Here is a 57,671-nt window from a genome sequence, read left to right on the forward strand (position 1 = left end):
ATAAGAAACAGAGACTGTTCCCTACAAGATCCATACAATCCTGACTGATAACGGTATCCAGTTTACGTTCCCGGCGCGTTATCGGAATGGGCCAACGGCTCAGTATGTAACGCATATGTTCGATAGGTGTTGTCAGATCAACGGCATCGAGCACCGTCTCACCAAACCCAACCATCCCTGGACCAATGGTCAGGTTGAACGCATGAATCGAACCATCAAGGATGCGACTGTAAAACGGTATTATTACGACTCACACGATCAGTTGAAGGCCCATCTCCATCGCTTTGTGATGGCTTATAACTTCGCCAAAAGACTAAAAGCTCTCAAAGGCCTAACACCCTATGAATACATCTGCAAAATCTGGAAAAATGAGCCAGATCGTTTTATCTTTGACCCATTCCAGCACACCGTGGGACTAAACACTTAGCCCGATAAATATCCGAAAAAATTTATGGCCAGTATTTTTTAAGTCAACTGGCCTCTCGGAGATGGCAGGTTTCACTTGATCTTGCATCAGAACCGATAGGAAATTTGTGCGGCAAACAGATTCCAGTTCTTCTCAGTACTGGTGATATCCGGATTGTCTAGTGGAGAAAGCCAGGCGGTTCCATTGACCCGATGATATTCAGTGCTCAGCATGATGGATGGAGTAATATTCCAGCGTAATCCTACCGTCAAATCTCTGGCGTACTGACTGTATGCCGGATGGCCGCTTACGGCTGCAAATTTCTTGCCGTTGCGATCTTTTCTGTTGGCGAAAAGCAGATCGTAGCGCAATACAGCTTCCCAGCCTGGAAGGAACCGGTAGATACCTTGCAGATAGAAGCTATCTCCGGTAGAACTCTGATCAAGTCTGGGGTTGCCAAAACCATGACGGCGAGAATAACGTAACGCATATTCTGAAGTTATGCTCCAGCGTTCTGCATTGTATTGCGCTGACAGAATCAGGGGAGAGAATCTGAATGAACCCGATTCAAAAATATCATTTTGGCTGGGATCATAGCCAACATTGAGCTGAGCGCTGCTGACAGCCAGGCGTAGCCGTCCGTCAGGCAGCTCGTAGAGGATACGGCCGATATATGAAAGCCTGCTTTTCAGATATCCTCGGATCGGGGTTGTATGACCAAAAATAGATGTTTCGGTATCTTTGTCATCTACCTGCGGAAAAGCAGCACCAAGCTGAATGGTAATATTTCCCCAATCTGTGCGTGATTCTCCGTACAGCTGAGCGCCATCCGAAGCCAGCGCCAGGTTACGGGTCCGATCAAAATAGATTGATTGAGGTAACAGTATACTTGGCCGGGTAAAGGGCACATCACGGGTATCGTTATAGAACCCAAACGGATTCTTCATTCTGCCCAGGCGCAAGCCAAGTTCTACCCCGGGCGTATTAATAAAATTGTAATCAAGGAAGCCAAAATCAATACGGATGCCACCGTCACTGCCTTCTCCCGCCCTGCGGTGAAGTAACTGTCCGGAGAATTGCAATCTGGGTAGCGGGCGCAGAGAGGCTGTCAGGCCCATTTCCCTGAAATCAAAGCTGCCCGAGTTGTTGCTGTGACCGAAAACATTGTTTCCGGTTGTCTTGATATATCCCTGGCTGAGGAAACCATGTACCTGCAGCTGCTTCAGAATTTGTACTCCCTGATGCCCATCAGCAAATCCGGATGGTGCGAAAAGAGTCAGAAGTAACCCTGCGATGCTCAAAAAGGGATTGGTGAAAAATTTTTTGCTATTCATTGATATGAACGACCTGGACACTTCCATCAATCTTGATTTCACTTAAATAACCGATTGATCCCGGTGTCGTCGCAATTTTTGTACGCATCTCTTCTTCGGAGTACACGACGAGTGGTGCTTGCCCGGTTCCTGAATAGACCAGGCGATCCCATGCGAGGCGTAATTGATAGGGGAAGACATTGAGTTTCTTTTTGGCAAATATACCGTGTAACGGCGCATCGTCAGGCAGCACGAAAACCCGGATCGGTACACCGTTTTGCCAGGTTCTGAGGCGCATACTAAAGACAGAGCGTAATAAATTCTTGGAAAGATAATTGACATTGGTGCTGGGATGGACTACTACTTCGACCGCGTTATCAGAGGATAAAACATTATCCGTGAAAAAAAGCATAATTAGCAGTGCGGGGAGAAGAGTGCCCCGAAGGCAGTAAGTAAAAATTCCCGTCACAATGGTGAATGTTATTGGTTTCCCAATATGCGAGCGCTACCGTAGTCAGCGAGTTGTCGCCTGTTTTGTTGGCGCAGAAGAGTCAGATCGGCCGGCCAGATATTTCCGTGGTCAGTAACAAGCTCCCAAATTGTCCGCTGATCGCGGTAAATTCTGTCCAGAACATCTAACAGGCAGACATGATAAGGGCTGCGAAGTCCGTGGTAATCAGTTGATGGGCCAATGGAATTCAATTGCAAGCCGTAAAATCCCAACAATTTGTTCAAGGCTGGTTCCATGGATGAAAGTAAGTAATAAATTTCATACTGAGCACATGTTTGTATAATTCCAACGACAAGCCCTAGCATCGGATGAGGAAAGCGACGTCGTTCGTGAGGTTTGCCAGCAGGTCGGGTTGGTATATCAACAGGTCCAGCCAGCGTATAGTGTTCATTCTTACGTTTAAAAAAATCGCTCAGTATGGCGAAGCGGGATATTTCAGCGGTATGTTTACGAGATGATGGATCTACCTGAAATTCAGGATAAAATTGGGTATGCAGTTCAGTTGGCAGTTTATTTTCTGGATGTTGCAAATCAGGCAGAATCAGGCGAGTGGTTCCGATGAATGTATCGGTCGGCCGATGGCGCAGCAAGAGATGCGCAGAGCGACTATCGTATTCGTCATTTTCCAGTTTATCTGGATAATTTACTGAATTGAAACCAGAGATATCGTTATATACGCACAAAATACGAAAACGTAAGCCGAAAGCCTCTTTAAGCAGCTCCGGCGTATTAGCATGCACAATTTCAAAATATTGGTGAAAAGCTTTTTCAAGATCATTCATATTTCCCCTTGACTATAAGTTTTGTCTAAAACAAAAAACAGAGCCAAAAATGCTGGCTAATCAGGATGAATTTTACTGTTCAGGCCAGTTTTCAATTCGGGGAATATATAAACGATATGACTTTATATTTTATTTGCATTTTGCTGCTTGCATCATGACAATCAATCGTATTTCCGAGAATGTTAATCAACAAAATATAAACTGGATAATAGTGTCGTCTGGACAAGACACATTAAACTATACTTACGTCGCTAAAATATGACAAGCTGATGATATTTTTTGTGTTGTTTTTTGTGATGATTGGATGAATCTTGAATTTTTACTGGGTATGCTGTTTGAACCAGTACTCCAACATCATTAACAGCCACACCATGGTACCATGGTAGCTGGCGTGTTCGTGAAGGTGCTGATCAAGTAGCTTATCGATGAAATCGTTCCGTATGATGTTACGAGCTTTGAGGTCGCTCAGGCTATCTGCGGAAATTTCCCGTAGCGGTTTGTGCGATTGCAGCCAGACACCAAACGGTAAGCCAAACCCCTGTTTTTGCTTGGCAATGATCTCATTCGGCAAAAATCCCCGTAATGCCTGTTTAAAGAAATAGCGCAGCTGTGTCCCCTTCAGCTTCAGATCCGGATCCAAAGCGAGAGAGAAAGCGAGCATTTCATCATTGGCAAACGGAAAAGATACTTCCATACCCCCCAGACGACAAGCCTGAACTACTTTGGGAAAATCGTTATCTGCTAGCGTAAATTTCCAGTCGAAGGCGAGCATACGGTTGATCAGGCTACGCGCGTGAGAAGTATCGTGGTAAGTTTGTTCGATCAACTGCGCAGGTTGCCCGGTATTAACCTGTGCCAGTAATTCTGGAGAAAATACAGCCTCAAAGCCATAATGTGTTAATAGATTATAAGTTTCCATCCGATGAGGCATGGGGACAGTGGCCTGTGCGACATAGCTACGTGCTTTGCGGAGTAATTTAGGATCGGTATCGGGCGGAATAGAGAGGATAAGCGGTGAGAGCAGATAGTTTCTCAAGGGCGCTGGAATTTTGTCATACAGCGAAAAAATATACTGTTTTGCATAACGCACATTGCCGCCGAACAATTCATCACCACCGTCGCCCCCAAGCAACAAATCCAGGCCATCTTTCCTGGCCATGCGTGCACAGTAATAGGCTGGCAGTGCCGATGCATTGCCAAAAGGTTGATCAAAGACCGAGGCGATCAGCGGGATGGTTTCGACTACATCATCCGGTGTGACATAGTATTCGTGATGATCTGTCGAGAAATGTCGGGCAGCAATTCGTGCATAGTACATCTCGTCATAACCGGTTGCCTCAAAACCAATTGAATAGGTTTTAGCTGGTTCCCCGGTAACTTCCGTCAGTATCCCTGCCAGGGTGGAGCTATCTGTGCCTCCACTTAGAAATGCTCCGGCTTTCTGATCTTGTATTATTTCACTGACACTTTTTCTAAGCAGCGAGAGAAATTCCTGTTGAAGCTCTGGAAACGGACGCTTTATATCCTCATTAAACTGAGCCTGCGTGTAGTGATTGATTTCTGCACGGCCATCATGAAAATATAAGTATTCACCAGGAAGCAGGCGCTGTTGAGCCTGGTAAATGGTGCCAGGTCCCGGGATCATGTGAAAATAAAGGTAGTTGAGCAGCCCTTGTGGATTGATTTCCTGGCTAGCCTGCGGATGTGTGAGCAGGACATCAGCCGAGGAGCCAAACAGGATTCCATTATCCAGCTGTTGGTAGTAGAGCGTATGTGTCCCCAGTGGATCAATGGCCAGTGCGACTTTGCGGGCATGGCTATCCACGATGCAGCACACGAATTCACCGCCAAGATCAGAGAATAGTTTTTCACCTTTCTGCAACCATAGATCTGCAAGCGCTGCAGCCATTCCTTTGACATCAATATCTGCCTGCAGCTGTTTATTCCGGGATTTTATCCTTCCCCAGATACCAACTAACAAACCATCTTTTTCATAGAGATGAGCATGGCTTGCTTTTGCAACAACAGACAGGGCTGCGCTGCCTTGTGCTGTTGTTTGTGCAGGATTGCTGTCAAAACGAGTCAGCAAACGGGTCATACGATCAATAACCTGTTGATTCTCTATTGTCGAATGATTAACACTCAGCCAGCCACATATACCACTCATATCATCTCCTCATCTTTCCGGATTGTCCCTAAATGCTACTGTCATAATAGCACCTGGGTATACTTAATTTATTTACTTTCTTGTACTGGTTACCAATGGCTATTTGATTTGCATGTTGTATCATTGCAGAGAAAGGTATCAGTTTGGCAGCAGATTCTCAGGCCAGTATTTCCAGCGGGGCAGGGTGACTAAGAAAAGAGGTGGGACTGGCTGTTAATCCATAGGCGCCGGACTGGAAAACAACGATCAGATCCCCGGGTTCAGCTTTGGACAGTTCCATCTGGTTGGCGAGTAAATCCAGTGGCGTGCAAAGTGGCCCGACCACTGAGGCAGTTTCAGTTTCACTGATGTACATTTTATTTCCGACCGCAACAGGGTAATTTTTGCGGATAACCTGGCCAAAATTTCCTGAAGCGGCAAGATGATGATGTAAACCACCATTGGTAATAAGAAAAACCTGCCCTCTTGATAGTTTCTTTTCCAGTACACGGCATACATAAATACCCGCTTCTGCCACGATATAGCGCCCCAGCTCAACCACGAACCGGATATTCGGGGAAGAAGCAGGGATTTCTGCCAGCAATTGTTTCAGATTAGTGCCAACGGCACTCAAATCGAGCGGATTTTCACCGGGGAAATAAGGAACGCCAAATCCACCGCCGATGTTGATTGTGCGTATTGGAACGGGTGAGGTTGACGCAAGCTGTAAACCGAGCTGCAGTGTCTTTTCGTGTGCTTCCTGAATGGCTTCCACTCTGAGATTTTGTGAGCCGCTGAAGATATGCAATCCCTCAAAATCTAGTTTTAATTGCGCAATACGTTGCAACACGGCCGGGATGCGCTCGGCATCGATACCGAATTGTTTAGAGCCTCCTCCCATCCTCATGCCGGAAGATTTCAGCTCAAAATCAGGGTTGACCCGTACTGCGACTTTAGGATGGAAACCGGTTTCGTCTGCCAGTTGAGCAATTGTTTCCAGCTCCTGTTCGGATTCCATATTAATAACAATGCCGGCGGCAATGGCACAGGCCAGTTCCTGACGATTTTTGCCGGGGCCTGCGAAACTGATATTCTCTGGAGTCACGCCTGCATCCAGTGCCACTTTCATTTCACCAACTGAGGCGACATCAATTCCATCTACCAGGCCTGCCAGGTGCTGTACCACAGCCGGCATCGGATTGGCTTTCATCGCATAGTGCAGAAGTATGTCTGGTGGCAGATGTTGTCTCAGAGACTGTACACGTGTGGAAATCAACTGGCGATCGTAGGCATAGAAAGGGGTGCTTCCAATCCGTTGAGCCAGTCGTGTGAGTGGAATGCCGCCGATGACAAGACAATGATCCTGTACCGGAAACTGTATCATCGGCGCATGTTTAGGTTGATTCGTCGTCATATTTCTTCTGTTTGGAAAACTTGCTGAAATTCACTGGCCAGACTCTTTCGATCGATCTTTCCATTTGGATTACGCGGTAGACTGGTCTGTCGTAACTCGATCAAACCAGGTTGCATAAAAGCGGGTAAATGATTTTTGCAGGCTGCCATCAGGGTATCCTGTTTCAGTTGGATTCCTGTTTTGGGGACGGCAATAACAACAATTGCCTGGCCAAGCGTCGGGTGTGGCGCTCCAAATGCAGCAGTCTCTGCGACGGTTTCTGTTGCATAGATAACTTCCTCGATTTCTGTCGGACTGACACGATACCCAGAGGTTTTGATCATGTCGTCACGCCGGCCAATAAAATACAGATAGCCTTCTTCATCCATTCGCACGGTATCACCTGACCAGACAGCCAGCTCGGGGATGGTCAATCCGGGTTGGCGTGGAGCAAGGGGACGAAAGCGAGCTGACGTTTTGTCCGGATCATTCCAGTAACCCAGCGAGACCAGTGGGCCACGGTGCACCAGTTCGCCTGGTTCACCTGGTGCGCAAGGAGAGCCATCTTCCCGTAGCACCATAACTTCAGCATTGGGAATTGCTTTGCCCATGGAATCCGGGTGTTTATCCACTTCTTCAGGGGGCAGGTAAGTTGAACGGAAAGCTTCCGTCAAGCCGTACATTAAAAATATCTCTGTACTGGGCAGTGCTTCGCGCAAACGTGCCAGAGTGGTTCGCGGCATAGCACCCCCGGAATTGGTGATATAACGCAGTGTCTGTACATCTTGCCAGTCCAGTTGTGCCAATTGTGCCCACAGTGGCGGAACAGCCGCCAGCCCAGTGATCTGCTCACGTTTGATGATGGAGAGAATGTCGCGTGGCAGTAGATAATTCATCAAAACGGCAGTAGCGCCTACATAAAACGCAGTGTTCAGCTGGCTCAATCCATAATCAAAGCTAAGTGGCAGTACCGCAAGGATTCGATCATTCGATTGATTATTCAGATATTGTGAAACACTTTTTGCGCCGATTACCAGGTTACGGTGGGAGAGTACCACTCCTTTGGGTTTGCCGGTGCTGCCGGAAGTATACAAAATTGCCGCCATATCGCTGTCGATGCAATGTGGTAAGTGTACAGCTTCAGAAGAGGATATTTGTGCTTGTCCCCATGAAGTGACATTGAGTCCGGGTATTGACGATGATTCTTGTGCTTCATCAACTGTGATTACAGTATGCAAATCATGGCATTGTGATAATGCCGGGCTGAGCAGGCTGAATCGATCAACGGAAGTGACCAGTACTCTAACGTTGCAATCGTTAAGAATATAGGCAACCTGTTCAGCTTTGAGCAACGGGTTGACCGGTACAAATGCCCCTCCAGCGGCAGATGTGCCAAACAGGGCAATAACCGTTTCAAGCCGCTTCTCAAGGTAAACGGCGACACGTTCTCCCCGACTTAGCCCTAATGTATGCAAGGTGCCCGCGAATGATCGCACTGCTTTGGCCAGTGCCGGGTAAGATAAATGACGCTTCTGATCGATCAGAGCTACAGAATCTATATTCCGGTCGGCAGACTGATAAACCAGTTCGTGAAAAAGAGAAGTCATGAGTGGGTTGGGTAATAACGAGGTTGGTAGGTTTTATAGGCTATTTAAGTCCGTGGCGATTCATCAGGTCGTAAAGTGTTGGCCGGGTGACGCCGAGCAGTTCTGCAGCTTTAACGATATTACCATCCATCCGGGCCAAAGCCTTGGCGACTACTTCGCGTTCTGCCTGTTCCCGGACTTCGCGCAGGGTGGCGGGTTGCTCAGGATTGTCTGCTGATTGTAGTCCCAGATCCTGGGCCGTAATTTGGGAGCTCTCCGCCATGATGACAGCACGCTTGATGCAGTTTTCAATTTCGCGGACATTACCCGGCCAGCGGTGGTTGCTGATTGCATTCAGTGCATCCTGGCTGAAGTTGAGTGTCTGGCGCTTTTCCTTGATACGGTATTGATTCTTGAAGTGATGCGCAAGCAATACAGCGTCGCCAATGCGTTCACGCACTGGCGGTATATGAATGCTGATCTCGCACAGCCGATAGAATAAATCTTCGCGGAAAGTACCGGCATCGATCATTTTCTTCAGATCCTGATGGGTTGCACAGATAATACGCACATCCACCGGAATCTCTTCTCTGCCACCAATGCGTTCAATGACGCGTTCTTGTAAAAACCTTAGCAGCTTGGCCTGCAGTGAGAGAGGCAGATCACCAACTTCATCCAGAAAAAATGTGCCCCCTTGCGCGGTTTCTATTTTACCGAGAGTCTGTTTTGCAGCATTGGTAAAAGCCCCTTTTTCGTAACCAAACAATTCAGCTTCCAATAATGATTCCGGGATCGCTGCGCAATTTACTGCAACCATGCGTTTACTGTTTCTGCCACTGAGCAGGTGAAGTGCTTTAGCCAGTACTTCCTTTCCAGTACCGCTCTCGCCCAGTAATGCGACGGCAACATCGGAAGATGCAATACGTTCAATCTGTTGACAAATTCTGGCTATTTCCGGATCTCCGGTAATAAATCCAGGAACTGATGAAATCAGGCCAGCTTGCTGCAGCTTATAATTTTCCCTTTGTAACCGGTGCAGATAAAAGGCCCGATTTACGATCAGATTAAGTACACCCGCATCAAGGGGTTTTTGATGAAAATCATAAGCACCCATGTCAATTGCTTTCAGCGCATTCTCATGATTCTGATTGCCGGTCAGCACAATAACCTTGGTGTCGGGAGCCAATGCAAGAATCTGCTGCAAGGTTGCCAGGCCTTCCGTTGCCCCATCCGGATCAGGAGGCAAACCAAGATCCATGGTTACGACTGCGGGTTCATGTCGGCGGATTTGTGCCAGCGCACTTTCACGATCGGAAGCAACAGCCACGTTGCAATCATCAAAACTCCAGCGCAATTGTTTTTGGAGCCCGGGATCATCTTCCACAACAAGCAATTTTTTTTGTATTTCATTTGCTTTCATAGCGTGACTGTCATTGTGAATTTAATATGAATATATGGAATAATTTTGCTGTTTTATGCGTAATTTACTGACATTAAAACTAGCAGCCTTTCTACTGAAAATAGAACCTCAGTCAAATTTAACTGATTTCAGCATGCTGCTATCTTTAAAGAATGCGGCTATTAAGCTGTCATTAAATTGTGTAAGTTTTATCGACATCACTGTAAAAATATTAAGCTAAATCGAATTGATCAGGAAAAAACAGTAACTTGCTGATTACTCAAATGCCACTAGAGTAACGCAATGTATCCAGCCAGGGTGATGGAGGATACTTTTGCTGCTGTTTCAGCCAGGTTATTTTATTGATATGGCTTAACTTCGGTGGCGTGCAGATATAAAGTTTGTTGTGGTGGTCCCGGTAGAAACGGGCTGGCATTCCCCGCCACCCAATCAGAATGGCCGCTGCCGTAATAAGGAGAGAGCGGATGGCCGCTTTGTCCTCCCGGCATCTGAAAATAGCCATTCTCTTCCTCTCCAGGCGCAACAACAAAGCGCAGGGATGCACCAAAATTTGGTGTCTGAACACGAGGCATATGGTGATCTCCAGGCAACTGATCTGCAGGCATATCCAGCCATGCAGCAATCCATGTAGGCAGGGCGCGGCTGAGCGGATGCCGGATAGCGGCAGTATTTTCTTCACCCCAATTGCGCGCGGCAATGCCGCCTGGTTGCGCTTGCAGCCATGCTGTCACACGTTGTGCGCAAGCGGCGAGCATATCCTCCCAGCTATCCTCACCGGGAGGCAATAAATGTGGTGGACGATACTTGATCAGCTTCCAGACGGCATGTTCAACCTGGCTTAGGCGGGGCCGCACAAAATCAGGGTGATTGAGCTTCACTATTGCCGCAAAGGCATTGAGAATATGTTCCATAACAGCGTAACGAAAACTGTGTACGACGCGATAAGCTACCGACTGAGGCGAAGCGTGGCCATCCCAGTCACGCAAGGCTTGCTGCATTTCCCGGCTCCACGCAGCTGACGGGATTTTTTGCAATGTTTCTTCCAACAACTGCTTCCAGCGAGCAAGCAGCAGTGCGCGATCATCCAGCTGTATGGCCAGTAGATCTTCTGGTGAAAAGTGATTGAGCGCATGTAATTGATCGCGGATCTGCTGACTGCGCGCGCCGAGATCATATCCACCATCCCCCAGTTTTTTCAGCAAGGCGCCATCGACCATTCTGGAATTGCCATTCCAGAGTCGCGTCTCTGGCGGATTGATCACCAGCGGATAATCAGCAGGCGCAAGCCAGCCCCTCCAGCCAATTGTCTGTTGGCCCCAATCTGCGGGCAGATTTGCATCGTAGCCGCCCGTGCGTAAAGGAATACGGCCGGCAATTGTCCAGGCGATATCGCCATTTCTACTGCCTGCAATGAAATTTTGTGCTGGAATGCCCATGTTTTGCGCAATCCTAACTGCTTCTTCCAAGCTATCTGCCTGCTCCAATTCAATAATATCAAGGTTGACAGCATCTGGCTGGAAAGCTGTCCAGACCAGCGCCAGAGGGGTACCGTCATAATCTCTAGCAAGAATAGGGCCCCACTCAGTTTCATGGATTTCGAGCTGTTCATCGGGTGCATCACGCACATGTAGCGTTTCCTGCCATACTTTGATTGCTTTCCACTCACCATGATCAGCATAACGGGCAGGGTTATCCAGATCGAGCTTGACTCTGACCCAGTCGGCAAAATCTCCATAAGAATTAGTAAACCCCCAGGCAATATGACGATTGGAACCGGCAACGATAACCGGGTTACCGGGGAGGCTGACGCCGATTACATCAATCTTCCGCTGGGCGTGCAAAGGATCCGGATAAACTAGACGAGTACGGAACCACAAGCCGGGAACCCGCAAAGACAGATGCATGTCATTGGCTACCAGTGCACTGCCATTGGTTAGAGCGCCCCCAACTGCAAAAGCATTACTGCCAATGATGGGTAATTCCTGAAAGCTGTTGCCTGACAAAGTTTGTCGATTGATTGAGCGCAAATCAATATCAGTAGCAGGAGGGTAGGGTGGCCATTCAAGTTGGCTGTCATCCAGGGCGGCATCCCACTCTCCACCGCTGGCAGTCAGAAAACGGTAGGCAGATTCCGGCAAGGAGGCATGCATCATTGATAGCCCCAGTTCACGATCAATGCTGTTTTCCTGCAGTGTTATGTGCATGGCAAGCACGATCAACAGGCTGTCTTCGCTACGCCAGGGTCGGGGTAGCGTTTGTGTAAGCAGATAACCAAATTGTTTGGTTTTGAGACTGTTTAGCCCTGTATTGACTCCGTCGCGATAGGCTTCAAGCAGACGAAGCTGGTCTTGCGGCAGCCTTTGCAGCATTGACTGTGCGCGGGCACGCATCCGATAGCCACGCGCCTTGCGATCAGCCGGTAATGCAACCCCACCAAATAACTCCGCCAGCTCTCCGGCGGCCTTGCGGCGCATCAAGTCCATTTCAAAGAAGCGTTCCTGTGCATGAATGAAACCCAGGCCACGCGCCAGATCTAACCTATTTTCAGCACTTAGTGTCACCGTGCCGAGCGCATCCCGTTCAACCGTTACAGTATCAGCTAACCCGGGAAGCAGCAGATCTCCTTCATAAACGGGCAGACTGCCTCTAAGAAATAACCACGCAGTAGCCAAGATAATCATTGTGAGAACGAGCAGAAAAAGCAGGAATTTACGCAGCATATCAACAATAAACCCAACAAAATTGAGATCAATGAGATTGTAACAATCGCGATGCGTGTTTTTAGAAAGTTTATCCAGGCGATCTATTAAATATTTATGCTTCGATTACGTACAAACTTGTCCACAATTCCTGTGGATAAGTTTGTGTATAACTTGAGGATGATTGCCTTAAGGGTGTCTTTTCAAACAGGATTTTGAAATATGCTGAAATTTTGCACACTTATTTTTTTCATTAGAAACAATATGTTATGTTTACAGCCAGTATTGACGCGGGTTTGAGGAGTTGTCAACAACTCAGGTAAAAAATGTGGATATTTTTATGCCTGTCAAGAGAAATGTTCATGACAGATAGAAAAAAATTGGAATTTCTGTCTTTCTCAAAGCCATAATCAGGCATAAGCTTTTGTGTTATTTCTGATTTTAATAGTGAGTAGCAAATCATTTTGCGGCAGATCAAGCCAATATGGATGATTTCATATCATTGATTCATCAGGTGCGCTGGTGTCTTTATGTACTGAACCTTTACCGCTGAGACCAAAACCAGTATTTCAATTGCATGCATCAGCCCGTATTCTGATTGCCAGCCAGGCACCCGGCAGGCGGGTTCATGAAACCAGGGTGCCGTTCGATGACCCCAGTGGCAATCGGCTGGGCGAATGGATAATTCCTTCCCGCAAGGTAGGATGTATCATGCTTAGTGATTCTGGTCCCGTAGGTATAATCTCTCGTCTCTTTCGTTTCTGATCATGCCATAGAACTAATCGTCTTGCGGAAGCGGGTAAGTGCCAGCATGAAAAAAATAATACCAATTGCAAGTAGAGCAAGAAATTCTGGCCAGATAATACTGAAACCTGCACCACGGTAGAGAATAGCCTGGGCAAGGGAGACAAAGTGGGTGGTTGGTGCTGTGAGCATGAGGTACTGCACTGCCTCAGGCATACTTTCACGTGGTGTCATGCCACCAGATAGCATTTGCAGTGGCAGTAGAATAATGATCATCAACAACCCCATTTGCGGCATCGAACGCGCTACCGTGCCGAGAAAAATACCCATTGAGGTTGTGGCAAACAGATGTAATGTCATACCAATGACGAATAGCCCGATTGAGCCCTCGATGGGTACGCTGAGCAAATCCTGTACGACAAAGACAATCGAAGCCGTAGCCACGATGGCGACTACTAGACCCATCGACCAGATTTTGGCCATCATGATCTCGAAGGATGTCAGCGGCATTACCAGCAGATGTTCGATAGTGCCATGCTCACGTTCGCGGATTAGCGCCGCACCAGTGAGAATAATAGACAGCATGGTAATACTGTTGATAACTTCCATCACTGAGCCAAACCATACCGAGTTCAGATTCGGGTTAAAGCGTGCACGTATTTCGAGTTCGGCCGGCCAGGCAGGAAGAATTTGATGGCTTTGAGAGAATGTCGTGACCTCATTAGTAATGATATTTTGAATATAACCGCTGCCGATAAAGGCTTGTGACATACGTGTTGCATCGACATTGAGCTGAATGGCGGGTTGACGCCCAGCCAGTACATCGCGTTGAAAATCAGGAGGGATATTGAGTACAAAAGTATACAGGCCGGTATCCATACCGGGATCGGCGGCATACTGATCGATAATAAGCGGCGACAAAAAATGAGGGGGATAAAAAGCATTGATAATACGTAATGACAGAGGTGATCGATCTTCATCGATAATGGCAATGGGAGCTTTGTGAAGTGATTCAGGCAGACCGGTAGCAGTCAGGTATACCTGGCCGGTGAATGCAAATAGAATCAGAAATAGCATTAGTTTGTCGCGTCCCAGGCTGCGCAATTCCTTGATTCCAAGGTGAAAAATGTTGAGAAAGGTGAGCACTGCTAATGTTCCTGTTTCTTCAATAACACAACTGCCATCATAGTGATGATAGGGATGGCAAGTGCAAGTGGCAGTAACAATGAACCAAGCTCAGCAAAACCTAATGCTTTAGAGAAAGTGCCTCGGCTAATCGTCAGAAAGTAAGTGGCGGGAAAAATTTCTCCGATCAGTCGTGCTCCACCTTCTAACGAAGAAACCGGATCGATCATGCCGGAAAAACGCGAAGAAGGGATGATGGTAGCAAGCGATGTAGCGAAGATGGCGGCGATCTGGCTGCGTGTAAAGGCTGAAATTAGTAAGCCGAGGCCTGTAGCAGCAGTCACATAAAATAGTGCTGCTATTGTCAGTAACAGAAAATCCCCTTTGTGTGGCACACCGAAAACGAATACCGCCAGTATGCATAACAGAAAAAAGTTGATCATACCCAGAGCAATATAAGGAAGCTGCTTACCAAGGAGAAATTCTAGCCTGGTCACTGGCGTGACATACAGATTAAGAATAGAGCCCAGTTCTTTTTCTCGTACGACACTAAGTGCACTGAGCATGGCCGGAATCAGCATCAGCAGCATGGGTATCACTGCGGGGACGATAGCCGGTAAGCTTTTGACATCAGGGTTATAGCGGAAACGTGTCTCGATTGTCATTAGTCCGGCAGGTAAATGGCCCGTGGCATGATGGCGTGCCTGCGTAAGTAACCAACCCTGATGCATCGCCTGTACATAGCCAAGTATATTCTCGGCGCGCGTGGGCATTGCTCCATCGATCCAGGCACCGATTTTGACGTTATCGCCGCGTGCTAGATCACGTGCAAAATTCGGAGGGATTTCCAGCGCGAGGCTCAGCTCACCACTGCGCATACGTTGATCCAGTTCACCATAATCAGTGATCAATGGTCGTTCGACGAAATAACGTGAGCCACTGAGATCGAGTATATAGTTCTGGCTGAGTGTGGTCTGATCGCGATCGAGAACGGCAAAGCGTAGATTCTCGACATCCATGCTGATACCGTAACCCATGATGAACATCAGTAATACCGTTCCGAATAACGCGATGGAGCCGCGAATCGGGTCACGGCGCAGCTCCAGTGTTTCGCGCAAGGTATAACTGAACAAGCGTAATGGGCTGAAGCGAGTATTAAGTGTAATGACAGAGTGAGTATCTTCTGAGGTGGCTGCAGATTTGGTAGTAATAGAGGTGATGGGAGGTTCCAGCGGTTTATCACTGGTACCTATTGCCTGCTCCAGATAATCAATGAACGTAGCTTCCAGTGTGGAGTGACCGCTGCGCTCGATCAGCGCAGCAGGGGTATCGCTAGCGAGAATCTTGCCGGCATGCATCAGCGAGATACGATCACAGCGTTCAGCTTCGTTCATGAAATGAGTAGAAATGAAAATGGTTACCTGATCACGGCGAGCCAGACCAATGATCAACTCCCAGAACATGTCGCGTGCTATTGGATCGACGCCAGAGGTAGGTTCGTCGAGAATCAGAAGATCCGGCTTATGAATAACGGCTACTGCCAGCGATAACCGCTGGCGCATGCCAAGTGGCAGAGCATCAGGGAAGCTATCCATGACTGCCTCGAGCAGAAAACGCTCTGCCATTTCAGCGACACGGCCAGGAATATCGGCATTAGGCAGGTGGAACAATTTTGCATGCAACTCTAGATTCTGCTGCACGGTTAATTCAGAGTAGAGCGAAAACGCCTGAGACATGTAGCCGACCCGTCTACGGGTGGCCAGATTACTGACATCGATGGCCTGACCAAATAACCGTGCTTCTCCTTCACTGGGCGGTAGCAGGCCAGTAAGCATTTTCATGGTAGTAGATTTACCACAACCATTGGAGCCCAGAAAACCGAAAATCTCACCGCGCGAGATATGCAGATTGACCCGATCAACCGCGACAAAGTTGCCAAAACGCATGGTCAGATCGCGTGCCTCAATGGCAATTTCCTGGTTGTCCTGGATATTGCGTGGCGGAATAATGATTTCCCGGTAGTCTTTGCGCTTTTCTACCGGCAACAACCGGATGAAAGCTGCTTCCAGTGAGTCGGTATCGGTACACGCACGCAGCTCGGCTGCGGTACCGGTAGCGAGAATTTTGCCGGCATCCATTGCTGCCAGCCAGTCGAAGCGTTCTGCCTCATCCATATAGGCGGTAGAAACCAGTACACTCATATTGGCGTGTTGTCCACGCAAGCGACTGATCAGCTCCCAGAATTGGGCGCGTGATAGTGGATCAACACCGGTAGTCGGTTCATCCAGGACCAGCAAATCGGGGTCGTGAATCAGTGCGCAGCACAAGCCGAGTTTCTGTTTCATTCCGCCTGATAATTTACCGGCAGGGCGATCCCAGAAAGGTGCAAGGCCGGTACTTTCAAGCAGTTCATCAATACGCTGGTGGCGTTCGACTTGTCCGTGGCCAAACAACCGACCAAAAAAATCGATATTTTCGAATACTGATAGCGTATGGTACAGATTTCTACCCAGCCCTTGCGGCATATAAGCAATACATGGGCAGATAACACGACGATGTGTCGGATCCGCAATATCGCCTCCTAATACTTCGATCTGACCCTGCTGCATTACCCGCGCACCAGTCAGTAATGACATCAGGCTGGATTTGCCAACCCCGTCTGGGCCGATCAATCCGGCTATACAATTAGCAGGAATTTCTATGTTAAGATCATCGAGTGCAAGGTTATCACCGTAACGTAAACTGACGTTCCGTACATGAATGATTGGTTTCGTAGAAATATCCACATTCATTGGGATAACCTGATCTCTAATTCAGCGGGCCATGCTACCGCAGGATCAAGTTTGACATAAGCCATCCCAGGCAATCCAGTCTTAACTTGCTCAAGATGTTGTTTCAACAATTCAGGATCGATTCTCGCCCGGACACGAAACATCAACTTTAGACGTTCCTTTTCGGTTTCTACTGTTTTAGGAGTGAATTGAGCAACACTGGCGACAAAACTGGCTTTGGCCGGAATCACATAACCCGGCGCAGCATCAAGTACGAGATGGATATCGCTACCGAGTGCTACTTTACCAGCTGCCTCAGTCGGCAGGAAGAAAGTCATATAAACATCAGAAAGATCAACCATATTGAGGACACGGCCACCCACACCCAGTACCTCACCAGGTTCCGCCACACGATATTGCACACGGCCATCACGTGGCGCCCGTAATTCACTGTCATCGATGTCTGCCTGCAAGCGTGCAACTGTGGCCCGGGCAGCAACAATAACCGATTGTGACTCTATCACCTGAGATTCTGCTGCTTCGATACTGGCATTGGCTGCGGCAACCTGAGCCTGTGCCGCACTGACAGCAGCTTGTGCACTCAATACGCGTGCCTGATCATCATCCAGCTCCTGCTGAGCCAAGGCACCTTCACCGGCCAGTATTTGTGTGCGTTTCAAACGTTTACGGGCAGCATCCAGTTCTGCCTGACGCTGGGCAACAACTGCTCGTGCAGCTGTTTGCTCACTCTGACGCTGTATCACAATGGACTTTGCTGTTTGGTAAGCATGTTCAGCACGATGAACCTGCGCTTCAGCCTCATTCTGCTGAGCACGCAGCACCTGCGTGTCCATTCGCGCCAGTACCATATTGGCTTGCACAAAATCACCTTCTCTTGCCAGAATCTCAATAATACGGCCGGGCGCCTTGGTAGCGATATCAATTTCGGTTGCTTCGATACGACCATTTCCTGCCACAATGCCATCAGGTAGACCCTCCGGACGAAGTATCCACCATGCCACGATGATAGTGATGATAACGAGGGCTGAAAAGATGTAAGTCAGTACCGATTTCACTCGTTTATTCATTGTCTCTCCGAGATGGTTTCCACGGGTGGCACAGTCGCGTCTGCACCTCCTCCCAGTGCTTTATAAACCGCAATCAAATTAGTCGAGGCTTTTGCTTCGGAGCGAGCAAGGTCGATCTCGGCGCTGTAAAGTGTGCGTTGAGCATCCAGCACATCCAGAAACGATACGCTTCCTACCTGAAAACGCAATTGCGATAATCGGACAGCTTCGCGCAGATCAGTCACGGAGCGAGCCAGTGCCTGTCGCCGTATTTCTTCCTTGAGATAGCGTGTTAGGGCAGTTTCAATTTCCTGTAACGCTTCCAGTATGGTTTTTTCGAATATCAAATAGGCTTCCTGTTGCCGCGCATTGGCCAGATCAATCCCAGCCCGGATACGACCAAAATTGAGCAGTGGCTGCAAGAGACCGGCAGCGGTGTTATAGGAAAATGCAGCCGATTTAAACAGTGCATCGAGTTCAGTATTACGCAGACCCAAAAAAGCCGATAGTGACAGCCGTGGGAATAATTCTGCGATTGCGGCACCTTGTAGCGCTGTTGCAGCAGCGAGTCGACGCTCAGCAGTACGAAGATCTGGGCGGTGGCGAATGGCTGCAGCGGGTGAGTCCAGGATGACATGTCTGGGTGCCATAGGCATGGCGTTCGATCCACTCAGGATAGCAGTAAGTGTACCCGGCTGCTGCCCTGTCAACCTCTCCAACTGCCGTAACGCAGCAACTAGGCTTCCCTCTAAATCAGGAATCTGAGCCTTGGTAGTTTCGGTCTGTGCGCGTGCTCGCACCGCATCATAACGAGTACCGACACCTGCCTTGAAGAGTTTCTCGGTTAATTCCTGTGTGGTCTGCTGAGCGGCCAGGTTTGCGCGAGTAATGCGCAGCTGATTCTGAAAACTACGGTATTCGATATAGCTACGTGCCAGATCGGCTGTCAAAGTTACCAGCGCCTGACCGTACTGAATATTGACGGCATCCAGATCGGCGGAAGCAGCTTCCAGCTGGCGGCGCAGACGACCGAACAGATCGATTTCCCACAAAGCATCGAATCCCAGCTCGAACAAATTGAATTTGATATCGGGTGCGAAACCAGGAAAGGGATTATGACTGCGCTGGACATTTGCTGCTGCATTGACACTCGGAAATAACCCGGCGCGAATGGCGCTACGCTCAGCACGGGCCTGGTCAATACGGGACAGTGCGATTTTGAGATCGAAATTACCCGATAATGCCCGATCTATCAGACTATCCAGTCGGGGATCATTGAAATTTTTCCACCAGTGTTTCAATACTTGTTGATCAATCGGCTGCACAGACATACTTTGCCATTCGACAGTCTCTTCTTTTTCAGCTTGCCAGGAATCGGGAACTCCAGGGAGGGGAGGGTGATAATCCGGGCCGACAGCACACCCGCCCAGCGTGGCTGTGATAAGCAACCACCCGATCTTGTATATCATGGTATCCCTTGAAAAAGGTTGAGTCTTTATCAAACCCGACTTTGGAAGTAACATGGCTTGCAAAACGTTTTTACATCAGTCGGTCAGCGATTTACGAAGTACTGAAGTGCACCCGGTTGCAGGAGTTTACGCCTTGTGACTGTATTAACCAGCGATTTAAATTACCGTAGTACGGGTCTTTAAACGTTTGGCCAAAGTTGACAAGTTGTCCAGGAACGCCTGAAGGGCCTTATCAGAGCTTAGGTTATTGGCAATGGCGTGTGCGACTTCATCGAGAATAGCTTTCTGTTGGTGATGCAGTTTCTGGGTTTAAGTCGCCTTGTCAGCGTAATTCCCGGTAAATTTTTTCAGCCAGCGCCCGACTGACACCTTCTGTCTGCTGTAATTCTTCGATGCTGGCATTCTTGACACCTTTAAGTCCACCAAAGCGGGTGAGTAGGTTCTGACGGCGTTTGCTGCCAATGCCGGCAATCTGTTCAAGAGAGGAGGTTTTACGGGTCTTGGCACGTTTTGCCCGATGTCCCTGGATGGCAAAACGGTGTGCTTCATCACGAATCTGTTGGGTAAGGTGTAGAGCCGGATGGTCATTCGGCAGATGCAAGGTTTCTTCCTGCCAGGGGAGGATCAGCTGTTCCAGTCCTGGCTTGCGTGCTTCGCCTTTTGCCACACCTACCAATGGAATATCATTGAGCCCCAGTTCTATCATTACTTCGCTGGCAACGCTTATTTGTCCTTTGCCACCATCAATCAGGATCAGATCGGGTAGCTTGCCTTCTTCCATGGCTATCTTTGCGTAGCGTCGTTGTAGTACATCACGCATCGCTGCATAGTCATCTCCCGGCGTGATGCCGGTAATGTTATAACGCCGATATTCGCCGTTACGCATGGCATAATGGTCATACACCACGCAGGAGGCAATCGTTGCTTCTCCCATGGTATGGCTGATGTCAAAACATTCGATACGTGCCAGACCTGGCAGATTCAAAACCTCCTGCAGTGCCTGCAACCGATCTTCCTGGCTGGCTTGCTGGATCTGTTTTTGCTGTAGCGCCAGTTGCGCATTTTCGGTTGCCATGTCCAGCCACTTGCGTCGTTCTCCAATTGGATTGATCGTCAGGGTGACTTTATGACCAGCCTGTTCAGATAGCAATTTTTGCAGGAGTGTCACCCGGATTTTTTTACCCAGGATGATCAGTGGTGGAACGCTGCGATTCAGGTAATGTTGGCTGACAAAAGCTTCCAGCACCGTGCTGATACTGTCTTCATGTGTGTTCTGCGGGAAAAAGGTTTTGTCACCCAGATGTCGTCCGCTGCGAATCATGACCAGGTTGACCGCAACAGTATGTTTGTCTGTCCCGGTTGTGCAGGCGATAACATCAGCATCCAGTGCTCTGCCGCTGTCGACAAACTGTTTTTCCTGAATCATGCGTAAAGCCTGCATTTGGTCACGGAACAGTACTGCCTGTTCATACGCTTGTCGATCCGATGCCTCAAACATTTTCTGTTCTATGGTTTTTAATACTTCGTCCTGTTTGCCTTGCAGAAACAGGGCTGCACTGTTGACATCTTCCTGGTACGCTTCCGGGGTGATCAGATTAACGCATGGTGCGCTGCAGCGCTTGATCTGGTGAAGCAGGCATGGCCGTGTACGATTATTAAACACCGAATTTTCACAGGTGCGCAGGCGAAAAACTTTCTGCAGCAGCTGAATGCTGGATTTGACCACGCCTGCATTGGGAAATGGGCCAAAATACTGATGACGGTTATCCAGTGCACCGCGATAAAACGCCAGCCTGGGAAAAGCATGATTCGTCAGTAGCAGGTAAGGGTAGGATTTGTCATCCCGGAACAGGATGTTGTAGCGGGGCGCAAGGCTTTTGATCAGGTTGTTTTCAAGCAGCAGCGCTTCCGCTTCGGAGCGGGTGACTGTCGTCTCAATCCCTGTAATCTGCGATACCATGAGCTGAATACGCGGTGACAGATTCGATTTTTGAAAATAGGATGACACCCTTTTCCGCAGATCAATGGCTTTGCCTACATAAATCACATCGCCGGCCGCATTCAGCATGCGATATACGCCCGGTTGAGAAGGGAGCGTCAGAACAAACGCTTTACCGTCGAAAGAGGAATCCGGCAAGACAGGTACCTTGTTACTTATCGCTGCCCAGCAGCCGGCCGCCGATTGCCCAGCTTTCATGCGGCATTTCATCAAAGGCAATATAAACGTAAGATTTAGGCTTGTGTGCGATACGTTCCAGCGTGTCGGTAATTTCAGTGGTGATCTGCTGTTTTTGTTCGTTGGTCAGCGTACCGGCCAGCCGGATATTTACATAAGGCATCTTTACTCTCCTGTTATTTATCAAGTTGCAGCCATATCCTGACAAATTCTGTCGAAAATCTGTTCAAACATGGGTTCTGTCAGGCGTTTGGTCTGGGTATTGTAGCGACTGCAATGATAGCTGTCATAAAGCCTCAATCTTCCTGCAACAGGGTGAACAGCGCCATGACTAAAGGGATAATCTGTTTTTCGGAGTTGCAATGCTGTTAATGTAGCCTGATGGGCAACCGTTCCCAGCGCCAGTAATGCCTGCCCGCCATTGCTTACAAAATCATGCAATTCAGATGCCAGAAAAATATTGCACTGTCGTATTTCTGCCGGTAGTGGTTTATTGGCAGGTGGTAAACATTTGACTGCATTGGTTATCCGGCAGTTAATCAGGCGAAGTGCATCGTCAACCGCAACAGATTTGCTGCGGTTGGCGAAACCAAATTTATGTAATGTTTGATACAGTAGGATACCAGCGTAATCACCGGTAAACGGACGGCCGGTCCGGTTGGCGCCATGCAATCCGGGTGCGAGCCCGATGATCAGCAACTTTGCTGAAGTATCTCCGAAGGGAGCAACTGGCCGAGCATGATAATCTGGGTGATCCGTTTTAACCTGATCCAGATGCTGTGCCAGACGTGGGCAGTCACGACAATCCTGCTGGAATAGTCTTGATACAGACATGTTGTCCTCTTATTGTAAAATGGGTGCCACTTATCGCAGCCTGCTATCCATGAATTTCCCTTTCGCCACAAAAATTTATACCAGTGTCTCAAGCAAACAGGATATGTATTCGTGGTATATGCTCAAATATTGTTTCGCCTGTATGAATAGGCTGGACAAGTTTTTTTATCAGGCAGAATGTAATTGGCGTGCTGGGTTGTTGTTACTCTGTTTGTTGTATTTGTCCTGCTGCGGCACCGCTTTGGCAGCTTCCGCCATTAGCAAGGATACGGAAAAGGAAAAGAAATCGGATCCTGTTGAAGTGACGATTATTGCACCATCAACTGCCAAAAAGCTGCTGGAAAAATATATTACTCCTCCGGCCAAGCCATTCAAGGATGAAATCAGTCAGGCAGCTTATGCACGTAAAATAAAACAGGAATCCACTGAGCTGCTGGCAACAGAAGGGTACTTTACCCCTGAAATCGAATTTAATGAACGGGAAAATAATAAGGCGTATGAATTGCGCGTTACACCTGGTCCCCGCACACGTGTCGCTGCTGTGTCCATCGAATTTCAGGGAAATCTGGCGGCAGATGAGCCCGAACAGCATATACGGGTAGAGCAGTTGCGTGCCGGGTGGACGCTGAAGCCAGGTAAGGTTTTTCGCAGTGCACGCTGGGAAGATGCCAAATCTGCTTTACTCTCCAACGTAGCGGACAGAGATTATGCCACTGCTCGTATCGTTGAGAGTTATGCAAGAGTGGATCCCGATACCGCCCAGGCAACCTTGTCGATCATCATTGATTCCGGCCCGGCATTTCGTTATGGAGAGCTGCAGATTACTGGTCTGGAACGCTATCAACCGGATGTAATTCAAAACAGTATGCCTTTCCGCCCGGGTGATCCCTATCGCCGGGATCAATTGTTGGCTTTTCAGGTGGCGCTGCAGAATAGTCAGCTATTTAATTCGGCGGCTGTTACGATCAAACCAGATCCCGCTTTGCACGAGGCTGTGCCGGTAATAGTCATATTGACTGAGGCAAAATCCAAACACGTTGGTGCAGGCATTGGCTACAGCTCCAACAATGGCGCACGTGGTGAAATCAATTATCAAGATTACAATTTTTTGGGGCGTGCCTGGAATCTGGGCAGCCTGTTGCGCCTGGAACAAAAACGCCAGACATTTTCTGCAAGAGTAGATACTTTGCCGGATGCCAATCGTTATCGGTATTCATCCGGTGTACGCGTCGAGAAGACCGATATCAAAAACCTGAAAACCTTTAATCAGCGTGTGGATTTTTCCAGGATACGAACCACGGCTCATTCCATTTTGAAAGTGGGCGTCAATTGGCAACGCGAGGAACGGGAACCTTCTGGCGCACCCAATACCGTGAATGAAACCCTGGCGCTGGATTCATGGTATCGCTACCACGATATTGACGATCCGGTAAATGTTCACAGTGGTTTTGTTTCAGAGGTGCGACTGGGTGGCGGTTCCAGCTACGTGCTGTCTGATCGGAACTTTGTCCGCAGCTACCTCCGGCATCAGCAGTGGTTTCCTGTCGGCCGGCGGGATACATTGTATTTCCGTGCAGAAGCTGGCTATACCCTGGCTTCATCGCGTCAGGGGATCCCGCAGGAATACCTGTTCCGCGCCGGGGGCATTCAATCTATCCGGGGTTACGATTTTCTGAGTCTGGGCGTGCGTGAAGGAAATGCTATTGTTGGTGGACGTGTTGTGGCAACTGGAACAGCTGAATATGTTCACTGGTTCTCGAACGACTGGGGTGGGGCGGCATTTGTTGATGCGGGTGATGCGGCAGACAGGTGGGAAGATTTTAAACTAGCGCTAGGTTACGGGGTGGGTGCACGCTGGCGCAGCCCGGCCGGCCCGTTTGCACTGGATCTGGCTAGGCGGCATGATACCGGCACATTACGGGTGCATTTCTCCATTGCAGTGGCGTTCTGATATGGATCATCAGATAAATAACAAAAATCCGGTATCGCAATCTTCTGTGAAATCTCCACGGCGTTTCAGAAAATGGTTTTCGGGAATGCTGGCAGCGTTGATGCTGGCCATGACAAGTGGTTTGTATTGGCTGGTTTTTACTTCTTCTGGCCTACACTGGTTGTTTGCAACTGCTTCCCGAGCCACGAATGGCGCGCTGACATTTTCGGGTATATCCGGCAGTTTGCAGCATGCTTTTCATGCACAAACAATCACTTTCAAAAATGATGAGCTGGATGCTCGGGTAGAAAATCTGGATTTTCGCTGGCAACCACAACGTTTGCTGATGGGTAATCTTTTGATTGAAGCGCTGACCATTCAATCAGTTGAAGTACATAACGCACCATCTGAAGAAGAGGAAGAGCCAGTTACACAACCCGAAAGCCTGTCGCTGCCAATTGGCATGGTAATCGAAAAATTGGGTATCCGCTCACTCAAGACCTATACATTGGGTAATGATCAGCCCGATCTGGAGATATCCGATCTTGTCCTTCGGCTGGACAGTGATGGCAAACGCCATCGTCTGCAAACACTGGCACTTGAACTGGAGCAGGGAAAGATTGCAGGTAACCTGGAGATTGCCCCCGATCCACCATTTGATCTGATGTCACAACTGGTGTTTTACAGTTGGGCGAATGCTGTCAATGCTGATAATAAACCAAGTCATGCGGTTCTTAAACTGAGTGGTAACTTACAACAGATAAGGGCAAAGCTGGCTGTAAAGGATGGTGAATTGAATGGGGCTGGCATTTTTACCATTCATCCTTTTGATAAATTACCTTTACTTGATGCCCGTCTAGTATTCAATGGGCTGAATCCTCATGTTTTTTCTCCAGATCTGCCCAAAGCTGATCTGAGTATTCGCAGTTATCTTGAGCAAACCCAGGCTGAGCGCCTGGAAGGGCGTATTACTGTTAGTAATACTATAGCACGCCCACTGGGTCAGGAAGGTATCCCATTGAAAGATATGCGTTTACAGTTTTTATTTACTGGTGATGACATTCATCTGGATGATATCGCGCTACGTTTGTCTGAACAGGAAGCTGTGCCTGGTAGCCTGACAGGAAAAGCCAACTGGCAAATCAGCACTAAAACAGGGCAGGCAGACATTCAAGTCCGGCAATTGAATCCAGCCTCTTTAAAAAGTGGTTTACATCCAGCAAATTTGTCTGGAAATCTGCATTTTGCAGGCGATCAGGATGCTCAGCATGGAACGATCAAGTTGCGTGATGAAGCGTTGCAAATGGACATAGATATGGCATTGGCGCGTGCTGCTTCAGTCATCACCGTCGAAAAACTTGATCTCGCCCGAGGGGATTCCAGTCTGTCAGGTCACGGTGTATTACAACTGGATGAATCGCAGCCTTTTACGTTTGAGGGATTACTCAAGCAGTTTGACATTTCTGCATTTGCTGATGTGCCATCCTCCAATCTCAATGCCAAATTTAATCTGGGGGGGCAGCTGGCACCACAACCGATTGCTAATATTAATTTCTCGATTGATCAAAGTCACTTCTCTAACCAGCCAGTAACTGGCCAAGGAACTTTGGCTTTGCTGCAATCCAGGCGGGTTAAAAGTGATGCCCGCTTGCATCTGGGGGATAATCAGCTTGAGATAAAGGGGGCATTAGGAAACGCAGAAGATCATCTGTCAGTGGTACTGGCCGCACCCAAATTGACTCAGATCGGATTCGGGCTGCAAGGCGATATGCATTCCCGGATTGAGCTAAGCGGTAAGATTGATCGTCCGGATGTGGCATTTGAGCTTAATTCAAATCATTTCAATTTTCATGAAGAACATCAACTTGCCCAACTCAAAGCCAAAGGCAGTTTGCGTGGAACCGTTATTCAACTTGATCTCCAGGCAGGAGCCTATCAAAAAGGCACAGAAATATTCTTGCAGCAATTATCAGTTGGACTGGATGGGACTCAATCAAATCACCAGCTATTGATCAACAGCCAGATTGACCAAACGACTGAAGCACAATTTCAGGCAAAAGGAGGATTGATCACCCGTCCCGGAGATACGCAGCATTTCCAATGGGATGGGATCATTAATAAACTTGCTCTGACTGGCTCGGTACCCCTCGATCTGGTAACTCAGCCAAGCGTCCGGATCAGTCCGGAGGCGGTTGTATTGGGGCATACTCGTATAAAGGTTGCTGCGGGCGATATTAATATTCTTGATGCACACTGGACCCCCAAACAATGGTCTACCCGGGGTAATTTCTCCGGTATTGCATTGCAATCGGGCGGGCTGTCCCCAAAAAATTATGAACCTCTGAAACTGGGCGGAGACTGGCAGTTTGCGGCTGATCAGCAATTAACCGGGCGTTTGCATGTACAGCGAGAAAAAGGGGACTTTATCCTGCCGACAGAAACTCCGTTTGCATTGGGTTTACAAACGCTTGCATTCAATCTGCTAGCTGAAAATAATAATCTAAACGGACAGTTGGTTATTCGCGGGGCGCACGTCGGCGAAGCCACGGCGAGGGTTAGTGTCCCGTTGCAACCAGCCGGTTCTATCTGGGAAATTCAGAAAAATGCCCCGCTGAATGGAGATCTGCACCTGAATCTGCCTGATCTCACCTGGGTCGGCTCGGTTATAGGCGACAATCTGCGTAGCGAAGGTCAGCTTGCTGCACACGCTCGGCTGGCAGGAACGCTTGAACAACCAGAGCTGCAGGGCAGTGTAACAGGAGATGCATTGGTGATTGCGCTGCTGGATCAGGGGTTGCAATTAAAAGAAGGCAAGCTTGCTGTGGATTTTAACCAGGATAGAGTTTTGCTTGAAACGCTCAATTTTACTGCGCCACTTGAGAAACCCACGAAGGATAAATTGCTTAAAGGACTGAAGTTGACGCAGAAGTCTGGCCGGCTAAGTGCGCATGGTAGTGTGAATATCCATAACCAGCAAAGTAATCTTGCCATTGAAATTGATCATTTGCCTGTTGCACAACAAGAAGATCGCTGGATCGTCGTTTCTGGAACCAGTTTGGTTGGTTTCAGTGATAACGTGCTTGATGTTACCGGAAAAATCATGACGGATATTGGCTTTATCAAGCAGCCGGAGGCCGGAACGCCTAACTTGGCAGAGGATATCATCATTACGGGCAAGACTGATTCCGAGCCAGAATCACAGGTTTTTAAAATAAATCTGGATGCAACACTGGATTTGGGAGAGCGGTTCTTTCTGCGTGCTTCAGGATTGGAGGGGCGGCTGGTTGGACAGTTGCGTCTGCACAGTGAACCGGGACGATTACTCAATGCAGTGGGAACTATTGCAACTCGTGACACCCATTTTGGGGCATACAGTCAAAACTTGCTCGTCCGGCGTGGAATTGTGAATTTTGATGGGCCGCTTGATAATCCAGGACTCAATATCTTGGCGGTGCGTAGCGGTTTGCAGGTAGAAGCGGGCATAGAAATAACAGGGACAGTGAGACAACCCAAAATCAAGCTGGTATCACAACCCGAGGTTCCCGATTCAGAGAAGCTGTCCTGGATCGTACTGGGGCGACCTACCGATAAAAGCGGCCTGGACAGCGGATTATTGTTGAGTGCGGCCGGTAGCATTCTGGGAGGATCTGATGAGGGTGTTCTGGACAGTATTACCCAAGGGTTGGGTATTGATGATTTTTCAATCCGGCAGCAGGAGGGCGGTTCTTTAACCGACCAGGTGGGTATGATCGGTAAACGGCTTTCATCACGCGCCTACCTGAGTTTCGAGCATGGGTTGACTTCCGCATCGGCCGGGGTCGCCAAGCTGACCTACAGTTTATTTCCTCATGTTTCAGTGGTGACCCGGGCAGGAGATGATAGCGCAGTTGATCTATTTTATGACTTTCAGTTTGATTGATCCGTTAGGTTATCGAACATTCCCATGACTTGCAGTTGCTTTTTTAATTGACGTTTGGGAACCATCAGATCAGCCAGAGTATAGCTATCAAGCACGGTCATGAACGCCGCGAGCGCTTCCGCGATGATTGAGCGCAACACACAACTGTCGCAGATAATACATGCATTCTGATCGCTGAAGCATTCAACGAGATCCATAGAAGTTTCCGTATGACGCATGACTTCACCGATATTGATCATTTCAGGTGCTCGTGCCAGACGGATACCCCCGTGTTTTCCACGTAGCGTTTCCAGGTAACCGAGCTGACCCAGATGATGCACGATCTTGACGACATGATTACGTGAAATGCGATAACAATCGGATATTTCAGTAATAGTAGATAATTTCTCTCTTTTCAAACCGAGATAAATCAGGATACGCAAAGCGTAATCACTGTAATTCGTCAGTTTCATGAGGCATACCCCCTTTAATAATAGGCGCGGATGACAACATACCCCCACATTTTATTTTAGCCCGGAAAGCATAGATACCGGGAGCACCGGGCTGATTATTTCGTTTTCCCCCGATAAAAGTTATTGACAATTAGATTGATATAAGTAAAATCCGCACAAAGATACATTTTAAATATATCTTTATCGCTGTAAGGAGGGATCTATCAAGTGCTGATGAGGTATTACCACAGTATGTATCTAAAAGTAAGAGAGTTTTGTGCATCAAAGGCGTATTAAATATACACTAAAAGGACCGATTTATGAGAAATTCAAATTCGATATTTTCGCATTACCGATTCATCATCAGCATCGTTATTGGACTGTATGCACTGGTGATGATTCCTGCAACAAGCTGGGCCGAAAAACGTGAATTCGATATGTCAATCGAAGACACCCGGATCGTTCTGGTCGGCAAGAGAGATTTTCACACATTTGCCTTCAATGGCCAGGTTCCAGCGCCGCTTATTCACGTCAAGGAAGGCGATGACGTTGTAGTAAATGTAACCAACATGACCACGCTGCCGCATACCATCCACTGGCACGGCATGCTTCAGCGCGGTACCTGGCAGAACGATGGTGTTCCTCACGCCACTCAGCATGCGATAGAACCCGGTGATACGTTTACTTACAAATTCAAGGCTGAACCTTCCGGCACCATGTGGTACCACTGTCACGTCAATGTTAACGAACACGTCACCATGCGCGGCATGTGGGGGCCACTCATTGTGGAGCCGAAGAATCCTCTTCCAATCGAGAAAACAGTGACCAAAGAATACATCATGATGCTTTCCGATTGGGTATCAGCCTGGGCGAACAAACCGGGTGAGGGTGGTATTCCGGGAGATGTATTCGATTATTACACGATTAACGCCAAATCTTTTCCTGAAACGCAACCCATACGAGTCAAAAAAGGAGATGTTATAAGGCTGCGCATCTTTGGTGCGGGTGATCAAGTTCATTCCATTCATACTCATGGCCACATCTCTAACATCGTATTCAAGGATGGTTTTCCCTTGGAAAGTCCAATTAAGGCCGACACTGTTCTTATTGGGCCGGGCGAGCGTTATGACGTTATCATCAACATGGATAACCCTGGTTTATGGATGATACATGATCACGTTGATACGCATACTACCAATGGAGACAAGCCTGACGGTGGAATTATGACAACCATCGAGTATGAGGAAGTCGGACTTGACCACGATTTCTATGTATGGAAAGACAAAAAATTTGTACCTGATTTCTACTATGAAGAATCTCTGAAAAAAGACTTCGGAATGCATAATTCGAAAGTCTTCAAAGGAGAACTCATCGAAGAATGATGTGTATGTGTAACACAACAACCAAAGGAGAAGAAATATGATGAAAGCCTATTTGCTTGCGGCGATGGTTAGTGCGGGTTTTCTTGCATCATCGCTAACAGCTTCTGCTGCGGACGGTTCCGCAATACTGCAGTCACAATGTGCTTCCTGCCATGCGCTGACTCAGCCGGAAAATACTTCCCTAGATCGTTTGTGGGAACGTAAAGGGCCGGATCTTTATTACGCCGGAGTTAAATTTAATAAGCCATGGCTAGTGAAATGGCTGCAGGATCCGGTCAGAATTCGCCCGGCTGGTGAATTCTATCGCAAACATATCAAGAAGGGCGATAAGGGGGATGTTGTGGATGAGTCTACGCTCACGGTACATCCAAAACTGGCACAGGCCGATGCTGAAGCAGCTGCTGATGCCTTGATGGCCCTGAAAGGACCAGAAGGATTGATTGAGACAGGAAAATACGATGCGGACAAGAAACCATCCCCAATGGCAAAAATGCTCTTCACCAAACTGCGTGGCTGTTATGCCTGCCATTCAATCGGTGGTGGAAAGGGTGGATTGTCTGGCTCGAGTCTAGAAACAGCCGGTGACCGTTTACAGCCTGATTTCATTTACAGCTATATCAAAGATCCGCAGAAAATTGATAAGGGTATCTGGATGCCAAAACTCAAAATTTCCGAGCAGGATCTGCAGAATCTTACCGGCTATATTGCTCAACTGAAAGGAAAGGAGGGTAAATAATGAATATCAGTCGTTCTGTTTTACTGCTTGCAGGAATGAGTTTGATCTTTTTAGGATCACTAGCTACGCCAGCTTCTGCAGCGGATGACCAGTTTAAACATGCCGAAAAACTCTACGATACGTATTGTGCACAATGCCATGGTGCCGACCGTGATGGCAATGGTCTTAACAGTACTTTTATATCTGTTCAGCCGCGCGATCACAGTGATCCAAAGGGTATGGGTGATATTCCCAACGACGAGATTATTGAAGTAATCAAGAAAGGAGGTCTTGCCGCCAATAAATCAGTGTTGATGCCAGCCTGGGGAGAAATTTTCAGTGATGAAGAGGTTGATCAGCTGGCCGCCTACCTGCGTCATATCTGTAAGTGTGGTTCAAATTAATTAAAAGTTGATCTGTAAATAAAGTAGAGGAAGAAAAAACAATATGAAATATAAAAAATTATTTAATGCAAGCTTTGCTGCGCTGGCAGCCAGTGTTGCCCTGCCAGGATTTCATGCAGAAGCTGTAGCTAAAACAGTACCGGTCACGATCCATGCAGTGGAAAAAGATGTGGCCTACGATAATAAGGGCAGCACCTATCATGCGTGGACCTTTGGCGGTGTTGTACCGGGTCCGGTTGTGCGTGTTACTGAAGGTGACACAGTCGAATTTACTCTGGTGAATGAAGAAAGCAATAAAAACTCACATAGCATGGATTTTCATGCCGCCAGAGTGGATGTAATGACGGATTTTGATTCTGTCAAACCAGGCGAAACAAAAAAATTCACCTTTACTGCTGATAATCCCGGTGTATTCTTTTATCACTGTGGTTCGGATCCAATGATTCAGCATATTGCGCGTGGTATGTATGGCGTTATTATTGTCGATCCGAAGGATGAGAATGCTTTGCCTAAGGCTGATCGTGAATATGTGCTGATTCAGGCCGAGCACTACGAAAATCCGGATGACAAAACAGCCATGATGAAGAATCAGTGGTCTAATGCCGTTTTTAATGGCGGCGTCTTCAAATACGATCCGGTACATGACCCGGAAGCGACACGCTGGTTGCAAGCCAAGCCGGGTGAGCGGGTTCGTATCTACTTTGTCAACGCTGGACCCAATGAGTTTTCCTCACTGCATCCTATCGCTGGGATCTGGGAAAATGTCTACCCCAGTGGAAATCCCAAGAATGTCCAGTATGCATTGCAGTCCTATACAATTGGGCCAGGCGATGCGGCAACGCTTGATCTGATTTCTCCAGTTGCAGGTGCTAATGCAATCGTTGACCATGCCATGAATCATGCATTGACTGGTGCAATCGCTGTAATTATGTTCAGTGATGATGCTGATCCGGAAGCTGGCAAGGGTGACAATATCCTGGTCAGATAAGCTACTCTGTAATAACATTACGTAACTGCAGCATCATGGGGCTGCGTGTTTCAGGGCTCCATGAAATATCCTCTTCAGGATAGCAGCATAATAAAACCGCCTGAATTCCGAGTATTGCTTCACAGGCGGTTTTTCTTTTGTCATTGTCAGGCAACGGCAATACGAGCATCAGCGGCAATACGAGAGTGGATGTATCCAAGCGCCTGCTCCACCTGATCGATCAGAATAAGGCAAAGCTCCCCGGCTTCCAGATTGGTCAATGCGGTATCAATCGCCTTGAACTCACCACGAATTTCACTGACTTTGCGTACGCGTTTTGCATTTTCCAGGCCTTCTCGCAATAACCCAAGCACTTCGCCATCAGCACGTCCACGCTGGCATTTATCCTGAAACAAAACAACTTCGTCAAATACATCACCCAGAATCTGCGTTTGTAGCCGAATATCTTCATTTCGGCGATCTCCTGCTGCGCTGATGACGACTGTACGTTTCTTGGCCGGGATATGATCAATGGCACATATCAGTGCTTCCATCGCATCCGGGTTATGTCCGTAATCCGCAATTAGCGTGGCTTCACGATAATTAAACAGATTAAATCTGCCTGGGACAGTCTGCGCATCACTAACAAAATCAGCCAAGCCTGCGCAAATAATTGACCAATCCAGCCCGGATGCTAATCCTGCACCGATAGCCGCCATGACATTCTCAATCTGGAAGCTGATCATTCCATTCTTCGTCAACTGGATGTTGCTGAGTGATATTCGTCGTTCAGTTCCGGCTTCCGTTACAACAATATGTTGTTCTTCCAAGTAGATTACACGTTTTCCCTGGATGCGCTGTTCCAGAATCACCGGATGACGGCTATTGCAGGAGAAGAATGTGACAGAACCCGGGCAGTGGCTTGCCATACCGAGAACCAGGGGATCGTCAGCATTTAACACGGCAACGCCTTTCTCCGGATTGACGTTTTCCACGATAGTGCGTTTGACAGCAGCCAATTCCTCGGCTGTATTAATGTTAGCCAGACCAAGATGATCCCCCCGGCCAATATTTGTGACAACCGCCACATCACAATAATCAAAACCCAAACCTTCACGCAGAATACCGCCACGTGCGGTTTCCAGTACTGCAGCATCAACATCGGGGTGAAACAGAATATTCCTGGCACTCTTGGGGCCGCTACAATCGCCCGTATCTACACACTGATTATTAACAAATACACCATCCGTGCAGGCAATACCAACCCGCATCCGGTTGTGTTCCAGTATGTTGGCAATCAAGCGTGCCGTAGTGGTTTTTCCATTGGTGCCGGTTACGGCGATCACTGGAATACGGGCATCTTCATCCTGTGTAAACAGATGATTGATGATGGCTTCTCCTACTGCGCGTGGCTTGCCGTATGAAGGTTGTAGATGCATGCGCAAACCCGGTGCAGCGTTGATTTCGATGATTGCGCCACCCTGTTCTTCCAGTGGTCGCGAGATGTTGCTGCATATTACGTCGATACCACAGATATCAATGCCAACCATTCGAGCAGCCATCACTGCGCAATCAGCAATATCCGGATGAACTTCATCCGTTACATCCCTTGCTGTCCCCCCGGTAGAGAGATTGGCGTTGTTACGCAATACTATTTTCCCCTCTTTTTCAGGGACAGAGGTAGCGCTCAATCCTTGCGACGCAAGGTGTGCAAGAGAAATTTCATCCAGATGAATTTTGGTCAACAGATTTGCATGGCCTTCGCTGCGCAACGGGTTGCTATTGATCTGATCCACCAGCCAGGCAATATTATGAATACCATCACCGACAACCTGAGGTGGATCACGTCTTGCTGCCGCAACCAACTTGTTGCCTACGACCAGCAATCGGTAATCGTATCCGCTTACGTAACGCTCAACCAATATACTGCTGCTTTCCTCTGCCGCAACATGATAGGCAGTTTTTATCTGATCTCGGTCAGTGAGATTGGCTGTAACTCCTCTACCATGGTTCCCATCCTGCGGTTTGACAACGATGGGCGCACCAATTTCGCAGGCTGCTACCCAGGCATCATCAGCACTGGTCACCGGTCTCCCGGTCGGAACGGGAATGCCAGCTGCGCGTAAAAGTATCTTGGTCAAATCCTTGTCTTGCACAACGGATTCTGCCACCACGCTGGTTTGATCGCTTTCAGAAGCCAGAATACGCCGCTGCCGGCTTCCCCAGCCAAATTGAACCAGACTTCCGTCAGTCAGACGACGGTATGGAATATTGTGTCGGACAGCGGCCTGCACGATCGAGTTTGTGCTGGGCCCCAGACGAACGTCTTCGTACAGTTCATGTAAACGGATTATTGTTTCAGCAACATCAAATGCGGCAGATTCTGCTGCTGCCTGATATAACGCAAAAGCCTGTTCAAATGCCAGTCTTCCAACGGCTTCCTCAGTATATTCCACGACGACACGACAAATATTCGGTTCAGCCATTCTGACCGCACAACTGAAGCTTACGGGGCAGCCGACCTGTTTTTGTAATTTCAGTGCAATAAATACCAGAATATTAGCTGGTGTTGTCTCTTGCCAGTCAATTGGCTGCAGCTGCACAATATCCGGAAAATAGTTACATAAACGCTCTTCCAGGGAGGAAATAGTGTTAGGCGTATGTTTATTCTGTTCCAGATCTAGCGTAGCTTCGATGGCGGTATGTTTACCCCAGACGTTAGGTCCCCGCAATGCACGAACTTGTAATACCTTCATGGATACTTTCCTTAAATTATCTAACCTTCGAGAGTTTGATATATCGGTGGATGGCCTTCCTGATCCTGCAAGAAGGCCGTTAAACCAGTTTTAATGAGATCGGACGACATGCCCAAGGCCCAGCCAGCGCCAACGCCCGCCAGAAGATGTATCGTTTCTACGATATGATTACCGGTTTCTACTCGCAGCTCATCCAGCCGGGCAAGGGGTGTTTCAGTAGAACCATCAATTAGCAGAATCTCCTGGTTACGTACAGTAACAACCCGTTTCCCACGAGTTGGCCCTGTTCCCTCTCGCCGGTGAGTATTTATCGTGGGCAATTCGGGATCACGACTGATGTAAATGACCTCACCGTGGCATAAATCTGCCATCCGGATTAGCACAGGATCTTCCGCATCAAGAATAGCTGTACCGATTGTCGGCATAGCCTCTGGCAAGATGTCATCTTTTTTACCTCCGGTAGGAGAAACCACATCAACCTGGGTTCTCAGCACCTTGAAAATCTGCTCAGGTGTTTCAATTCCCCGATAACCAATATGTTGTGCGGGCTCAATTCGGGTAACAATACCTACCTGACAACTGTCATACGCTAATCCTTCCTCAAGCATGCTATTGAAACCATTTTCAAAAACGGCTGCTTCAACAGTACGGTTCATCAGAATACGGCGAGCCGATTTGTGATTGGCACAGTCGTTGTAATCAATTTTTTTGTGGTCGAGATAAAGTCCACTACTGCATGCTAAACCGGTACGTTTACTTGCAAGCATGAACAGACGGGCAACAAGACGGGCGATAGTGGTTTTGCCATGACTGCCGGTAATGCCGACAATGGGAATACGGCTCTGATTCTGATCCGGAAACAAATGATTGATAATCGCTTCACCAACCGGTTGTGGTTTGCCGATAGCGGGCTTGATATGCATTAGCAAACCGGGACCGGCATTGACTTCAACAATGGCTCCTCCCTGCTCGGCAAGCGGCTGTGAAATATCTTCCACCACCAGATCAATCCCGGCAATATCCAGACCAACGACTCGTGCAGCTAGCGCAGCCAGATCAGCAGTGGCCGGGTGTATGCTATCGGTGACATCAATTGCGTGATTGCCATTACGCTGTACCCGTATTTTTGAATCAGCAGGCAGGATAGAATCATAGGTGCAGCCCTGATGCGTGAGTTCCATTTTGACCGCATCATCCAGCTTGACAAGATTGAGCGGGTGATTTTCAGTAGTGCCCCGGCGCGGGTCGGCATTGACCTGATTTTCAATCAATTCTGCAATTGTGGAAACGCCATCACCAGTAACAAGCGCGGAATCTCCCCGTGCTGCGGCGATAACTCGTCCGCCAACGATAAGCAAGCGATGTTCGATTCCCGAAATATAGCGCTCAACTAACACATCACTGCCTTCCTGCTGTGCAATAGAGAAAGCAGATTCAATTTCTTCGCGCGTACTCAACTCAATAAACACCCCACGTCCGTGATTGCCATCGCTGGGCTTGACAACAACTGGCAACCCAATATCTGCAGCGGCCAGCCAGGCATCTGCCGGATCAGTCACGATACGCCCTTCCGGAACCGGTATGCCACAAGCACGCAACAGTGATTTGGTCAGTTCTTTGTCACGCGAAATACTTTCAGCAATGGCGGTGGTCCGATCGGTTTCTGCGGTCCAGATATATCGACTGCATGCCCCTTGCCCTAACTGAATAAGATTGCCTTTATCCAGCAAACGAATGAACGGAATATTGCGTGCTGTGGCGGCATCGACAATACAAGCGGTAGAAGGGCCGATCCAGAGTGAATCAATCATGTCACGCAACTGCCCAATAGCGTTTTCTACGTCATAAACTGGCTGTTCCTGGTCAAACCCCATCGCGGCCAGTACCAGTTCCCGCGCCAAATACAAAGCTTTGAGTGTTATTTCCTCATGCCACGCACTGACAACTACCTTATAAACTCCCCGCTCCGTGGTTTCGCGCGCCCGGCCAAATCCTCCCTGCATCCCGGCAAGATTTTGCAATTCAAGCGTCACATGCTCAAGAATATGACAGGGCCAGGTTCCTTCCTTGACCCGTCGTAAAAATCCACCTCTCTCACCATAGCTACAGCGATGTTCAATCAGGGATGGCAACCAGGCTAACAAGCGCTCATAAAAACCAGGGATCGTATCTGATGGATAATCCTCCAGCTCACCGATATCAACAATTGCCTCCAGAACAGGGTTGTACGTCCACATGTTGGGACCATTCAGATAACGAATGTCAAGAAACCTAAAATCTTTTTTACTGCAAGCGGGAAAATCGGATTGAATCAACATGAGTGAGTAATCGAATGTACACCCTCTAATTAACGCGAGACATATTCAATTGGTTTACAGGAAATCTGGAATTTTTGGATATCTCTCATTTCTTGCTGAGAGTGAGCGCACAGGAAGGGGATTCACAGCAGCTTATACTGCTACTGCTGTTGGTTGTAGAGGTTTTATATTCACATGTATCCGGCGTGTACAGCCGATTGACATCGAATACTTGAAAGCATTGGAAGAAACGCTTGCCAAGTGGGCAAGCGCAACTGATGAGAAAACTTATTGTGAGTTATGAATGCTTTACGGTGCTGAAAGTATCTTTCCCGTTTACTGATCACACAGTTGTGCAGCTTTAAGCTGCTCACGCTTGATTGTCAGCTGGTACGTGGTGAACTTGGACGACTCGCAGTCAACGCCATTATTCAGGCCACACGATCTCTGTATTATCTTTTTGGAATATTGCAGCAGTGTGGTAAAGAAAATCTTGATGTGTTGATATTCGGGAATCTTGTTTTTGTCTTGTTTCACAAAAAACGATCCAGCAATCTGTTGCTGTGATGATCCAGTATCAACCGGTCTCGAATCAGGAAGTGAATGCCGTGGCTGTCGGTGATCAGTAATGTAGCGAGCGACAGCCGACGGATATCTTCTTCTCCCTTGAGGATGAGGCTGGTTTCCCCTCGATTTGTTTGTATTTGCCAGGTGCTGGGGGTTGCGAAGCTGGAAACCTTGTCAATGCGCTTTATCTCAGGCATGAATTCACGGCTGGCAAGTTCTTCTTCGATCAAAGTTCGCTCTGATTCCTGTAATTCAACAAGATTATCAATCCAGGCCACTTCATGGCCATGGCCATCGACCAGAGCTACTCCCTCATCCGCGGCAGTAATTGGAAATGCACGTACGGGTATGACACTTTCGTAGATCTGATCTTTGCCTATAGCTACCACCCGACCGAAAGCATTCCTCTCCAGTTTGTATTCAGATAGTTTCATACACGATTTCCCCTGATATCAGATAGGTTACCGGGTTCAACAGAGGACTCTTCATTATCTGGGCTACGTGACTGTGACTGATAAAGGTGGTAGTAATGTCCCTGGCAGGCCATGAGTTCCGCATGATTGCCTGTTTCCACGATCTTGCCGTGGTCGAGTACGATCAGCCTGTTTGCTTCCTGCAGGGTTGACAGGCGATGAGCAATGGCAAGGGTTGTCCGACCGGAAACAAGATTATCGAGTGCCCCTTGAATTTCCTGTTCCGTCTGGGTATCCACAGATGAAGTGGCTTCATCCAGTATCAGGATGTGTGGGTCGATTAGCAGTGCCCGGGCGATGGAAATACGCTGCCTTTCGCCACCCGAGAGTGCCTGGCCGCGTTCGCCCACCAGAGAATCATAACCGTAAGGCAGGCGCAAAATAAATTCATGGGCATGGGCAGCGCGTGCCGCTGTAATAATTTCCTTGCGAGAAGCATCGGGTTTTCCATAGGCAATATTCTCGGCAATCGTGCCGAAAAAAAGAAAAGGTTCCTGCAGTACCAGCCCGATATGTTTTCGATAATCCGCGATAGGCAATGAGCGGATATCGATACCATCAATCAGGATGGCACCCTCGGTCACATCATAAAAGCGGCAGATCAGGTTGATGAGTGTGCTTTTGCCTGAGCCACTGTGCCCGACCAGCCCGATCATCTCGCCTGGTTCAATTGCAAAATTGAAATTTTGTATCACCCGGCGCGTTCCGTAACGGAAACCGACATTACGCAACTCGATATGGCCTTTTATAGCTGGCAGATGAACGGGCTTGACCGGTTCCGGCACGCTGGAAACGTGATCGAGAATATCGAATATCCGTTTGGTTCCAGCCGCCGCCTTTTGTGTGGCAGAAACGATCCGGCTCATTGAATCTAGCCGCAGATAGAAGCGACCGATATAAGCCAGAAAAGCGGTGAGTACCCCGACGGTGATGTGATCTTGTGATACCTGCCAGATACCGAAAATCCACACAACCAGCAGACCGCATTCTGTCAGCAGGGTTACCGTGGGGGTAAACAATGCCCAGACTTTGTTGACACGATCATTGATTTCCACATTACGCTGATTGACTGCACGGAAGCGTTCGATCTCCCGTACTTCTTGCGCGAATGCCTTGACCACTCGGATGCCAGGCAGGGTATCTGCCAGAACATTATTGACTTCGGCCCAGACACGATTGGTTTTTTCAAAGCCGACACGCAAACGATCACGCACCAGATGAATCAGCCAGGCAATGATCGGCAATGGGAGCAGGGTAATAAGCGCGAGCCATGGGTCGATTGAAACCAGGATAATGACGGTCAGGACGATCATGAGCACATCCGTGGCGAAATCAAGCAGATTGAGCGAAAGAAACAGGTTAATCCGGTCGGTTTCCGCACCGATACGCGCCATCAGATCCCCTGTACGTTTCCCACCGAAATAGGCTTGAGAAAGTTTGAGCAGGTGTTCGTAAGTTGTTGTTCGCAAATCAGCGCCGATGCGCTCTGATATCCTGGCCAGTACATAGGTGCGCGCCCAGCCAAGAATCCAGGCTACTATTGCCGCTCCCAGCAAGCCGGACAGATAAAATATCACCAGATCAACATTAATCGGATGGCCGTTCTGATAAGGGATCAATACATTATCCATCAGTGGCATGGTCAGATAGGGCGGTACCAATGCAGCAGCCGTACTGCCCAGCATTAGCATGAAACCGGTAAATAATTGCCACTTGTACGGTCTGGCAAAGCGCCACAGGCGAAACAATGTCCAGGTAGAGGGTGGAGTGGAGGTTGCTTCCTGATCGTGATGAGCGTATGCCGCTTCACTACTGTCATCGTTGCCAGCGGTATTCTGGTTACTGCTGGCTTGTTCTGCCATCCCTTTTGCTGGCAGGGCTGCCTGGGTATCAAGCGCATCAATCAGCCGGATAAAGTGGATAATCAGTTGATCCGCTGCCTGTTGTTTGCTCAATGTGCAATACCAGCGCGCCAGACGGGCGCTGGTGTCAGACAGTTCGATGCTGCAAATCCCGGCGTGATCCTGATAAGCTAGCTTCATATTTGGTTGATAATGCCATGCCTGCCAGTGCTCATCGCCCGCTATTCTAGCCAGAATCCGCCGGGTGGTAATCACAATCAGCCCTGGTGAAAAATGTAACTGATGATCGAGGTCAGTTTCCAGCCAGGCAATTACCTGTTCATGATTGATCAGTGTAGGCTCAATTTGCCTGTTCCAGGCTGATGGGAAATCAGCAGGAACAAGGTGGAGTAAATCGCTGGTGTTGGAGTGCATTAGCTGGGGTAGGGTGCTTAAGCAGAAATAAATTTTATCTTCCGGGATGAAACCGAAGCAGCCGGATCAAATCCGGATTATATCTTGGTTGGGCTATGGGGCAGATATCTCGCTATCGGTTTCTGTATCCTGCGTATCCCTGTCTTCGGAATCTGTATCCGGGGATTCTGCATCATGAGCGTCTCCCACTTCCTCAGAATCCTGAACATCACTGGTTTCATCAGGGACGACATCTGTTTCTGAATTCCTGTCATCCTTGCTGTCGGAAGGTTCATCCATCCAGTCAGGATCCTGAGTTTCACCGGGGTAAACGGAATCGGTAGCCACACCAGAATTTGCTTCTTCATTGACATCGGTTGCTGAAACATCAGTCGTATTTTCCGAATTATTGTTATTTTCGGCTTCGTGAGGAGGCGTTTCATCAGAAGTTCCATCGTCAGCATCCTCCTCTTCTTCGAAATTGGCAGTATCCTCGGTACTGAATAATTCGGCGGGTGCATCATTAGTGAATATGGCGTGCGATGCTGTTGATTTATCTTCAATCCTGTAATTTACCTGCCAGTAGTTATGAATTATTAGGAGCAGCAGAAAACTGGCTGATAATAATAATTTGCCGGCATGATTGGCAAGCCAGTGATACCCGTTCCGGGCTGATATTCCCGCGCCTGCATGCAGCATTTTTTCTGCTGGTTGATAATTTTCCAGAGCGGCTCTGCGTGCAGCTCGCAGTTGGTACAGAGTACCTGGGGTAATGTCACGCAAGCTGTGATCCAGCAATCTTGCGATCGTTCTCCCCGTTTTTTCCTCTTTATTCATCGCTTGACTCCTTTACCCTCTAATATAGCGGCAAGTGTGTGTGTCGCACGGGAGCAATGTGTCTTTACGCTTCCTTCCGAGCAATCCATGATTTTTGCTGTTTCGGATACATCCATCTCTTCCCAGTAACGCAACAGGAAGGCCTCTCGTTGACGTGGCGGTAAAGTTTCTAGCGCCTTGCTGATCAGTTCGATCAGTTGAGATTGCTCCGCTGCGGTACCGGGATTGTTTTTCTGGTCGAAATCCTGCGCCAGTGACAGAGATTCGGGAATATCGGAATATTCATCAGTATCTTTTTCGCTTGAAGCAGGCATAAATGCTGAGAACAACGTCACCCAGAGTGAACGGGATTTCTGTCGCCGATAATAATCACGAATCTTATTTTGCAGAATGCGCTGAAACAGGGGAGGGAGCTCGGCAGGCGGTTTATGCGCATACTTCTCGGTCAGCTTCATCATTGAGTCCTGCACGATATCCAGTGCAGTGTGTTCATCCTGCACCGCGAATAACGCTTGCTTGTATGCACGCAGCTCGACTTCGCTCAGAAAATCAGAAAGTTCTTGCCGAGTAGCCAGAATAACCTGCCTTGGAGTTTATGATTCATTTTCGGTAATGCAACGGCCATCGCCATTATCAGATACATAGAAGGTATACAGAACGACAGCAAGAGACAGCAATATTATAACTTCCTGTCGTGCAGCAGGCGCATAGAATCAGGTAGTGAGCCAAGGTAAAACCAGAGTCGATTGGATTTATTCTGATCCGGCTGACCTGTCTTTCAGGGAAGTGGAAGACGGATTTATAACACGACCGGGTAATCGGAAAGCTCGCTTTTTCTTTTGCCAGCGCTGTTGGCTGGAAAGTATTGCTGTAGCACTCTGGTAATTACATCAATTCCGGAGAGAATACCCTGTTCAAATTGTCCCTGGCTGAAAGCAGTTTCCATCGTATGGCAAGCAGCGTCCCATTCCGCCTGTTCCATGCGAGTGTAAATGCCCCGATCTGCTATGATCTCCACGCTGTGATCTGCCATTAATAAATAAATCATCACACCATTGTTCTGTTCGGTATCCCAGACTCGCAACAGGGAAAATACATCAATGGCCCGTTCACGACTGAAATGATTTTTCAACAGCAGGGATATATCCAACGCCGCTTCTACTGCAAAAACAATTTCGCCACTATGTGTGGTTTCAGACCGTGCAATTGCCTGCTTGATTGTATTCAGCGTATTCGGTGGAAATGCACGTTTTACGGCTGATTGACCAGTGACGAGATGGCGGATGATGCGCATCAAATTCATTAATTTCTCCTGATTACCATCTTCCCGAGGCGCCGCCACCACCAAAGCCGCCACCCCCGCCACGGAATCCACCGCTAGAAAAACCACCCCCTCCAGGCCAGTTTCTGCGCCCACTCCTGAACCCACCTTGGTGAATGATTCTCCCTGTCTGCTCAAACAGGCTGATAACAAATGCCACGATGGCAATTAGGACAGCGATCAGCAGTGAAGAGGAAATCAGCCAGATCAGTAATCCTGCAATACTGCTGGTTATGGTTGCACCGGTCATTCTCCCAAACGTGGCTTGCAGCATCCTGCCCAGCATCAGCATGACAAATAAAACGGGAATAATGTTTTCCAGCACAAGGTTCATACTGGCTGATTCTCTCGCCTGCCGTGCAGGAACAGGCAAAGGTTCGCCTTCAATCACACTGATAATCTGCCTGATACCTGTCTGTAATCCACCAAAAAAATTACCATGCTTGAATTCAGGAGTAATTCCCTCGTCTATGATGCGCCGGGCGATGGCATCCGGTAATGCACCTTCAAGTCCGTAGCCGGTTTCAATCCGCAAGGTTCTGTCATTCTTGGCAACCAGCAGCAATACGCCATCATCGATTCCTTTGCGGCCGAGTTTCCATGCCTCAACCACACGAATTGAATACTGCTCAATCGTTTCAGGCTGTGTGGAGGGAACAATTAGCACGGCGATCTGACTGCCTTTTTTTGCTTCAAAATTAGCTAGTTGTTGCTCCAGTTGAGTGATTTCTGTTTTGGTGAGCGTTCCAGTCAGATCGGTAATATGTGATTTAAGCGGAGGAATAGCAACATCGGCCAGCACCCCGGTGGCAGCAACACATAACAGTGCTATAAACGACAAACTGATATGCCGCTTGATTCCTGTAAATAAAATCAACATGCTTGCTTATTTAATCAATTTATTGAGCAGTTACCGGAGCACCAAATTCCACCGTGGGCGGAACAGCAATCGCTTGTTCATTCTCCACCGTGAAGTTGGGTTTGACCTGGAACCCGAACAGCATCGCAGTCAGGTTGCTCGGAAAGGAGCGAACCGTTACGTTATATTCCTGCACTGCCTGGATGTAACGGTTACGGGCGACCGCAATACGATTTTCAGTACCTTCCAGCTGTGCCTGCAGATCACGGAAATTGGCACTGGATTTGAGCTGCGGGTAATTCTCTGCCACCGCCAGCAAACGGGTAAGCGCACCGGTCAGCTCACTCTGAGCGTTCTGAAAACGGGCAAAGGCTTCCGCATCGTTGATCAGTTCCGGTGTCGCCTGAATGCTGCCTGCTCTGGAACGGGCGGCAGTCACTCCCAGCAACACTTCTTTTTCCTGTGTGGCAAAGCCTTTTACCGTATTGACCAGATTCGGAATCAGATCTGCCCGGCGCTGATACTGGTTGATTACTTCCGCCCAACTTGATTTGATCTGTTCATCAGTCGATTGCAGGGTGTTGTAGCCGCAGCCGCTGAGCAGCAGAACGCAGGCAAGTGTCAGAAAATTTAACAGTTTTTGCATAAGAACCTCTCTGAAAGTTGATGGGCCACTTTCGCGGCGTGAGGTTATCACTCCCGGTTTCATTCGGCAGCCGATCCACCAAGGCAGGGTGGGGATGTGCGCGCTGCATCATGACGTTCCTGCCATTCCGCAGGAGTGAATGTGTGTAACGCCAGTGCGTGAATGGAGCGAATAATCTCATCCGTCAGCGTGGCGTTGACCAGCCGGTGACGCGCCACCAGCGGTTTGTCATCAAATGCAGCAGATACAACCGTTACCTTGAAATGAGATTCGGATCCTGCCGGGACATTATGACGATGGCTTTCATTAAATACTTCCAGGAACTGCGGCTGTAACGATTGTAGCCTGCTTTCAATCCTGTTCTTCATGTCTGTCATGTTTATTGCAACCTTCTGTTGTTATTTCCTGGCTCAGATTGATGTACTTCCGTTGAGACTTCTTTATGAAAAATGGGTTCAGTCGATTGTAAAAATTGACAATTTTCTTATGAGTTGTAGATATTAATCAATATATGGAGGGTGTTCTTTTTTTGGAGACGCAGGCCGAATTGAGGGTGCCTGCAAAATATACCGAATAGGTTGGAAGGGCGAGTACCATGCAACGCAGTGCTTCGCCTGAAAAATGACTTTAGAAAGCCGGAGATAGATTCTCCGGCTTGATGGTAGATTAGCAGCAGCGCAGCTTTCTGGTGAACCCTAATGCCAGTAAACCGGCAGTTAGAAGTACCAATGGCATGGGTTCGGGTATTTCATTTGGATTCTCTGCTGGATCTTGTGGATCCTCCGGTTTGGCTGTCCAGGAAATAAGGTTTTGAGAATCTTGGGTCATTTTTCCATTTTTACATTGTCCCTTTTTATTTCCACTTGTGTATTTTTCAGTACAAGTAGAGCTTGATGTCAGGAAAAATAAATCATATTTCTCACTTTTTGTGCCATCTTGAGTGTTGTCATAAATATCTTTTATCCATCCATTTGCCAGATCGTCGGCATCACCAAATCCTCCTACCTTGAAGTTGCCCTTTGAAAGTGGGTTTCCGTTTTGATTGCCCTGGTTTTTGCCGTTTTCAAACAGAATTTCCCACAGGGTGAGCTGGAATGCCGTTAATTCTTTTCCATTTGCCGAATTGTCAAGGTAGTCGCCATAATTATCGAACAGGTAACCAATCCGGGCGATTTCCCAGGAACCAATACCAGCTACGCTTCCCGTTGTCAGGGCATCCATTTGGTATGTGGTTCCAGATTTTAGCGTATGGAAAATATCAGCACAGAATGCGTAGAAATCTAATCCTTCAGATGTTTTAAATTTGAATTCTCCCGCATATACATTTCCTTGAACAGGTTTTCCCTGATTCCATGGGTTTCCTGACCAAGACGAATTATTGGGAAGGGTTCCTACTTGTTCATTTCCAAATGTATCTGTATAGGTCAATGTAACTGGATCAGCATGCGCTGTTCCAATTGCTGCAAATAAGGCTGCTGCAATAAGTGTTTTCTTCATAGGTAAATCTCCTTCGGATTAAAAATTTTGTTTTTAATTGGTTACCACTATCGACTATCAGGGCTAATGAGGCATCGATCCTGAACAACCTTGATTTACAATAAGCACATTACATGCCAATACTTTATTTGCGATATAAGTGCATGACACTAATAGATATATGTTCTATTTGCAGGGGTGGCTAAGTAGAACAATTCTTTGCTTGTAAATTTTTCTGACAAGCCTTGATACTTGCTGGAATTTTTATAGTGATTTGTTTGTTATAAGGAGATAACCTGAATGCTTGTTTTCTCCATTGATATTTTGTATGGAGAGCCAGGGGGCTGGTTTATACGAGGAAATATAGGAAAAGTTGTGAGGCTGGAGAGGATTTTGGCTTTGGCATTGTGCCAAATCAATGACACGGAATGGTTTCGAGTAGTGGCGTGCAAAAGCACAGCCACTCAAGCAGAATCAGTTGCTGGTCAACGCGGTACTGGATTGCCTCGGCGTTGCTTCAACACAGCACCTTGTAAGGATTGAGGAAAAAGTGGCAATGATACAAATGCCACTTTTGCGGGCAGGCACAGTCGCCGAAGCAATTCAGGAGTTTACTGTTCGCGTTAGATTTTCTCTGTCCACAGGTCGTGAATGTCAGTATCGGTAACGCGCACATCTGCCCAGTCACCCGGTTTAAGGGTTGAGGCATCATTAATGTAAACAACGCCGTCAATTTCCGGTGCATCGGCATAACTTCTGGCGATGGCGCCTTCTTCATCAACTGTGTCCACCAGCACCCTGAGCTGCTGGCCTTTTTTCACAGCCAGGCGTTGTTTGCTAATGATTTCCTGCTGTTGCATCAGTCTTTCCAGTCGTTCTTGCTGGATTTCGGGAGGAACATGATCAGGCAATACATTGGCAGCCGCGCCTTTGACCGGCGAATAGGTAAATGCCCCCACCCGATCCAGTTGTGCTTCTTCCAGAAAAGCGAGCAGTTCCTCGAATTCTGCTTCGGTTTCTCCCGGAAAACCAACAATAAAAGTGCTGCGCAGAGCAATGTCCGGGCAGGTTTTGCGCCACTGCTGAATGCGCACCAGTACGTTTTCACTATTGGCTGGGCGTTTCATCAGCTTGAGTATGCGTTTGTTGGCGTGCTGAAAAGGAATGTCCAGATAAGGCAGGAGCTTGCCTTCTGCCATTAATGGGATCAGTTCATCCACATGTGGATAGGGATAGACATAGTGCAGCCGTACCCAGATACCGAATTCCCCCAGTGCGTTCGCCAGTTCGGTGATGCGAGTGCGAACGGGTCTGCCTTGCCAGAAGCCGGTGCGATATTTGATATCCACCCCGTAAGCACTGGTATCCTGGGAAATAATCAGCAATTCCTTGACACCAGCTTCGACCAGACTTTGCGCCTCCTGCAGTACACCACCCACCGGTCGACTGACCAGATCACCGCGCATGCTGGGAATAATGCAGAACGTGCAATGATGATTGCAGCCTTCGGAAATTTTGAGATAGGCGTAATGCTTCGGCGTGAGCTTGATTCCCTGTGGCGGTACCAGATCAAGATAAGGATCGTGCGGTTTGGGTAAATGATGGTGAATGGCGGCCATCACTTCCTCGGTTGCCTGCGGGCCGGTTACTGCCAGCACGCTGGGGTGCGCCTGCCGGATGACATCCTCTTTTGCACCCAGGCAGCCGGTTACAATCACCTTGCCATTTTCAGTCAGTGCTTCGCCAATGGTTTCCAGCGATTCCGCCACGGCACTATCAATAAAACCGCAGGTGTTGACGACCACCAGATCAGCATCGGCGTAGTTGGGTGAGATCAGGTAGCCCTCTGCTCGCAGGCAGGTGAGGATACGTTCGGAATCAACCGTTGCCTTGGGGCAGCCAAGTGATACAAAACCAACGCGTGGAATTGCAGGGGGGTGTAGGGATGAGGCAGCTGTCATTCAGATTTCCGTATATACAATGGTTTATATCCATCACCGCTTTCCTGGCTCCGGATGAAAGGCGGTATGGTGCCACCGGGGAATATATTGCACAAGATTTCCGTCAGTTCAATCAATTCTTAGAACCTATTCAAGATCTCGATCAAGGGATGCAGTTCAATTTCAACGCCGTAATGTGCCCTTCAGTGAGATATTGAACAGGTTCTTATGAAAAAATCAGAATTCAGTAGAAGGATTGCAACGAGAGAGCGAGAATAATGGTCTGATTTTTTGGTTGCCAACTCTGCTGGATTGTTTCATGTTTGCGACATTCACCATAACGGAGTTATGTGCAGATGGCTCAAAGACAGAGCCTTACCATAACAGGCAGGATGTTATTGCGCGAATGCCTGCAGCGGGAAAAAATCCAGCAGCAGTTTTATCGGGGGGTGTTAGTCAAGGTTATTTGTTCGGGATGACTGCATTTTTTGCCGGATCGATTTTTACTTTGATTTTTTTACCATTGGCGTCGATGATTTTTACCTCGACGATCAGCTTTCCCTGTTCTCTTTCAACTTCAGCCTCGTGGATATTTCCGGGGTTTGCTGCAACGGCTGCCTGAATGGCTGAAATTACCTGATCTGCTGGTAATCCTTCATTACCAGCAAATGCACTATTGAACGAGAAAAACATGGTTGCGGTGAAGATGGCTGCTCCGGTAATTTTTTTCATCGTGATCTCCTTCCGGTTTATCTGGATATACCAACTCTCTTATAAAGCTGGTTGTTCAAAATATTAGTCCTGCGCTTGCTCATGTGCAAATCTTTTGCGTAAAAGATTCTTCTGAAAACTATTTTTCAGGCGAATCGAGGCATTAAGTACCCTGAAAAAATATTGCCTGTATTTTCTTGTCCAATATAAATTGGTCGGCAGAAAAACCCAATAAAAAGTTGTTAATTGGCTCTTTTTTCTGATGAAGATTGCTGTTTATAAAGTCGCTGGGCTTTGCAAACAGCCATCAAAAATAATGAAGATAATTTCTGTCATATAAGATGATGATTATTAATCGTTTATTTTAATAAAAATAATGCAAAAAAATACTTGATTCTGAAAAAATCAAGCCTATAATGCGTGCCTTTAGAAATTCCAGCAGCCCATAAGGAGGTCATCATGAGAAGCAAGATAAACCTGTTTGTTCCAACTGATTGGGTTCAAATTCATATTCCCGAAACGTAGCGATTCCAGGAGAAACCCTCATGAAAAAACTATCCGCAGCCGTACAGCAACAAACAGAAAATGCCATTTTCGATACTCACCCTGAAATCAGTATCGATCCCTCCTTGGTGGAAGCCAAGTTAAAACAAGGTTATCTGAAGCCTTTTCTGATGGTGGATACCGCCATCATTCGCAATAAAGCCCGACGATTCAAGGCAGCCATGCCACGCGTACATCCGCATTATGCAGCCAAAGCCAATCCTGATCCGCGCGTGCTGAAAACGTTGATTGAAGAAGGCGTTGGGTTTGAAATCGCGTCGATTGCCGAGCTTGACCTCCTGATGGGTTTTGGCGTGCCGGCTGCCGAAATTTTTTACAGCAATCCGATGAAATCACGCGCCTACCTCCAGTATGCTGCTGCGAAAGGCGTGGAGTGGTACGTGCTGGATAGCGTTGAGGAGCTGCGCAAGATCGTCAGCATCAAAGCGGATGCCAAGCTTTATTTGCGGATCGACACTCCCAATATCGGCAGCGACTGGCCGTTGGCAGGAAAATTTGGAACACATCTGGGAGACGTGCGCGAAATTATTGATGAAGCTGTGAAGCTGAATGCGGATCTGGCAGGTGTTACTTTTCATGTGGGTTCCCAATGCCGCAATCCACAGAACTGGCGGGTTGGGATCGAACGTGCCAAAACCGTGTTTGCCAGCATGCGCGAAGCCGGTCTTAATCCCCGGTTGTTGAATCTGGGTGGCGGTTATCCGGTGCGTTACGTCAAGCCGATCCCATCCATTGAAATCATTGCCGAGGTTATTAACGAGGCCATTGCTGATTTGCCGCAAAATATTCGCATCATGGCAGAACCTGGACGTTATCTGGTATCCGACTCAGCGTGTTTTGTGTGCCGCGTGGTCGGTACTGCGACCCGTAATGGCAAGCGCTGGATGTATTGGGATGCAGGGATCTTCGGTGGCATCATTGAGGTAAGCGAAGGGTTGCGTTATGAAATCTTGACGCAACGCAATGGTTCTTTGGCTCCCTGGTCAGTTGCTGGTCCGACATGCGATTCTGTGGATGTGCTGATGCACGACGAGATGCTGCCTGAAGATGTGCGGGAAGATGATTTCATTTTTATCCCCAACGCAGGCGCTTACACAACGTCGTATGCAAGCAATTTCAACGGCTTCCCATTGCCAGATGTCATTGTAGTTTGATGGAGCCATGAACTGCCATGCCAGTAGAGGAGATGGCGGCATTTTTATCAAACTTGCCGCTTATCCGTATTAAGGATGGTGGATGGCATCGTCATTGTGAAATCCGTAGGCCTCAGCTGCGAGTGTAGTGTGGCGGCGGATAAAGCAAAGCAATTAGCAGGCCATCCTTATCCCGGTTGTAACCGCTCTGGATTGCTTCGCACGAACATGCTCGAAAAGGCGAGAGGGAGAGGTTGTCGCTGTCGCACAATGACGATGAGATATAGCAAGAAAATCCAGATTGAATCAACCTGCTGAATCAGCCGGATCCAACGTCAGGAAAGTGTGGTGATGTCGCAAATGATCTTCAATAAAAGTGCTGATAAAAAAGTAGCTGTGATCATAGCCAGCATGGCGACGCAAAATAATGGGCTGTTCAGCTTGCTGACAGGCGGCTTCAAAATAGCTGGGATGTAATTGCTCAGCAAGAAAAGGATCGTCTAGTCCCTGATCAATTAACGGGGTTGGTAGTCGGTGACCAGATTCGATCAGAGCGGTTGCATCGTGTTTATGCCAGCTTTCTGGCGATTTCCCCAGGTAACGACTGAATGCCTTTTGTCCCCAAGGGCAGTGAATGGGGGCTGCTATCGGCGCAAAGGCAGAAACTGACTGGTACAGCTCAGGGTGGCGTAACGCCAGGGTTAACGCACCATGTCCTCCCATTGAATGTCCTGAAATTCCCACACTTTTCGGATCAACTGGAAATTGACCCAGTATGATGTTGTACAGCTCTTGTGTCACATAGCTTTCCATGTGAAAGTATTTGGACCAGGGGGATTCTATGGCATCAAGATAGAACCCGGCGCCTGATCCAAATTCCCAATCATCCGCTTCACCAGGAATGCCGGTATTGCGTGGGCTGGTATCCATACTGACCAGCATCAGCCCGAGCTCGGCAGCATAACGTTGTGCACCGGCCTTAATCATGAAAGTTTCTTCTGTACAGGTCAGCCCGGCTAGAAAAAACAGTACGGGTAAACGCTGCTCACCGGCTTCGGGCGGCACATACACTGAGAAGCGCATCGGTAAGCCGATAATTTCTGAATGATGCTGATAATAACTTTGAAGACCACCAAAACAGCGGTGCTGGCTGCGAATTTCCAGTTTGATTGTCATTTTTTTAAGTCATCAGTAAATTACAACAGAACGAATAGATTTTCCGGCTTCCATCAATTTGAAACCTTCGTTGATGTCTTCCAGTTTCAGGGTGTGTGTAATCAGCGGATCAATACTGATTTTTCCCTCCATATACCAGTCAACAATACGTGGTACATCCGAGCGGCCACGTGCGCCACCAAAAGCAGTACCCTCCCATTTTCTACCAGTCACCAGCTGAAATGGGCGGGTACTGATCTCGGCGCCAGCTTCTGCTACACCAATAATGATACTGCGCCCCCAGCCTCTGTGTGTGCATTCCAGCGCTTGGCGCATAACAGTGGTATTGCCGATACATTCAAAGCTGTAATCTGCACCTCCATCCGTCAGCTGTATTACTGCATCCACCACGTTTTCTACTTCCTTCGGGTTGATGAAATGGGTCATGCCGAATTGTCGGCCTAATGCTTCCCGCTCCGGATTGATATCAACTCCGATAATCTTGTCCGCACCGACCATGCGCGCACCCTGAATAACATTCAGGCCGATGCCGCCTAGCCCGAATACAGCGACGTTTGCACCCGTTTCTACTTTGGCGGTGAACAATACCGCACCAATACCGGTGGTCACCCCGCAGCCGATGTAGCAGGCTTTGTCAAAAGGGGCATCTTCACGAATCTTAGCCAGAGCAATCTCAGGGACAACGATGTAGTTAGAAAAAGTTGAAGTGCCCATATAGTGCATAATGGGTTTGCCGTTGAGCGAGAAGCGCGAAGTGCCATCCGGCATCAGGCCGCACCCTTGTGTCGCACGGATCGCCTGACATAAGTTGGTTTTACGCGAAAGACAAGACTTGCATTCCCGGCATTCCGGTGTGTACAAGGGAATCACATGATCACCCGGGCGCAGCGATTTGACATCTGTACCCGTTTCAACCACAACTCCGGCACCTTCGTGGCCAAGAATTGCAGGGAACAGGCCTTCCGGATCAGCGCCGGAAAGTGTGTAGTAATCAGTATGGCAGATACCCGTGGCTTTGACTTCAATCAGCACCTCTCCCGCGCGCGGAGCGGCAAGATCAACCTCTTCAATGGTAAGGGGCTGGCCAGCCTGCCAGGCAACTGCTGCATGTGTTTTCATGACGGAGATCATCCTTTTAGGAGAAGTTTGATGAAAGCAGTCATTGTATGTGACTGACACGGCCGTGTAATCTAGTTCTTTGCGAAAGGCCGGATGAAAGGTAAGTGTACCACTTCTCGGTTTTAGATCGACAAAATTGGGTATGATTTAGCAACTTGCGAACCCGATTTCTGAAAAAATAAAATCAGACAAACAAAGGAGGATTCATGAAAAACCAGTCACCGGTGGATAAGAAGACACAGATTAACTTCTGGTATGTGTTGATCGCGGTAACCAGCATTCTCTTCATCCAAAATCTTTACACACAATATACAAAAATTGAGCCAATTCCCTACAGTCGCTTTCAGACATTACTGGAGGAGGACAAGGTAGCGGAAGTAGCTATTACTGATCAACAGATCTTTGGCAAACTCAAGGATACTTCTGGTGAAAAATTTACCGAATTTGTCACCACGCGGGTTGAATCGGATCTGGCGGAGATGCTAGACAAACATAGTGTTACCTATACTGGCGTGGTGCAAAGCACCTGGTTGCGCGATATTCTTTCCTGGATAGTGCCGATGGCAATTTTTATCGGTATCTGGCTGTTTATCATCCGTCGGATGAGTAAAGGAGTAATGGGGAGTGGATTGATGTCGATTGGCAAAAGTCGCGCCAAGGTTTATGTGGAAAAAGAGACTAAAGTCACATTTGCCAATGTTGCAGGGGTAGACGAAGCCAAGGAAGAGCTGGTTGAAATTGTCAATTTTCTCAAAAATCCGGCCGAGTACAGCCGGCTGGGTGGACGAGCACCTAAAGGCATTTTACTGGTTGGCCCACCCGGCACGGGTAAAACATTGCTGGCACGTGCGGTAGCAGGGGAGGCAGGCGTACCGTTCTTCTCGATTTCCGGTTCAGAATTTGTCGAAATGTTCGTTGGGGTGGGTGCCGCCAGAGTGCGTGATCTGTTCGAGCAAGCACGCCAGATGGCACCCGCCATCATCTTCATCGATGAATTGGATGCGCTGGGGCGTGCACGCGGAGCAGGTGGATTTGGTGGCCATGATGAAAAAGAACAGACACTGAATCAATTGTTAGCCGAGTTGGATGGGTTTGATCCCTCCAGTGGCATTGTTTTGCTCGCAGCCACTAATCGTCCCGAAATCCTGGATGCTGCCTTGCTGCGTGCCGGGCGTTTTGATCGACAGGTACTGGTAGATCGGCCTGATAAAAAGGGTCGTCAACAGATTCTGGCTGTGCACATTGGTAAAATTACGTTGGCATCAGATGTTAATACCGAGCAGATAGCGGCGCTGACGCCTGGTTTTACCGGTGCAGATTTAGCTAATCTGATTAATGAAGCTGCGCTGTTGGCGACCCGACGTGATGCAACAGCCGTGACCATGGAAGATTTTAACAATGCAATCGAGCGTATCGTGGCTGGCCTGGAAAAACGTAACCGACTGATTAATCCTGATGAAAGGCGTACAGTTGCCTACCACGAACTGGGGCATACCCTGGTAGCGCTTGCTCTGCCTGGATCGGATGAAGTCCATAAGGTTTCGATTATTCCACGCGGAATCGGGGCGCTGGGTTACACCATTCAACGCCCCACCGAGGATCGCTATCTTATGACGCGCAGAGAATTGGAAAACAAGATGGCGGTATTGCTGGGTGGGCGTGCGGCAGAGCAACTGGTATTCAGTGAGATTTCCACTGGCGCTTCCGATGATCTGGCACGTGCCACTGATATCGCTCGTGCGATGGTGTTGCGCTATGGTATGAGCGAGGCAATCGGAAATGTGGTTTATGATCGGGAGCAAATGACGTATCTGCAAACCAATTACCCGATGCCACAAAGCCGTGATTATAGTGAGGAAACCGCTCACAAGATCGATCTGACAGTACGTGCACTACTTGATCAAGCGCTTGAGCGTGCGATTAAAATTCTGGATATGAATCGGCCGTTGCTTGATCAAACGGCGGAGCAATTACTGGAAACTGAAACATTGAATGAGCCGGAAATAGAAGAGCTGAAGCGTAGCATCCTTGTTGAGGAAACTGTCTCTTCAGCGCAGTAAAACTAATCGGGAGATTGCGTCAGTATTCATCCAGATGATTGCATTCTGTCCAAACGCATGTCCGATTGTTCTGGCTGTGGCAAGATCGATCCCCAATGCGAGAAAACCTGCTTCGGCAGGCCATTCTCCGGCGGGATCGATACTCTCTCCCGGGTATATGTGCTTTGAATAGCCGGCAAGTTGCTCGTATAACTGGATCGTGGCAGACTGATTTTCTTCAGGCGTTACCATTTGGCTGGCGGGGTTACAGGCGGTGATATACGCTGCATACTGGTTCCCGGTTGCCTGTAGTAATGTTGCAACAGACTTGGATTGGCTGCCAATACGCAGCATGATCAAGCGGGTTGTATCAATCCTTATCTGGTACCAGGCAGCAAGGTAATTATTAACCAGTTCTTTTGAAAGTATAGTTGGCTTTGTGTTTCTATCCTGCAAAATGGCCTGATTCCAATCTGGACTTTCAGATAAAAATGCAGGAGTATTTCGTTTATTTTGATAACTTTTCACCAGTTGAGTGTAAATGAAATTTATTGTTTTTATTCTATTATGGGCGATCGTCGGCTTGGCCAATGCGCTAGAGCCGGGGGCATCTGAAATTCCTGATACGCTGGAGCAGCGCGTCAAGCCTTGTATTATTTGCCATGGTGATGAGGACAGAGCAGGGCGGGATGCATATTATCCGCATATCGCGGGTAAACCTGCTGGTTATCTATTCAATCAGTTGCGCAATTTCCGTGATGGGCGACGTTATTACCAAGCAATGGCGATTTTGCTGGAAAATATGTCTGATGACTATCTGCTTGAAATTGCCCATTATTTCTCCTCCCTGAAATATTCCTATCCACAACCGACAGCAAACACACTTTCACCCGATGAAACACAGGCAGTGGAAACACTGATTCATTCGGGCGACCCTGACCGGGATATTCCCGCCTGTAGTGCTTGTCACGGTAAGGCATTAACAGGGACGAAACCCTTTATTCCCAGTTTGCTGGGTTTGCCGCATGCCTATCTGGCTGCTCAATTTGGCGGCTGGCGCAACGGTGGAATCATGCGTGGACAAACACCAGATTGTATGTCTGAAATAGCCAAAAAAATGACGCAGGAGGAAGTAAATGCGTTGGCCATGTGGCTGCCTACCCAGCCAGTAACGGGTGAGCCCGCAGAAATGGAAGAGCTGACTCCGGAACTTATGCAGCGTTGTCATACGATTCTATCTGGAGAGGGCTTTATCCAATGAAATTGTCAAATGAATTTAAATTTGCCGGGAAACGGCAAATGATTGTTTTTGCAGCGAGCCTGTTGTTACCGTTGTCAGTTGTTGCAGCAAACCAGTTTCCAGCCCCAGATGCTGAGCAAGTTAAGCGTGGCGAATATCTGTCGCGTGCTGCGAATTGCATGGGCTGCCACACGACCCGAGGCGGAGAGCCTTACGCTGGCGGACGTACACTGAAAACCCCATTTGGTGAATTTGTAACACCAAACATCACGCCGGATAATGAAACTGGCATTGGCCGCTGGAGTGGCGAAGATTTCTGGCAGGCACTTCATTTCGGGAAAGCGCGCGATGGCAGCTATCTGTACCCCGTCTTTCCCTATACCGAATATACAAAGGTCACGCGCGAGGATGCAGATGCCGTGTTCGCTTATCTGCGTTCATTGAAGCCGGTTGCGCAGACCAATCCACCACACAAGATCAACCCGCCCTACGATAACCAGTTTCTGCTGTTCCTGTGGCGGACATGGTACTTTAAGGAGGGGGTGCATGAGCCGGATAATTCCAAAAGTGAAGAATGGAATCGCGGCAACTATCTGGTACAAGGGCTTGGGCACTGTAATGCCTGCCATACCCCGCGCAATGTATGGGGTGCCACTCAGGATAGCAAGCTGGCAGGGGGTGAAATCATGGGGACCTACTGGTATGCCCCTTCGCTGATTTCTCCATTGGAAGCGGGGGTAGGGGAATGGTCAATAGATGAAATCGTCAAACTTTTGTCCACCGGTATAAACAAGCATGCGGTAACTTCCGGCCCCATGGCCACTGTTGTTCGGCAAAGCCTGCAATATCTGTCTCCTGAAGATATACGTGCCATGGCGGTTTACTTGCAATCTATTGGTGAGAAGCGTAGCAGGAATGAGGCACTGAAAAAAATCCCACCCATGCCGGAACGAGTCAGCAAATATCTGGCACTGGGGAAACCGGTATATGAAAAACATTGTCAAGGTTGTCACGGTGAATCAGGAGAAGGCGTGCCGGGCATTTATCCACCGCTGGCAGGTAATCGTAATGTTACTATGACTTCACCACACAACACCATTCGCAGCGTGCTGTATGGCGGGTTTCCTCCCGTCACGGCGGGTAATCCGCGCCCTTACGGCATGCCGCCTTTCCAGCACATCATTCGCGACAATGAAATTGCCTGGGTGGTTTCCTACATCAGAAATACCTGGGGAAATCTTGGCAGTTTGGTAAGCCCGGAAGAAGTTGATAGCAGCCGGGGAAATGAGTTCTGAAGCCGGGCTGGGTTGACGTTGGCTGACAGTTTTATTTTTTACAACTGTCAGCCAGACTAAACAACCACTGATTTTAACCAATAGTTATTTATTTCAACCCCAGACTTTCCAGTGCTTTTTCATGGTTCCATTTGCCATGAAAAAGATGGCCTTTTTTATCAGGTGTGCGATCGCTGGTCCAGGTGATGTACTGGCCATCCGGTGTAAATACCGGTAGACCATCAAATCCTTCTTCCTCTGTTACTCGTACGGGCTCTTTCTTGCTGTCAACATCAACGACGTAGAGCTCAAAATTCCGGTGCCCCTCAACGTTGGCTGCGAAAATAATGTACTGATTGGATGGGTGGTAAAAAGGTGCCCAGGACATTTTATTGAGCCGGGTAAGTTGCTTTTGATCCGATCCATCAATATTCATGGTGAATATTTCTGCTTCTTGCCCATTTTCCGAGAAACGACGCCAGACGATCCTTTTTCCATCCGGACTGAAGAACGGGCCACCGTCATAGCGGTTGGTATGCGTCAGTCTTTTTACATTGGAACCATCTGCATCCATGATGTAAATATCGATTAGGGAAGAAGGGTTATTGTTGAACAGTGCAGTTTCTTCTTCGGTAAGCGGCTCGCTGTAAGCCCGGCGGTTGGAGGCAAATGCAATCAGCTTGCCATCTGGCGACCAGGAAGCCTCTGCATCATATCCTTTGGTATTGGTGAGATTTTTGATATTTTTACCTTCAAAATCGGCTTCATAGATATCATAGAATTCGTCATAATCCCAGG

Annotated in this window: 44 protein-coding genes and 1 pseudogene (1 of these 45 running past the window's edge); 12 read left to right on the forward strand and 33 right to left on the reverse strand. The window is 48.2% G+C overall.

The window, feature by feature from the left end; all coding sequences use genetic code 11:
• Positions 1–16: 16 nt before the first annotated feature.
• Positions 17–427 (forward strand): annotated as a pseudogene (locus tag ABF86_RS07340) (integrase core domain-containing protein); the annotation flags it as partial.
• An 86-nt stretch (positions 428–513) separates the two neighbouring features.
• Here ABF86_RS07340 and ABF86_RS07345 read toward each other — a convergent pair.
• The 8 genes from ABF86_RS07345 to ABF86_RS07380 all read right to left on the reverse strand — a co-directional run bounded on the left by ABF86_RS07345 (position 514) and on the right by ABF86_RS07380 (position 12,277).
• Complete coding sequence (locus tag ABF86_RS07345; RefSeq protein WP_160803506.1) at positions 514–1,740, reverse strand: hypothetical protein; 1,227 nt, start codon at positions 1,738–1,740, stop codon at positions 514–516.
• Positions 1,733–2,131: a hypothetical protein gene (locus tag ABF86_RS07350; RefSeq protein ID WP_160803507.1), complete on the reverse strand. Its 399-nt coding sequence runs from the start codon at positions 2,129–2,131 to the stop codon at positions 1,733–1,735. Before ABF86_RS07350 ends, ABF86_RS07345 begins: the two co-directional genes overlap by 8 nt.
• Before the next feature lie 68 nt (positions 2,132–2,199).
• Positions 2,200–3,012 carry a PEP-CTERM/exosortase system-associated acyltransferase gene (locus ABF86_RS07355; RefSeq protein WP_160803508.1) on the reverse strand — a complete coding sequence of 271 codons (813 nt, stop codon included), beginning with the start codon at positions 3,010–3,012 and terminating at the stop codon, positions 2,200–2,202.
• 319 nt (positions 3,013–3,331) lie between these two features.
• On the reverse strand, positions 3,332–5,179 hold the full coding sequence (locus ABF86_RS07360) for an asparagine synthase-related protein (protein ID WP_160803509.1): 1,848 nt from the start codon (positions 5,177–5,179) through the stop codon (positions 3,332–3,334).
• Between the two features lie 157 nt (positions 5,180–5,336).
• The gene (locus ABF86_RS07365; protein WP_160803510.1) at positions 5,337–6,572 is read right to left on the reverse strand and encodes a pyridoxal-dependent decarboxylase, exosortase A system-associated; all 1,236 of its coding nucleotides are present in this window, start codon (positions 6,570–6,572) and stop codon (positions 5,337–5,339) included.
• Positions 6,569–8,158, reverse strand: a complete 1,590-nt coding sequence (locus ABF86_RS07370; RefSeq protein ID WP_074685164.1) for an acyl-CoA ligase (AMP-forming), exosortase A system-associated — start codon at positions 8,156–8,158, stop codon at positions 6,569–6,571. The genes ABF86_RS07365 and ABF86_RS07370 overlap by 4 nt, the downstream gene beginning before the upstream one ends.
• Before the next feature lie 40 nt (positions 8,159–8,198).
• Entirely contained in the window at positions 8,199–9,557 is a 1,359-nt protein-coding gene (gene prsR / locus ABF86_RS07375) for a PEP-CTERM-box response regulator transcription factor (RefSeq protein ID WP_074685166.1), read from the reverse strand.
• Positions 9,558–9,895: 338 nt separating this feature from the next.
• Entirely contained in the window at positions 9,896–12,277 is a 2,382-nt protein-coding gene (locus ABF86_RS07380) for a penicillin acylase family protein (RefSeq protein ID WP_074685168.1), read from the reverse strand.
• Between the two features lie 552 nt (positions 12,278–12,829).
• Between ABF86_RS07380 and ABF86_RS07385 the strand changes: the two genes are divergently transcribed.
• The gene (locus ABF86_RS07385; protein WP_160803511.1) at positions 12,830–13,021 is read left to right on the forward strand and encodes a uracil-DNA glycosylase family protein; all 192 of its coding nucleotides are present in this window, start codon (positions 12,830–12,832) and stop codon (positions 13,019–13,021) included.
• Here ABF86_RS07385 and ABF86_RS07390 read toward each other — a convergent pair whose 3' ends face one another.
• From ABF86_RS07390 to ABF86_RS07420, 7 genes are all read right to left on the reverse strand, one after another.
• Positions 13,022–14,146 (reverse strand): ABC transporter permease, encoded by a 1,125-nt coding sequence (locus ABF86_RS07390; RefSeq protein ID WP_074685170.1) that lies wholly within the window; start codon positions 14,144–14,146, stop codon positions 13,022–13,024.
• 2 nt (positions 14,147–14,148) lie between these two features.
• Positions 14,149–16,917 (reverse strand): ribosome-associated ATPase/putative transporter RbbA, encoded by a 2,769-nt coding sequence (gene rbbA / locus ABF86_RS07395; RefSeq protein WP_160803512.1) that lies wholly within the window; start codon positions 16,915–16,917, stop codon positions 14,149–14,151.
• A complete protein-coding gene (locus ABF86_RS07400) occupies positions 16,914–17,984 on the reverse strand; it encodes an HlyD family efflux transporter periplasmic adaptor subunit (RefSeq protein WP_074685174.1) in 1,071 nt (356 codons plus the stop codon). Before ABF86_RS07400 ends, rbbA begins: the two co-directional genes overlap by 4 nt.
• Positions 17,981–19,432, reverse strand: coding sequence for a TolC family protein (locus ABF86_RS07405; protein ID WP_074685176.1), 1,452 nt, complete (start codon positions 19,430–19,432; stop codon positions 17,981–17,983). The genes ABF86_RS07400 and ABF86_RS07405 overlap by 4 nt, the downstream gene beginning before the upstream one ends.
• A gap of 322 nt (positions 19,433–19,754) precedes the next feature.
• Positions 19,755–21,569 carry an excinuclease ABC subunit UvrC gene (uvrC, locus tag ABF86_RS07410; RefSeq protein WP_074685178.1) on the reverse strand — a complete coding sequence of 605 codons (1,815 nt, stop codon included), beginning with the start codon at positions 21,567–21,569 and terminating at the stop codon, positions 19,755–19,757.
• A gap of 13 nt (positions 21,570–21,582) precedes the next feature.
• A complete protein-coding gene (locus tag ABF86_RS07415; protein ID WP_074685180.1) occupies positions 21,583–21,771 on the reverse strand; it encodes a 4-oxalocrotonate tautomerase family protein in 189 nt (62 codons plus the stop codon).
• Between the two features lie 20 nt (positions 21,772–21,791).
• Entirely contained in the window at positions 21,792–22,442 is a 651-nt protein-coding gene (locus ABF86_RS07420) for a uracil-DNA glycosylase (RefSeq protein WP_074685182.1), read from the reverse strand.
• 142 nt (positions 22,443–22,584) lie between these two features.
• On the opposite strand from ABF86_RS07420, the gene ABF86_RS07425 reads away from it, so the two are divergent.
• Positions 22,585–24,393 carry an autotransporter assembly complex family protein gene (locus ABF86_RS07425; RefSeq protein WP_240142264.1) on the forward strand — a complete coding sequence of 603 codons (1,809 nt, stop codon included), beginning with the start codon at positions 22,585–22,587 and terminating at the stop codon, positions 24,391–24,393.
• Position 24,394: 1 nt separating this feature from the next.
• A complete protein-coding gene (locus ABF86_RS07430) occupies positions 24,395–28,291 on the forward strand; it encodes a translocation/assembly module TamB domain-containing protein (RefSeq protein WP_160803513.1) in 3,897 nt (1,298 codons plus the stop codon).
• Here ABF86_RS07430 and ABF86_RS07435 read toward each other — a convergent pair.
• Complete coding sequence (locus ABF86_RS07435; protein WP_011634461.1) at positions 28,279–28,743, reverse strand: Rrf2 family transcriptional regulator; 465 nt, start codon at positions 28,741–28,743, stop codon at positions 28,279–28,281. The two genes, ABF86_RS07430 and ABF86_RS07435, sit on opposite strands and share 13 nt — an antisense overlap.
• A gap of 299 nt (positions 28,744–29,042) precedes the next feature.
• Here ABF86_RS07435 and ABF86_RS07440 point away from each other — a divergent pair, with 299 nt between their 5' ends.
• Genes ABF86_RS07440 through ABF86_RS07455 form a run of 4 tightly spaced genes read left to right on the forward strand, consistent with a single transcriptional unit; the run spans position 29,043 to position 32,211 of the window.
• Entirely contained in the window at positions 29,043–30,104 is a 1,062-nt protein-coding gene (locus ABF86_RS07440) for a multicopper oxidase domain-containing protein (RefSeq protein ID WP_011634460.1), read from the forward strand.
• 37 nt (positions 30,105–30,141) lie between these two features.
• A complete protein-coding gene (locus tag ABF86_RS07445) occupies positions 30,142–30,840 on the forward strand; it encodes a c-type cytochrome (RefSeq protein WP_204987580.1) in 699 nt (232 codons plus the stop codon).
• Positions 30,840–31,223: a cytochrome c gene (locus ABF86_RS07450; protein WP_011634458.1), complete on the forward strand. Its 384-nt coding sequence runs from the start codon at positions 30,840–30,842 to the stop codon at positions 31,221–31,223. The genes ABF86_RS07445 and ABF86_RS07450 overlap by 1 nt, the downstream gene beginning before the upstream one ends.
• Positions 31,224–31,266: 43 nt before the next feature.
• Positions 31,267–32,211, forward strand: coding sequence for a multicopper oxidase domain-containing protein (locus ABF86_RS07455; protein WP_011634457.1), 945 nt, complete (start codon positions 31,267–31,269; stop codon positions 32,209–32,211).
• Between the two features lie 146 nt (positions 32,212–32,357).
• Here the strand turns inward: ABF86_RS07455 and cphA (ABF86_RS07460) are convergent, their stop codons facing one another.
• From cphA (ABF86_RS07460) to ABF86_RS07520, 13 genes are all read right to left on the reverse strand, one after another.
• Positions 32,358–34,946 carry a cyanophycin synthetase gene (gene cphA, locus ABF86_RS07460; protein ID WP_074685186.1) on the reverse strand — a complete coding sequence of 863 codons (2,589 nt, stop codon included), beginning with the start codon at positions 34,944–34,946 and terminating at the stop codon, positions 32,358–32,360.
• Between the two features lie 20 nt (positions 34,947–34,966).
• Positions 34,967–37,264 carry a cyanophycin synthetase gene (gene cphA, locus ABF86_RS07465; protein ID WP_011634455.1) on the reverse strand — a complete coding sequence of 766 codons (2,298 nt, stop codon included), beginning with the start codon at positions 37,262–37,264 and terminating at the stop codon, positions 34,967–34,969.
• Between the two features lie 512 nt (positions 37,265–37,776).
• Positions 37,777–38,244 carry a DUF1854 domain-containing protein gene (locus ABF86_RS07470; protein ID WP_011634452.1) on the reverse strand — a complete coding sequence of 156 codons (468 nt, stop codon included), beginning with the start codon at positions 38,242–38,244 and terminating at the stop codon, positions 37,777–37,779.
• Complete coding sequence (locus ABF86_RS07475; protein ID WP_011634451.1) at positions 38,241–40,559, reverse strand: ABC transporter ATP-binding protein; 2,319 nt, start codon at positions 40,557–40,559, stop codon at positions 38,241–38,243. Before ABF86_RS07475 ends, ABF86_RS07470 begins: the two co-directional genes overlap by 4 nt.
• A 93-nt stretch (positions 40,560–40,652) precedes the next feature.
• Positions 40,653–41,375, reverse strand: a complete 723-nt coding sequence (locus ABF86_RS07480) for a DUF3619 family protein (protein ID WP_011634450.1) — start codon at positions 41,373–41,375, stop codon at positions 40,653–40,655.
• The gene (locus tag ABF86_RS07485) at positions 41,372–41,950 is read right to left on the reverse strand and encodes an RNA polymerase sigma factor (RefSeq protein ID WP_049753108.1); all 579 of its coding nucleotides are present in this window, start codon (positions 41,948–41,950) and stop codon (positions 41,372–41,374) included. Before ABF86_RS07485 ends, ABF86_RS07480 begins: the two co-directional genes overlap by 4 nt.
• A 224-nt stretch (positions 41,951–42,174) precedes the next feature.
• Complete coding sequence (locus tag ABF86_RS07490) at positions 42,175–42,792, reverse strand: TPM domain-containing protein (RefSeq protein ID WP_345889564.1); 618 nt, start codon at positions 42,790–42,792, stop codon at positions 42,175–42,177.
• Positions 42,692–43,576, reverse strand: a complete 885-nt coding sequence (locus tag ABF86_RS07495) for a YgcG family protein (RefSeq protein WP_011634447.1) — start codon at positions 43,574–43,576, stop codon at positions 42,692–42,694. Before ABF86_RS07495 ends, ABF86_RS07490 begins: the two co-directional genes overlap by 101 nt.
• Before the next feature lie 19 nt (positions 43,577–43,595).
• Positions 43,596–44,201: a LemA family protein gene (locus ABF86_RS07500; RefSeq protein ID WP_011634446.1), complete on the reverse strand. Its 606-nt coding sequence runs from the start codon at positions 44,199–44,201 to the stop codon at positions 43,596–43,598.
• 59 nt (positions 44,202–44,260) lie between these two features.
• Positions 44,261–44,569, reverse strand: a complete 309-nt coding sequence (locus tag ABF86_RS07505; protein ID WP_240142266.1) for a BolA/IbaG family iron-sulfur metabolism protein — start codon at positions 44,567–44,569, stop codon at positions 44,261–44,263.
• A gap of 298 nt (positions 44,570–44,867) precedes the next feature.
• Positions 44,868–45,698, reverse strand: a complete 831-nt coding sequence (locus tag ABF86_RS07510) for a hypothetical protein (protein ID WP_011634444.1) — start codon at positions 45,696–45,698, stop codon at positions 44,868–44,870.
• A gap of 602 nt (positions 45,699–46,300) precedes the next feature.
• Positions 46,301–47,638, reverse strand: coding sequence for a 30S ribosomal protein S12 methylthiotransferase RimO (rimO, locus tag ABF86_RS07515; RefSeq protein ID WP_011634443.1), 1,338 nt, complete (start codon positions 47,636–47,638; stop codon positions 46,301–46,303).
• 441 nt (positions 47,639–48,079) lie between these two features.
• Positions 48,080–48,349 (reverse strand): PepSY domain-containing protein, encoded by a 270-nt coding sequence (locus ABF86_RS07520; protein WP_011634442.1) that lies wholly within the window; start codon positions 48,347–48,349, stop codon positions 48,080–48,082.
• 524 nt (positions 48,350–48,873) lie between these two features.
• Between ABF86_RS07520 and ABF86_RS07525 the strand changes: the two genes are divergently transcribed.
• Positions 48,874–50,046, forward strand: coding sequence for a type III PLP-dependent enzyme (locus ABF86_RS07525; RefSeq protein ID WP_160803514.1), 1,173 nt, complete (start codon positions 48,874–48,876; stop codon positions 50,044–50,046).
• 285 nt (positions 50,047–50,331) lie between these two features.
• Here the strand turns inward: ABF86_RS07525 and fghA are convergent, their stop codons facing one another.
• Together fghA and ABF86_RS07535 are read right to left on the reverse strand one after the other, a co-directional pair.
• Positions 50,332–51,201, reverse strand: coding sequence for an S-formylglutathione hydrolase (gene fghA / locus ABF86_RS07530; RefSeq protein WP_011634440.1), 870 nt, complete (start codon positions 51,199–51,201; stop codon positions 50,332–50,334).
• A 12-nt stretch (positions 51,202–51,213) separates the two neighbouring features.
• Positions 51,214–52,320, reverse strand: coding sequence for an S-(hydroxymethyl)glutathione dehydrogenase/class III alcohol dehydrogenase (locus ABF86_RS07535; RefSeq protein ID WP_074685196.1), 1,107 nt, complete (start codon positions 52,318–52,320; stop codon positions 51,214–51,216).
• A 224-nt stretch (positions 52,321–52,544) separates the two neighbouring features.
• Here ABF86_RS07535 and ftsH point away from each other — a divergent pair, with 224 nt between their 5' ends.
• The gene (gene ftsH, locus ABF86_RS07540; protein WP_218138417.1) at positions 52,545–54,380 is read left to right on the forward strand and encodes an ATP-dependent zinc metalloprotease FtsH; all 1,836 of its coding nucleotides are present in this window, start codon (positions 52,545–52,547) and stop codon (positions 54,378–54,380) included.
• On the opposite strand, the gene ABF86_RS07545 is transcribed toward ftsH, so the two are convergent.
• Positions 54,369–54,815, reverse strand: coding sequence for a DUF3293 domain-containing protein (locus ABF86_RS07545; protein ID WP_240142267.1), 447 nt, complete (start codon positions 54,813–54,815; stop codon positions 54,369–54,371). The genes ftsH and ABF86_RS07545 overlap by 12 nt on opposite strands.
• Positions 54,816–54,900: 85 nt before the next feature.
• On the opposite strand from ABF86_RS07545, the gene ABF86_RS07550 reads away from it, so the two are divergent.
• Both ABF86_RS07550 and ABF86_RS07555 read left to right on the forward strand, forming a co-directional pair.
• On the forward strand, positions 54,901–55,620 hold the full coding sequence (locus ABF86_RS07550; RefSeq protein WP_074685200.1) for a cytochrome C: 720 nt from the start codon (positions 54,901–54,903) through the stop codon (positions 55,618–55,620).
• A complete protein-coding gene (locus ABF86_RS07555) occupies positions 55,617–56,894 on the forward strand; it encodes a cytochrome c (protein WP_074685202.1) in 1,278 nt (425 codons plus the stop codon). Before ABF86_RS07550 ends, ABF86_RS07555 begins: the two co-directional genes overlap by 4 nt.
• An 88-nt stretch (positions 56,895–56,982) precedes the next feature.
• Here the strand turns inward: ABF86_RS07555 and ABF86_RS07560 are convergent, their stop codons facing one another.
• Positions 56,983–57,671 carry the 3' portion of a PD40 domain-containing protein gene (locus ABF86_RS07560; protein WP_011634434.1) on the reverse strand. It continues 421 nt past the right edge of the window, so the window shows 689 of its 1,110 coding nt (coding positions 422–1,110); its start codon lies beyond the right edge, outside the window — the gene reads right to left on this strand; it ends in the stop codon at positions 56,983–56,985.

It is taken from the genome of Nitrosomonas sp. GH22 (assembly GCF_009833115.1).
GTDB classification, from domain to species: Bacteria; Pseudomonadota; Gammaproteobacteria; order Burkholderiales; family Nitrosomonadaceae; genus Nitrosomonas; species Nitrosomonas eutropha.

Coding starts and splice junctions, on each gene's coding strand:
- ABF86_RS07345 (WP_160803506.1), bottom strand. CDS start 1,740: ATGAATAGCAAAAAATTTTTCACCAATCCCTTTTTGAGCATCGCAGGG.
- ABF86_RS07350 (WP_160803507.1), bottom strand. CDS start 2,131: ATGCTTTTTTTCACGGATAATGTTTTATCCTCTGATAACGCGGTCGAA.
- ABF86_RS07355 (WP_160803508.1), bottom strand. CDS start 3,012: ATGAATGATCTTGAAAAAGCTTTTCACCAATATTTTGAAATTGTGCAT.
- ABF86_RS07360 (WP_160803509.1), bottom strand. CDS start 5,179: ATGAGTGGTATATGTGGCTGGCTGAGTGTTAATCATTCGACAATAGAG.
- ABF86_RS07365 (WP_160803510.1), bottom strand. CDS start 6,572: ATGACGACGAATCAACCTAAACATGCGCCGATGATACAGTTTCCGGTA.
- ABF86_RS07370 (WP_074685164.1), bottom strand. CDS start 8,158: ATGACTTCTCTTTTTCACGAACTGGTTTATCAGTCTGCCGACCGGAAT.
- prsR (WP_074685166.1), bottom strand. CDS start 9,557: ATGAAAGCAAATGAAATACAAAAAAAATTGCTTGTTGTGGAAGATGAT.
- ABF86_RS07380 (WP_074685168.1), bottom strand. CDS start 12,277: ATGCTGCGTAAATTCCTGCTTTTTCTGCTCGTTCTCACAATGATTATC.
- rbbA (WP_160803512.1), bottom strand. CDS start 16,917: ATGAATGTGGATATTTCTACGAAACCAATCATTCATGTACGGAACGTC.
- ABF86_RS07400 (WP_074685174.1), bottom strand. CDS start 17,984: ATGAATAAACGAGTGAAATCGGTACTGACTTACATCTTTTCAGCCCTC.
- ABF86_RS07405 (WP_074685176.1), bottom strand. CDS start 19,432: ATGATATACAAGATCGGGTGGTTGCTTATCACAGCCACGCTGGGCGGG.
- ABF86_RS07415 (WP_074685180.1), bottom strand. CDS start 21,771: ATGCCTTATGTAAATATCCGGCTGGCCGGTACGCTGACCAACGAACAA.
- ABF86_RS07420 (WP_074685182.1), bottom strand. CDS start 22,442: ATGTCTGTATCAAGACTATTCCAGCAGGATTGTCGTGACTGCCCACGT.
- ABF86_RS07425 (WP_240142264.1), top strand. CDS start 22,585: ATGAATAGGCTGGACAAGTTTTTTTATCAGGCAGAATGTAATTGGCGT.
- ABF86_RS07430 (WP_160803513.1), top strand. CDS start 24,395: ATGGATCATCAGATAAATAACAAAAATCCGGTATCGCAATCTTCTGTG.
- ABF86_RS07435 (WP_011634461.1), bottom strand. CDS start 28,743: ATGAAACTGACGAATTACAGTGATTACGCTTTGCGTATCCTGATTTAT.
- ABF86_RS07440 (WP_011634460.1), top strand. CDS start 29,043: ATGAGAAATTCAAATTCGATATTTTCGCATTACCGATTCATCATCAGC.
- ABF86_RS07445 (WP_204987580.1), top strand. CDS start 30,142: ATGATGAAAGCCTATTTGCTTGCGGCGATGGTTAGTGCGGGTTTTCTT.
- ABF86_RS07450 (WP_011634458.1), top strand. CDS start 30,840: ATGAATATCAGTCGTTCTGTTTTACTGCTTGCAGGAATGAGTTTGATC.
- ABF86_RS07455 (WP_011634457.1), top strand. CDS start 31,267: ATGAAATATAAAAAATTATTTAATGCAAGCTTTGCTGCGCTGGCAGCC.
- cphA (WP_074685186.1), bottom strand. CDS start 34,946: ATGAAGGTATTACAAGTTCGTGCATTGCGGGGACCTAACGTCTGGGGT.
- cphA (WP_011634455.1), bottom strand. CDS start 37,264: ATGTTGATTCAATCCGATTTTCCCGCTTGCAGTAAAAAAGATTTTAGG.
- ABF86_RS07470 (WP_011634452.1), bottom strand. CDS start 38,244: ATGAAACTATCTGAATACAAACTGGAGAGGAATGCTTTCGGTCGGGTG.
- ABF86_RS07475 (WP_011634451.1), bottom strand. CDS start 40,559: ATGCACTCCAACACCAGCGATTTACTCCACCTTGTTCCTGCTGATTTC.
- ABF86_RS07480 (WP_011634450.1), bottom strand. CDS start 41,375: ATGAATAAAGAGGAAAAAACGGGGAGAACGATCGCAAGATTGCTGGAT.
- ABF86_RS07495 (WP_011634447.1), bottom strand. CDS start 43,576: ATGTTGATTTTATTTACAGGAATCAAGCGGCATATCAGTTTGTCGTTT.
- ABF86_RS07500 (WP_011634446.1), bottom strand. CDS start 44,201: ATGCAAAAACTGTTAAATTTTCTGACACTTGCCTGCGTTCTGCTGCTC.
- ABF86_RS07505 (WP_240142266.1), bottom strand. CDS start 44,569: ATGAAGAACAGGATTGAAAGCAGGCTACAATCGTTACAGCCGCAGTTC.
- ABF86_RS07510 (WP_011634444.1), bottom strand. CDS start 45,698: ATGAAGAAAACACTTATTGCAGCAGCCTTATTTGCAGCAATTGGAACA.
- rimO (WP_011634443.1), bottom strand. CDS start 47,638: ATGACAGCTGCCTCATCCCTACACCCCCCTGCAATTCCACGCGTTGGT.
- ABF86_RS07520 (WP_011634442.1), bottom strand. CDS start 48,349: ATGAAAAAAATTACCGGAGCAGCCATCTTCACCGCAACCATGTTTTTC.
- ABF86_RS07525 (WP_160803514.1), top strand. CDS start 48,874: ATGAAAAAACTATCCGCAGCCGTACAGCAACAAACAGAAAATGCCATT.
- fghA (WP_011634440.1), bottom strand. CDS start 51,201: ATGACAATCAAACTGGAAATTCGCAGCCAGCACCGCTGTTTTGGTGGT.
- ABF86_RS07535 (WP_074685196.1), bottom strand. CDS start 52,320: ATGAAAACACATGCAGCAGTTGCCTGGCAGGCTGGCCAGCCCCTTACC.
- ABF86_RS07550 (WP_074685200.1), top strand. CDS start 54,901: ATGAAATTTATTGTTTTTATTCTATTATGGGCGATCGTCGGCTTGGCC.
- ABF86_RS07555 (WP_074685202.1), top strand. CDS start 55,617: ATGAAATTGTCAAATGAATTTAAATTTGCCGGGAAACGGCAAATGATT.